The sequence below is a fragment of the Pseudomonas sp. 50_B genome (assembly GCF_017491625.1).
Lineage (GTDB): Bacteria > Pseudomonadota > Gammaproteobacteria > Pseudomonadales > Pseudomonadaceae > Aquipseudomonas > Aquipseudomonas danubii.
Window position 1 is genome coordinate 57,672 of the sequence record NZ_JAFGYX010000023.1, and the last position, 53,222, is coordinate 110,893.

Here is a 53,222-nt window from a genome sequence, read left to right on the forward strand (position 1 = left end):
GTGCTGGGGCATGGACCAGGGCGATCCGGGGCAGCTCAACATTGCCCTGTCGAAACTGGCCATCAGTGAGGGGGCGCTGGCATCGAGCATCGATGCGGTGAGGATTTTCGGCGGCCGGGGCTGCCTGGAGTCTTTCGGGATCGAGGCGATGCTGCGCGATTCCATCGGCACTACGATCTTTTCCGGCACCAGCGACATGCAGCACGAGATCATTGCCCGGGAGCTGAAGCTATGAAGCTGCTCCATGAACGGATGATGCACAGCCTTGCCCGCTACCCGCGGCAGACGGCGGTGGTGGATGAGCAGGATGCCTTGAGCTACGAGGCACTGGAGCTCAGGACCCGGGAATTCGTGGCAATGCTCTGTGCCCTGGGGGTCGGGCAGGGGCAGCGGATCCTGCTCTGGGCGCACAAGTCGGTGGACCTGGTGGCGGTCATGCAGGCGGCCCTGCGGCTGGGGGTGGTGTATGTGCCGGTGGACCCTCTGAGCCCGGTGTCGCGCCTGGAAAAGATCGCCGGGGATTCCCAGGCCGTGCTGGTTCTCTGCACCGCGGCACGCCTGGAAGAACTCGCCGGCTCCGCGCTTGCCCAGGTGCGCAGCGTGGTCCTGGACGACCCGGCCAGCGCCGGCTACTGGCGCAACATCGATACCGGCTCCAGCCTCGTGCCGACGCTGGACATCCAGCCGGACGATCTGGCCTACATCCTCTACACCTCCGGTTCCACCGGCGTGCCCAAAGGGGTTGCGCTCAGCCACGGCAATGCCCTGGCCTTCGTCGACTGGGCGTGCGAGCGCTATTGCTTCCAGCCTGGCGAGCGGTTCGCCAACCATGCTCCCCTGCATTTCGACCTGTCGGTCCTGGACATCTACTGCGCGCTCAATGTGGGCGCGACGGTGTGCCTGGTTCCCGAGTCGATCGCGTTCTCGCCGCGGCTGCTGACCGACTTCATCCGCCAGCACGAAATCAGCATCTGGTACTCGGTGCCCTCGGTACTCATGATGATGATGCAAGACGGCGACTTGCTCAGCGATATCCAGGACACCCTGCGGGTGCTGCTGTTCGCCGGCGAGCCTTTTCCGATCAAGCACCTGCGTGACCTGCGCGCGGCCTATGCCGATGTGCGTCTGGCCAATCTCTTCGGCCCCACGGAAACCAATGTGTGCACCGCATTCGAGGTCGGCGCCATCGATCCCGAGCGCGTGCTCCCGGTGCCCATCGGCACGGCCGCCTCCGGCAACCAGGTGTGGGCGCAAAAGCCTGACGGCAGCCGCTGCGCAGTGGGTGAAGAAGGTGAGCTGGTGGTGCAGGGGCCTACGGTCATGCTGGGCTATTTCGCCAAGCCGGCTCAGGAGGGGCCCTACAAGACCGGCGATATGGTCAGGCAGCGGCCTGACGGCAACTACGAATACCTGGGGCGTCGTGACGACATGCTCAAGGTGCGTGGCAACCGGATCGAGCGCGGGGAAGTCGAAGCCGCGCTGCTGGCCCATCCCCAGGTCAGCGAGGCCGCCGTGCTGGTGGTCGGGGAGGGGATGAACGCGCAGTTGTGGGGCGTGCTGGTCGCTCACACCCGGGACGCTCTTTCGCTGATCGACCTCAAGCGCCACTGCGCCCAGCGCCTGCCTCGCTACATGATCATCGACAAGGTGCTGTGCCTGGACGCACTGCCACGCAACGCCAATGGCAAGGTCGATCGCTTCGCCCTGGCCAGGCAGGTGGAGGGCTGAGCCATGGGAACTCCATCACGCGTGGCCAAGGACGCCTGGTTTCCCTATGCCAGCCGGCCGCGGGGCAAGATGCGCTTGTTCACCTTTCCCTATGCCGGGAGCGGGGCCTCGGTCTTTCATCGCTGGTTCCTGCCCCTGTACGACCAGGTCGACCTGTATGCCTTGCAGCTGCCGGGCCGCGAGGGTCGCAGCCAGGAGGCCTGCTACAGCGACATGCAGGCGGCGGCCAATGACGTGGCCGACTGCCTGGAGCAGTTTGGTGATGACGTCCCCTGCTGTTTCTTCGGCCACAGCATGGGCGCCTTGCTGGCCTTTGCGGTCGCCGGAGTGCTGCAGGAGCGGCGGTTGCCAATGCCGCAGCAACTGATGCTCTCGGGCATGATTGCGCCCCATGTGCGGCAACGGGTAGCACCGCTGCACCAGCTGCCGGCAGAGCAGGCCATCGCCGCGCTGCAGGCCATGGGGGGCGTGCCGGCGGTGGTGCTGGCCGAGGAGGACCTGATGCAGATGTACCTGCCCATCATTCAGGCCGACATACAAATGGTCTACTCCTACGCCGGTGCCCAGCCGCAGCCGCTGGACACCCGCATGATCTGCCTGAGCGGCGCCCAGGACCTGATTGCGCCGCCTGCGCAGATGCAGCAGTGGCGGCGCTACACCCTGGGCGGCTTCGAGCAGTTCGTGTTTGCCGGTGGCCATTTCTTTCTTGACGCCCAGGTCATGTCGCGGGTCAAAACTGTGCTGGGCAGCGCCCTGCACAATCAGCCTGGCAGTCTGGCGGTGTGAGCCGACTATTGGGCAATGGCCGCGAGGCCGGACCTGGCGAACAGCTTGAAGTGGGCTTTCAGGGCGTTGGCGTCGTGTTGCAGGACGGCTTGCAGCGGGCTGGGCTGCTGGCGATCTATCACCGCCAGCATCAGGCAGGGCGCGATGATGCTGATGGTGCAACGCGCCAGCGCCGGGTCACCGATCGGAAAGCCGGTGATCTCGCTGATGAGCGCTTCCAGCAGACGGAATTTGGGCATCACTTCTTCTTGCACAAGGCTGGTGAAATGGACAGTGGGCGCCAGTATTTCCCGTGCACAGACTTTGCTTTGCCAGCTCTGCTCATCGAGCACCCGGGTGACGATGGCATCGATGAAGCTATCGAGCTTGATCAGCGCCGGCTCTTCGCTTTGCGCCAGCTGCGACAGGGCTTCGAAGCTCACCAGCTGCTTGTGTCCCTCGATCAGCACTGCCTTGTACAGGGCTTCCCGGCTACCGAAGTGGTAGTTGATGGCGGCGAGGTCGGCGCCGGCTTCTTCACAGATGAGCTTGCTCGCGGTGTTGGCATAGCCATGCTGGGCAAACAGGCGGGCAGCCACATCGAGAATGCGGATTTTAGTGTGTTCGCCGTCGCTTCTGCTGGTTCTGCGTCGCGTGTTCATGATGTTCCTCGTGGTCTGAGCGGGGGGTTGCTTCATGGCCAGTATCTGTTATTTTCTAATTTAAATTCAAATTGAATTTTAATTAGGCCTTGGCAAACAAAGGACTCATGGATGAAGAAGCAGTTGATTGTAGGGGTTGCCGTACTGCTGGTGGCCACAGCGGGTGTTTCCTGGTTTCTCCTTCGCCCCGAGAAGCAGAACGACCACATCAAGCTCCATGGCAACGTCGACATTCGCCAGGTGTCCCTGGCGTTCGACGGCAGTGAGCGAATCGCCGCGCTGTATGCCGAAGAGGGCGACCTGGTGCAGCCAGGCCAGGTCCTGGCGGAACTCGACACACGCACACTGCGCCTGGAAATAAATCGCTCCAAGGCCAGGATCGGCGCCCAGGAACAGGCGCTGCTGCGCTTGAAAAATGGCACACGGCCTCAAGAGGTCGAGCAGGCCAAGGCACGTTTTGATGCCGCCCAGGCGCAAATGCAGCTGGCTCAACTGCACATGCAGCGCCTGCGCAGGATCGCGGACGACACCCAGGGCAAGGGCGTCAGCCAGCAACGCCTGGACCAGGCAGCCGCCCGCTTGCAAGTGGCCAAGGCCCAGTCGCAGGAGCAGCGCGAATCCTGGACCCTGGCCAAGATCGGCCCACGCAATGAAGACATCGCCCAGGCCACGGCCGACCTGCAAGCCTCCAGGGCCGACCTGGACCTGCTGGAACATTACCTGGCGCGCGCTCAGCTCAAGGCGCCGACCCAGGCCCGGATCCGCACGCGCTTGCTGGAGCCGGGGGATATGGCCTCGCCGCAGCGCCCGGTGTTTGCCCTGGCCCTGACCGACCCCAAGTGGGTACGGGCCTATGTCAACGAACGTCAGTTGGGCCACATACGTGCGGACCAGAGGGCGCGGGTCTACACCGACAGCTTTCCTGACCAGGCCATCGACGGCAAAGTCGGCTACATCTCCTCGGTTGCCGAATTCACCCCCAAGTCGGTGGAAACGGAAGACCTGCGCACCAGCCTGGTCTACGAGATCCGGGTGCTGGTCAAGGACCCTGACGATCGCCTGCGGCTCGGTATGCCGGCGACCGTCTACCTTGACCAGGCACCGGTGGCCGGGGCCACGCCATGAGTGCGCCAGCGGTAACGGTTCAGGCTGTTGAACTGGTCAAGCGCTTTCGCAGTGGAACGCGAGAGCAGTTGGCTCTGGAGCAGGTTTCTCTGGAGGTGCCCAGTGGCAAGTTGAGTGCCCTGGTGGGGCCGGACGGGGCCGGAAAAACCACCCTGTTGCGGATGATTGCCGGCTTGCTCAAGGCCGACGAAGGGCTGTTGAAGGTGCTGGGGCTGGACGTCGCCGCAGATCCGCAGCAGGTGCAGGACCTCATCAGCTACATGCCGCAGAAGTTCGGCCTGTACGAAGACCTGACGATCCAGGAAAACCTCGAACTCTATGCCGACCTGCATGGCGTGCGCGCCCAGCAGCGCGAGGAGCGCTTTTCCCGCTTGCTGCAGATGATGGACCTGACGCGTTTTCGCGACCGGCTGGCCGGACAGCTCTCCGGCGGCATGAAACAGAAACTGGGGCTGGCCTGTACCCTGGTCCGTTCACCGCAACTGTTGCTGCTGGACGAGCCCACCGTGGGGGTGGATCCGCTGTCGCGGCGGGAACTGTGGAGCATCATCGAACAACTGATCGAGCAGGAAAACCTCACGGTGCTGATCAGCACTGCCTACATGGACGAGGCGCAGCGTTGCGCCCAGGTCTTTGTGCTGTACCAGGGGCGGCTGATCGCCCAGGGGCCACCGGCGCAGTTGTGCCATCTGGCGCAGGGCCTGTGCTATGGCGTCGGCCCCGAGGCCGGCACCCCGGCCAGGCTGTTGCAGGCGCGCTTGCTTGACGACAATGAACACATCATCGATGCCGTGCCCGAAGGCGGCATGGTTCGCTTTATCCGCAGCGCCCAGGTGCCTCTGCAGGCCATTCCATCCCTGGCTGGCCAGGCCTCTCCCCAGGCGCTGGAGGCCCGCCTCGAAGATGGCTTCATGGTGTTGCTCCGGCAGCAGGTTGGCAGCGTTGCAAGCCTGGACGAGCCGGCGCAGGTGCCCGCCAGCGACGGCCAGGGCGACGTTGCCTCTGGGCGTGCGGTGGTCATCGAGGTCCGCGACCTGGTGCGCAAGTTCGGGGACTTCACCGCGGTTGCCAGCACCTCGTTCGAGGTGTTGAAGGGCGAGATATTCGGCTTGTTGGGCCCCAACGGAGCCGGCAAGACCACCACGTTTCGCATGCTTTGCGGTTTGCTTCCCGCCTCCAGCGGGCACCTTGAGGTGGCTGGCGTCAACCTGCGTACCGCACGGGCGGCGGCGCGGCGCAAGATCGGCTACGTCTCGCAGAAGTTCGCCCTGTACGCGAACCTGTCGGCCCTGGAGAACCTGCGCTTCTTCGGCGGCGCCTATGGCCTGCACGGCGCGAAGCTGAAAGCGCGGGTGGCGTTGATGCTCGAACAGTTCGACCTCGACGAACACAAGCACCTGCGCAGCGGCGAGCTGCCCGGTGGCTACAAGCAGCGCCTGGCCATGGCGGTCGCGCTGCTGCACGAGCCGCAGATCCTGTTTCTCGACGAACCCACCAGTGGTATCGACCCCTTGGCCCGCCGGGCGTTCTGGCGCCGTATCACCGCCCTGGCGCAAAGCGGCACGACGATCGTGATCACCACCCACTTCATGGAAGAGGCCGAGTACTGCGACCGTATCGTCATCCAGGATGCCGGACGGCTGCTGGCCCTGGGCACTCCGGAACAGGTACGCCACCAGGGCAGCGAGTCGCTTGCCGACATGAACAGCGCCTTCATTGCCGTGGTCGAGCGTGCTCGGGCCCAGGCCAGCGCCCCGGTGCAGTGAGGAATGACCATGACTGACTCCAATCGATCCGCCTCAGGGTTCAGGCGCAGGCTCATTGCGCTCACCCGAAAGGAGTTGCGCCAATTGATGCGCGACAAGAGCAACCTGGCGATAGGCATTGTCCTGCCCATCGTACTGATCCTGATATTTGGCTACGGCCTGTCCCTGGACATTCGCAACACGCCGCTGGCCGTGGTCCTGGAAGACAGCTCCCCCAGCGCCCGCAGCGTGGTGGCGAAGCTTGCGAGTTCGGACTACTTCTCGGTGGTCCAGGTGACCAGCATGGCCGAGGCCCAAGCACTGATGGACAAGCGTCGGGTCGACGGCATCGTTCGCGTGCCGGCGGATTTTTCCAGGCGCCTCGAACAGCAGGATGCGCGCTTGCAATTGCTCCTGCATGGCGCCGATGCCAACAGCGCGGCGACCCTTGGACGCTATGTCAGGGGCGCGCTGAACGTCTGGCAACAGCAGCAGTTCGACCGCTCCGGGCAGCCCCAGTCGGCCGGTCGGGTGCTGGTCGTCGAACGCATGTGGTTCAACGCCGCCAACAGCAGTACCTGGTACCTGGTGCCCGGGCTCATTGCCCTGATCATGACCCTGGTGGGTGCCTTCCTGACCTCTCTGGTACTGGCCCGGGAGTGGGAGCGGGGCACGCTCGAATCACTGTTCGTCACCCCGGTCAGGTCGATCGAAATACTCCTGGCCAAGATCATTCCCTATTTCCTGGTGGGCCTGCTGGGCCTGGTGATGTGCCTGGTTTCGGCGCGGCTGCTGTTCGAGGTGCCGATCCAGGGGTCGCTGGTGCTCCTGCTGCTGAGCTCCATGCTCTACCTGCTGGTCACCCTGGGCATTGGCCTGCTGATTTCAGCGAAGACACGCAACCAGTTCCTGGCCAGCCAGATCGCGATCATCTTCAGCTTCCTGCCGGCGCTGATGCTCTCGGGGTTCCTCTTCGATCTGCGCAATGTGCCGACGTTCATCCGCGTGGTGGGCTCGATCCTGCCGGCGACTTATTTCATGGAACTGGTCAAGACCCTGTTCCTGGCTGGCAACAACTGGCCATTGATCGCCAAGAACCTCGCAATCCTCGCGGCCTACGCCGTGTTCCTGTTGAACGCTGCACGCCTGTGCACCCGCAAGAAGCTGGATTGAAGCCATGGACAAGCTAATGAATTTCCTAAGCGAGTTGCTGTTCCTGTTTCAGAAGGAGTTCCTGGCCATCGTCAAGGACCCGGCCAACCGGGTGATCCTGATTGCCCCGGCGATCGTCCAGTCATTGCTGTTCGGCTACGGCGCCACCTACGACCTGAACTACGTGCCTTATGCCGTGCTGGATCAGAGCCAGGGGCGCGCTTCGACAGAGCTTTTGGCCCGCTTCGATGCCTCCGGGGTGTTTGCCCGAGTGTCGACCCTGACCAGCGTCGATGAGATCGCCCCGGTGATCGACCGGGGCAGTGCCTTGCTGGTGCTGCATATCGCCGCAGACTTCGACGAGCGCCTGAGCCGGCATGAAAACGCCGGCTTGCAGTTGATCCTGGATGGTCGCAACTCGACGACCGCGGGAATGGCGGCCGGGCATATCGCCAACCTGGTGGCTGACTTCAACCAGCAGTTCCTGGCGGTGGACAACGCGCCGATCCGCCTGGAGACCCGTGCCTGGTTCAACCCCAACCTGCAAACCCGCTGGAACATAGTGCCGGGCCTGATCGCCGCGCTGAGCATGATCCAGACCCTGATGCTGGCGGCGTTGTCGGTAGCCAGGGAGCGCGAGCAGGGCACCTTCGACCAGTTGCTGGTGACTCCGCTGACGCCTTTCGTGATCTTGCTGGGCAAGGCACTGCCGTCGGTACTGATCGGTCTTTTGCAGTCCAGCCTGATCCTCCTCATCGGCCTGTTCTGGTTCAAGATCCCCATGATCGGCTCCGTGCTGGACCTGTACCTGGGGCTGTTCGTCTTCACCAGCGCCTGCGTGGGCATCGGACTGTCGATCTCGGCGCTGTCGGCCAACATGCAGCAGGCCATGGTGTACACCTTCGTGCTGATGATGCCGCTGATCCTGCTCTCCGGCCTGATCACCCCGGTGCACAGCATGCCCGAGGCCCTGCAACTGCTGACCTATCTCGATCCGCTGCGCTTTGCCATCGACCTGGTCAGGAGGATCTACCTGGAGGGGGCAACGCTGGCGGATGTGTCCTGGAACCTGGTGCCCATGTTTGCCGTTGCGCTGGTGACCCTGCCGCTGGCTGCGTGGCTGTTTCGCAATCGATTGGTGTGATAAGGAACGTCATGAAAACTACTCACTCTGGATACCTGCGTAATGGGCTGACGCTGGCCATGCTGCTGGCCATCACCGCCTGCACCGTCGGGCCCGATTTCAAGGCGCCGGCAGTACCTAGCCCGGAACGCTGGACGGATTGGCACAGTGGCCCGCCAGCCTCTTCGGTGCCGGGCAAAGCCCCGGCGACCACCTCGCAAATCGCAGACGGCAACTGGTGGCAGGTGTTTGGCGACCCGGTGCTGGACCAGCTGCAGGCCCAGGTGCGCGCAGGCAGCCCGGACCTGCACACGGCCTTGCTGCGGTTTGCCCAGGTGCGGTTGCAACGCCAGATAGTCGCTTCCCTGGAAACGCCCGAAGTGTCCTTTTCCGCGGCGGCTTCGCGAAACCGGCAAAGCCGCTACGCGCCGAACAATCGAATGCTTGAAGCCTTGGGCAGCGACAGTGATGCCCTGGAAAAGGTGCTTACCGACCCTTATAGCCTGTACCAGGCCGGGTTCGACGTTTCATGGGAGCTGGATCTCTGGGGGCGGGTGTCACGCCTGGGTGAAGCCGCCCAGGCCGAGGTCGATGGTGCGGCCGCGACCCTGGACGACGTGTTGCTCAGTGTCTCCAGCGAGCTGGCGCGAAACTACTTCGAAGTGCGTACCGCACAGCGCCAGACCCGTCTTCTGGAGCAGGAGGCACAGATCCTGGCCGCGCACCTGCAAGTGGTTGCCGTCCAGGCCCGGGAGGGCGAGGAAGACGGGTTCGCGGTGGAACGCCAAGAGGCACGGCTGGCCTCGCTGCATGCACAGATACCGGGTTGGAAGGCGCTGCACACCCAGGCGGGCAACCGTATTGCGCTGTTGCTGGGGGAGCATCCCGGAGCCCTGGAAACCTTGCTCGCGGAGCGGCCTGATAATGCCTTGAGCCGCCCGCTGCCCAACCTGCAGTTGGGCCTGCCTGGCGACCTGGCCCGGGAGCGTCCGGACATCCGCGCGGCCCAGGCCCGCTTGCACCGGGCGACGGCGGGCATCGGAGTGGCCGAGGCCGAACTGTACCCGAGCGTGATGCTGGGGGCCGACTTCGGCTTCGAATCCTACAAGAGCGGCCAGTTTGCCGACTGGAGCAGCCGCACCTGGTCGGTAGGGCCGCGCCTGGACCTGCCGCTGTTCGACCGTGGGCGGCGCAGCAAGACCGTGATCCTGCGCACACTCGAACAGCAAGAGGCGGCCGTGGCATTTCACCGGACCGTACTGGCAGCCTGGCAGGAAGTGGACGATGCCATGAGCCGCTATCACAACGAATACCAGCGTGCCGCGCACCTCAAGGACAGCTATGACAGCAAGGCCCGCACCTATGAGTGGACCCGCGTCCGGTACGCGGCCGGGGAGGCCAGCTACCTGGAGGAACTGGAAGCGCAGCGCACCGTGCTGGAGGCGCAGCGCGACCTGGTCAATAGCGACAGTCAACTGCGTACTCACCTGATCAGTATTTACAAATCCATGGGTAGGCATTCCACCTGAGCCCCTGAAACGCTGCCTCTGGCAGCACTCCCCACAGACCCACTTTCCTAACGGAATAGGAAGCCATGCAAATGGATGACCTCTACAAGATCGCGCTTTTTTCGTCCCTGATACTGGTAGTGCCGGGGCCCTCAAACACCTTGCTGCTGGCCTCGGGCTTCAAGTTCGGCGTGTTGCGCTCGCTGCCACTGGTGTTGATCGAAATGCTCGGCTACACCGTTTCGATCTGCACTTGGGGCTGGGGGCTTGTGCTGCTGTCCCACGACTACCCGTGGCTGATCCACCTGATCAAGCTGCTGTGCGCCTTGTACATCGCGGCGCTGGCCTTGAAGACCTGGAAGACTTCCACCACCGGAGCCCAGCACACCGAGCGCTTTGAGAGCTGGCCACGGCACCTGTTGATTGCCACCTTGCTCAACCCCAAGGGGCTGATCTTCGCCAGTGTGATCTTCCCGGCCAGCTCATTCGCCAGCCTGGGAGGATTCCTGCCGTCATTAAGCGCTTTCTTCCTGGCACTGGCGCCAATAGCCTTGCTCTGGGTCTCGCTGGGGGCGGGCATTCGAGCCGAATACCTGGGGCGGGTTTCTGGACCGCTGTTTTCCCGGGGCACCGCCGTCGTTCTGGCGCTGTTTTCCGCCACCCTCACTTACACCGTGGTTCGTGCGGTGTAGGTGTTCTTGCCGCGGCTTTCAGCGCCCAGGCTTGCCGGTCCTCTTCGGTGGCCTTGATCCGATGAACAGGGCGTCTGGCGGATGCTAATCTGCGCCTCCCGGACAAACGGTGGGCCAGTGAATGCAGAGGATGTTGAGTGAAGCCGAGCTTCACAAGGTGCTGGAAGCGATCGAAAGCGACTCCTGCCATGACTTGAATCGTCTGTATGACGGGGTGCAGATAGACCGGTGCGCTCTTTTCAATCAAGTCGCCATGGCGGTGGCCCGGCTCTTTATCGAGGGGCGGCGCGACTTTCATTACGGCGATGCGGTCATGAATACCTTGTTCAGTGACATTGTTGATCTGTCCTTGAACGCTGACATGCCCGAGCCGGCCTTTTCCATCTACCTCGCGTTTGATGCCGGAGAGTATCGTCACCCGGGGGATGGGCAGGATGAGTTGCCTTGGGAAAAGTGGACGCGGCCGGCGCTTGAACGGATTCTGCGCGAAGCCGATGAGGGGGCGTCTGCCGAGGTCTAGCCGGCCTGGGTGACGACCGGAACCCGGGCGAACTCACGCGGTTTCGCTACGGCTCCAGCATCAAGCGGCGCCAAAGAATCGGCGGCGCAACAGCACCCGCCGGCTCTTGCGGTGCAGGTTTGTCCGGCGCCTGCGCTGGCGTTGCCTCGTCGGGTTCAGGGGCTGTCGTCGATTCAGTCGGGTCATCGGTAGGCGCTGTGGTCATTTGATCTTGATCACCACCTTGCCCTTGGCTCGTCCCTGCTCGACGTACTGCAAGGCCTCTGCCGTCGATTCGAAACTGAAGCTGCGGTCAACCACAGGCTTGATGATGCCGGCCTCGATCAGCGCGGTGATCTGTTGCAGCTGGGCGCCATCGGCCCGCATGAACACAAAGGCGTAGCGGACGTCCCGCTGGCGCGCCTTGCGCCGGATACCGAAGCTCAAGAGGCGCATGACCTGCTGCAACGGCCAGGCCAGCCCTTGCTCCTGGGCGAATTGCACCGTGGGTGGCCCGGAGATGGAAATCAGCTGGCCGCCGGGCTTGAGGACCTTGAGGGATTTCTCCAGCACATCGGCACCGAGGCTGTTCAACACCAGGTCGTAGCCATGCAAGAGGCTTTCGAAATTCTGCTGCTTGTAGTCGATCACCTGATCGGCGCCCAGGGCTTTGACCCATTCGACATTCCCCGTGCTGGTGGTGGTCGCGACAAAGGCGCCGAGGTGCTTGGCAAGTTGGATGGCCAGGGTGCCGACGCCGCCTGAGCCTGCATGGATCAGCACTTTCTGGCCTTTTTTCAGTTGCGCGGTTTCCACCAGCGCTTGCCAGGCAGTCAGGGCCACCAGGGGAATGGACGCGGCTTGCGCCATGTCGATGTTGGCCGGCTTGAGAGCGACCGCGTCCTGATGCACGGCGATCGATTGGGCAAAGGTGCCGATCCGCGTTTGCGGCGGGCGAGCATAAACGGCATCGCCGGGTTTGAAACGCCGCACTTGCGGGCCGACTTCGACCACGACCCCTGCCAGGTCATTGCCCAATATCAGCGGCAATTTATAAGGCAGGATCAGCTTGAATTCGCCCTGGCGGATTTTCGAATCCAGCAGGTTGACGCTGCTGGCATGAACCTCGATCAATACATCGTGGGGCCCCACCTCGGGCGTGGGGACTTCGCTCAGGCGTCCGCTGTTCTTGCCGTAGCGATCAATTGAAAATGCCTTCATGGGTGTGCGGCTCTGTTGGGTTGGCGTCAGTAGGGGGCTGTTGCGGTTGCGGCCAGGTGCTGTCAGTCATCAAGGAAGGTCAATACCCGGGTCACGAAGTCCGTGTGGTGCTGGAAAATGCTGCCGTGGCCGGCGTCCTCATACAGCACAAGCTGCGCATGGGGGATGCGCTCAGCCAGGGCGCGCGAGTTGACGCTGGGCACCATGAGGTCGTTGTCGCCGTTGACCACCAGCGTCGGCGTTTTCAGGTGTTGCAGATCGTGCGGCGTCTGTTTGCCCCATGCCGTGATGGCCTGCAACTGCCGCAGGAACGCCCTCGGCGTCGGGCCCTTGTCGTGATTTTTTCGGCGTGCTTTGAGCCGTTGCAGATACGCCGAGGCGGCTCGGCGACCATTGTCCGTCGACGTGAAGAACAGGTAGACCTTGGGATCGCGCAAGGTCAGCAAGCCTTTGAGCATCAAGGGCCAGGTCACCGAGCCGACCTTGTCGATACCGCTGCCGCCGGCCGGTCCGGTGCCGGTGAGAATCAAGCGGCGCACCCATTCGGGGGCCTTGAGGGCGATCTCCTGAGCAACGAAGCCGCCGAGTGAAAAGCCCAGTACATCGACACTCTTGAACCCCAGGGCCTGGATCAACTCAATGGCGTCTTGCGCCATTTCGCCGACCGTCAGTGGCGCGCTGCCACCCGAGCCGCCGATGCCGCGATAGTCGGTGGTGATGACCCGCCGGGTCTGGGCCAGTCCATCGATGATGGCCGGATCGAAGTTGTCCAGCACCGCGCCCCAATGGTTGAACAGCACCAGGGGCACGCCGCCCGCGGGACCGGTATCGCGATAGGCGAAGGGAATGCCCCTGACCGTGATCGACTGGTTCGCCGCGTCGATGAACGAGGTCTGCTCAGCCGGGGCGCGAGTTGTCTGTATGGGATTCATTGCTACTCCGAACAGCGGAGCGGATTCGTCGCAGTGCCTGCCGCGAATCCGCCGCGAATGCTCGCTATCTGACGATCATTGTTGGGCCTGGTAACGCTGGGCAACCTCGGATTGACGGATCTGCCCCAGCAGGGCCTGACGCGCGTTCTGCAGGTCATCCCAGCGTTCGGCCTGTTGCAGCGGCGGGATGGTCACCGGTTCGCGCCGATCGAAACCGACCAGGGCGGCATCCACCAGATCGCCGACTTCCATGATGTCGCTCAGGGTGTTGATGTCGACGCCGGAGCGGTCCCAGATCTCCGTGCGGGTCGCCGCCGGCAGCACGGCCTGCACGTACACGCCCCGGGGCGCCAGCTCCAGGCTCAGGCCTTGAGACAGGAACAGCACGAAAGCCTTGGTCGCGCCATACACCGTCATGCCGAATTCCGGCGCCAGGCCCACCACCGAACCGATGTTGATGATCGCGCCATCGCCGGCCTTGGCCAGGCGCGGGGTAATGGCACTGGCCAGGCGCACCAGCGCGGTGGTGTTGAGGGCGACCAGTTGCGCAACGCTGTCGGTGCTTTGTTCGACGAAGCTGCCGGACAGGGCGGCGCCGGCATTATTGATGAGGATGCCGATGCGGGCGTCGTCGCGCAGGCGGGCTTCAACGGTGGTCAGATCGCTGAGTTGGGTCAAATCCGCTTTCATCACCTCGACGGCGACCTCGTGCTCGCTGCGCAATCGGGCGGCCAGTGCGTCCAGGCGCGCCTGATCGCGGGCGACCAGCACCAGGTCGTGGCCGCGCTGTGCAAAGCGCTCGGCGTAGGTGGCGCCAATGCCGCTGGAGGCGCCGGTGATGAGAACGGTAGGGCGAGTGTTCATGGGGGTATCTCTCTTTCAGGAAAGGGACTGACAGCTGGTGTGGGCGGGTAGGGCTCAGTTGGCGCCGGCGCCCGACTCGGCCAAGGTCGGGTAGTCGATATAGCCCGTCGCGCCGCCGCCATAGAGCGTGGCGGGATTGAAGGCGGACAGCGGCGCACCGCTTTGCAGGCGCTCCACAAGATCCGGGTTAGCAATGAACGGGCGACCGAAGGCGATCAGATCGGCCTGGTCTTCGGCGAGCCGCGAGGTCGCCAGCTCCAGGTCATAGCCGTTGTTGGCGATGTAGGTGTTTTTGAAGCGCTGGCGCAGGGCGGCGAAATCCAATGGCGCCACGTCACGCGGGCCACCGGTCGCGCCTTCGACCATGTGCAGGTAAACCACGCCGAGGGTGTCGAGTTGATCGACGAGGTAATCGAATTGCGCCTGCGCATTGCTGCTGGAGACACCGTTGGCCGGCGACACCGGCGACAAGCGCACCCCGGTGCGATCTGCGCCGATTTCATTGATCACGGCTGCGGTGACTTCGAGCAACAGGCGCGCACGGTTTTCAATCGAGCCGCCGTAAGCATCGGTGCGCACGTTGGCGCTGTCCTTGAGGAACTGATCCAGCAAGTAGCCGTTCGCGCCGTGAATTTCCACGCCGTCGAAGCCGGCGGCAATGGCGTTTGCCGCGGCCTGGCTGAAATCGGCGACTATCCCCGGCAGTTCGCTGATGTCCAGTGCGCGCGGCTCGCTGGCGTCTTCAAAGCGGTTGTTGACGAACACCTGGGTGGCCGCGCGCAACGCGGAAGGGGCCACGGGGGCGGCGCCGTTTTCTTGCAGGTCAACGTGGGATACGCGGCCGACATGCCACAGTTGCGCAAAGATCTTTGCGCCCTTGGCGTGCACGGCGTCGGTCACGGTGCGCCAGCCCTCAATCTGCGCCTGGGTGTAGATCCCGGGGGTGTCCTGATAGCCCTGGCCCTGTTGGGAAATCTGCGTGGCTTCGCTGATCAGCAAGCCGGCGCTAGCGCGTTGGCTGTAATAGGTGGCGGCGAATTCGCTGGGAACAGAGCCTGCGCCGGCGCGGTTGCGGGTCAGTGGCGCGAGGACGATGCGGTTCGACAGCGCGAGGGCGCCGAGGGTGTAAGGGGTGAACAGGTTCTGATCGGTCATCTGGTGTCTCTTGCGTGCCCGTGGGTGGAGGTCGGTGGTGCGTGCAATTAGGATGATGATCGAAATCTAAGCTGTCAACGATTTTGATTATGATCGACATCTATGTATGATCGGGCCCATGATTTTCCGATGTATAGGAGGTATTGCAGGTGAGAGTGAGCAAGGCTCAGGCGCAGGCCAATCGAGAGCACATCGTTGAAACGGCCTCAGAGTTGTTCCGTGAGCGCGGCTTCGACGGTGTGGGGGTGTCGGACCTCATGGCGGCGGCCGGTTTCACCCATGGAGGTTTCTACAAGCATTTCGGTTCGAAGGCCGACCTCATGGCCGAGGCCTCGGCCTGCAGCCTTGCCAAGTCGCTGGCTGGCCTGCAAGCGCTCGATGTGCCTGGCTTCATCGACGTCTATGTGACCCGAGAACACCGCGACGAACGTGGCGGTGGTTGCACCATGGCCGCATTGGGTGGCGACGCGGCGCGTCAATCGGATGAGGTGAAAGCGAGGTTTGCCGAAGGGATCGAGCACACCCTGAAAACCCTGGGGGACAAATACCCGACCCGGCCGGATGCCGCACCGGGTGAGGGCAGGCAGAAAATGATCGACCTGCTGTCGCGTGCGGTCGGTGCGATTATTTTGTCCCGTGCCTGCCCGGATGATTCGGCGCTGGCGGATGAGATTCTTGAGGTGTGCCGCGCTGAGATGTTTGCTTCGTTGCCGGTTGATAAAGACCAGCCGGCGTGAAGGGCGACGATTCAAGCCGATAGTGGTGTGGCGCACCAGCACCCGCAGCAGCCCCGGCGGTGGACGCACCCGCGCGAACGGTTAACGGCTGAACCATTGAGGCTGCTGGGCTCTGCTTGCTCTTAGAGCTTCATGCCCACCGCCAGCCGGTTAAAGGCATTCATCAAGGACACGGCCAAGGTCAGGTCGGAAATTTCGACCTCGCTAAAGTGCGCTTTCAGCGGTTCGTACAGTGCGTCCGGCGCGCCCTTGTCGTGGACGTAGGTGAGGGTTTCGGCCCAGTCCAGGGCGGCGCGTTCGCGCTCGTTGAACAGTTCGCTGACGCGCCAGCCGGCGAGGCAATCCAGTTTGTCCTGGGCGACTCCACATTCACGCAGGGTCTGTGAGTGCTTGCCCAGGCAGAACGAGCAGCCGTTGATCTGCGACACGCGCAAATACACCAGCTCCAGCAAGGGCAGGCCCAGGGGGCTTGCGGCCAATGCGGTGTTGGTGGCGAGCAGGCCTTGATAGGCGGCCGGCGACAAAGTGGCAAAGGGCAGTCTGAGTTGGCTCATGGTGAAACTCCGATATGGAAAAAAGTGATCAGGCACAAACGAGGGGGTTGAACAGGGGCTGCAAGGACAGTGCGCTGCGGGCCTCGTCGAGGGTTGCGCGCACCGCTTCGTCACCGAACACCAAGCCCTGCAGATAAGTGAACTGCAGGTCGAACAGACCCAGGGTGTTCAGCACCTGGCGCAGGTAAGGCGTGAGAAAGTCCGGTTGGCGTGCCCGCGGGCCTTGGTGAAAGCCGCCGGAACTCACCAGCACATGCACCGGGCGGTCCTTGAGCAGGCCGACCTTGCCCTCCGGGCCGGAGCTGAAGGTGCGGTGAATGCGCAGCACGTAGTCGATCCACAGCTTGAGCGCCGCCGGCAGGGTGAAGTTGTGCATGGGCGTGGCAATCAGCAGCACATCGCAGCGCTCCAACTCACGAATCAACCCTTCGGACACCTCGAACAACGGCGCGTCGAAGGGCGTGGCGCTGGTCAGGGCGTGGGCGTAGTCCAGGCCTAGCGGTGGCAACGGCTGCGCCCCCAGATCGCGCTCGACCAGTTCGAGCTGCGGATAGCGTTGGCGCAGGGAGCTCAGCAGCTCCAGTGCCAGCCGGTACCCCTGGGAAACCTGGCCATGGGGGCTGGCGTTGATCAACAGGACAGTGTTCATGCCGGCTCCCCACCGCGAAGTCGCTGGGTGAAGTGCATGCCGCGGGCCAGCAACCCCTGGCGGAAATAGAAGCGCTGGGCCAGGGGCATATGCAGGCCGGTATCCAGCACGAAGTGATCGCATTGACGCTGCACGGCCTCATCCCGCACCGCACTCAACAGCCGCGCTCCCAGGCCGCTGCGCTGCAGCTCCGGGCTCACCACCAGGTCATCGACGTAGATGAAGCGTCCGTAGAGCAGGTTTTCCAGCTCGCGGTAACCGGCCAGGCCGACGATGCGCTCGGCGTTCCACGCGGCGAGCAAGCGATAGCCCTGCTCGGTTTGCCGGGCCAGTTGGGCGACATAGGCCGCAGGGTGGGTGAGGTGCGGGCGCAAGACACGCATCACGTCGAAACTGGCCGCCAGGGCCGCTTCGCTATCGAGGTGTTGAAGGGTGTAGGGCATGTCCGTCATCCGCTGCAAAGAGATGACCCACTGTAGAAGGCCAATGGCTTAAGCTACAGGGCCAAAAAATGCATAAATGACTAGGCCATGATCCTTCCTTTCGAACTGGACCGCAGCCAGACGGCGCCGATCTATCGCCAGCTGTACCAGCGGTTTCGCGAGTCCATCGCCGATGGCCGCCTGCGTCCGGGAGACCGCGTGCCGGCAGTTCGCGCCTTGGCGGCGGAGCTGAACCTGGCGCGGGGCACTGTGGAAGCCGCCTACCAACTGCTGATAGGCGAGGGCTACCTGATTGCTCGCGGGGCCGCCGGGACCATTGTCACCCCGCAACTGGCGCCGATTTGTGCGCCCGTACAACGCGCCCCGGTGGCTGCAACGACCCATCAAGCCACCCATGCCGGCATGTCGCCCTTGGCACTGCAAATGGGCCTGCCAGCGCTGGACGCCTTTCCGCGCAAACTCTGGACCCGCCTGGCGGGCCGGCAACTGCGCCAGGCGGGCGTCGAAGGCCTGGTCTACCCGGACGCCCGCGGCTACGCCCCGTTGCGGGCGGCCATTGCCTCCTACCTGGGGATTTCCCGCGGCATCACCTGCCACCCGGAGCAGATTTTCGTCTGCGCCGGCTACCGCGCCTGCCTCGACCTGATCAGCCACACCCTGATGCGCCCAGGCGCCACCTGCTGGCTGGAGGAGCCCGGCTACTTCATGGCCAGGAACGCACTGCTGGAAGCCGGCGCGCAGTTGGTGCCGGTGCCCGTGGACGATCAGGGCCTGGACGTCGCCCAAGGCATCGCCCGCGCCCCAGAGGCCGGCTTTGCCGTGGTCACCCCGACCCACCAGAGCCCGCTGGGGGTGTCGCTGTCCCTGCCGCGGCGCCTGGCCCTGCTGGACTGGGCCAACCGCCAAGGCAGCTGGATCATCGAGGACGATTACGACAGCGAATACCGCTACCAGGGCAAGCCCTTGCCGGCCCTCAAGAGCCTCGACCAGCAGGGCCGCGTGCTCTACACCGGCACCTTCAGCAAAGTCCTGTTTCCAGGGCTGCGCCTGGCCTACCTGGTGGTGCCCGCCGAACAGACCCCAGCGTTCGCCCGTCAGGCGGATCGTCTGCACAATCACTGCCCGCACCTGCCTCAAGCGACCGTCACCGCCTTCCTCAACGAGGGTCACTTCGCACGGCATCTAAATAAAATGCGCGGCCTCTACGCGCGACGCCGTCAATGGCTGATCGATGCGTTGCATCAACAGTTTGCCGAGGGTTTACAGATAAACCCTCAAGCAGGCGGCATGCACTTGGTCGCCGGTCTTGGGCAAGGGAATGATGTCGAGTTCGCCCAGCGCGCCCGGGCGGTGGGCATCGCGGTTGAGCCGCTGTCACAGTGGTACCTGGAGGCCCAGTCCAGGCAGGGGCTGGGGATGGGCTTCACCAACGTTGCCAGTGCCGAACAGGCATCGACGCTGGCGCTGCGCTTGGCGCAAGTCATCCAGTGAAGAAGGAAACTGATTGTTACTGGCGCGAAAGGGCCCGCAGCAAGGTTTGAGTCGCAACAGTCCCGCCGGGACCACTTCGCGATGGAGCACTTTTTTCTGAGCTTGAAAAGGGAACGCATGTGGCGGCGTGGTTATGCCGACCCTGCCGAAGCAGGCAGCGACATCGCTGAACGAGGTGTCTGTTTGCCGCGGCGTTGCTGCGTATCGCAAGGTTGGGTGTTCTGGTATAGAAACACTCCACTCAAGCCAAGGACGACGACTGTGCAGATACGCAAGATGACTCACGAAGACCTGCCGAGCGCCACTGCCCTTTGCCTGGAAGCGTTCATGCTGGCAGTTGCGCCTTCGCTCTCAGCGCAGGGCGTGGAAACCTTCGCCAAGGTAGCGGCGCAGAAGGCGTTTGCCGAACGAATGGCGAGTGACAACCTGATGCTGGTTTGTGTCGCAGAGGGAACCCTGGTCGGACTGATCGAACTCAAGGAAGGGCGCCATGTGGCGATGCTGTTCGTTGCGCCGCTGTGGCAGCGTCGCGGCGTTGGCAAACGCTTGGTGAGCGCAGCTCTGGAGCAGGCCAGAGCCGATGTGGTAACCGTCAGAGCGTCTCTGTCCTCAGTGGCCGCTTACGAAGGTTACGGTTTTGCCTTGGCTGGGGAGGAGGGTGAGTTTGCCGGGCTGATCTATCAGCCGATGGAGAAGCGGCTGAGCCTGTGAATCCACACCCTTTCTCCCGGCGTCATTCCACGTAGCGCAGCCACAGGTGTGTCCGCTCGCGGATCGCCTGGACGACCGCTGAAGTCACCGCTTGCCGGTTCTCTTCAGGGGTGTTGTAGAGCGCACAAAAATCCTTCGCCACGGCGTTGGCGACGTGCAGGTCGGCAGGCGCTGCACGCAGGAAACCGAGGTAAGACGCGCCAACCCCGATCAATTCATAACCGTGGGCCTGAGCGAAATGGCGCGCTAGCGCATAGTTTTGCGCAGGGCCCAGGTCGCAACTGAAATAGCCGTTGGGAAACGCAGCCAGTGCCTGGCAGGCATGCTCGACCGGAACCAGGAGCGCCGAGAGAGGTTGGTCGAGCAGTGAAACCGGGTTGTCCTGATAGTCCATCCATTCCTGCAGGGCGGGCTGGTCAAGGGTCAGGCCGTGGGCGCAAGCCTCTTCGAACGAGCTGCCGGCCACCAGCTTGGTGAAGTTGCGCAAGCAGATCGGGAACTCGGCTTTGGTGGTGGAATAGCCCAGGTATTCGCCCTGTTCGAAGCATTCGGCAGGTAACTGGGCAATGTCCTGTTCCGAGGCCTCATCCAGCCCCAGGTTGTTGCGTGCATGCCCGCAGGTGTAGCGGGCCTGGGGCAGGTCATCCAGCGAGAGCAGGGGCCTGAAGCCCGGGTGCTTGTCGGCGAGCTGGCGGTAGGCGTCGATCAGCTCATCCAGGCTGGAAATGCCGCTCAGGCTGTACTCATCGCAGGTGCCGGCAGCGGGGTTGCCAGGCATTGCGTTACCGCGAAATTGGATATCCATCGAAGGGCTACCTGTTCACTGTTGATGTTCAGACGAATGATTCAGCTTTCTGCGCGCCAGCGCACCCCCTGCCAGTACCGCCGGCATGATGGCCAGGCAGCAGCTGATATGCACCCAGCTTATTTGGCTCAAGGAGAAGATCCCCACGGGAATGCCCCAGACCAGCAGGATGATGACCCCGACCCAGAGGGCGGGACGCAAGGAGCGGGTCGCGTGGGTCCGGGTGCTGACAAATCCCCCCAGTCCTGCCATGAGGGCCCAGCTCAGCACCGTCAGCCATTGAACGCTATGCAGGCTGACCAGTTGATTGTGCTGTTGTTTCCAACCCGGTTCGCCAAGGGCAACGAACCCAGGAGGGAGAAACTGTGAAATCACCAGCCCGAAAACAGGCAGCACCAGGGCGCAGGAGAGCAGGCCGAAGAGAATGGCTTTAAACATGGGGTGTTCGACATCCGTGTTGAGAGGGGCTTGGAGGGTGTTGCTGATGGAATGCGGGGTTATCCAGGCTATGCAGTGGTTTGCTTACGGTTTCCCGGCAGGGATCGTCATCGAAGTCGATAGCGTCAAGAGAGAACATCCTGTTTTGGCATGAAGAATCGAGCGAAGAGTTCGGATTGCGACTTGATGTTCAGCTTGGCGTAAATGTTGCGACGGTGAACCTTTATCGTCTCTGCCGAGAGGGAAAGTTTGCCAGCGATCTCCTTGTTGGAAAAGCCACTGAGCAACAGCCTGAGCACATCGCTCTCGCGGGTGGTTATTTGTGTGCCTAGCTGGCTAATGGTTTCGGGCCATTGCGGCGGGGCGCTGAGGTTTTTCTCGACATCCGTTTCAAAGCACATGCGCTGATGCATCAATGCAGTGACCCACGGCTTGATCAGATCCAGCATCGTGATCTGTTCTTGATTGAAGTGCACGCCGCTGCCAATGGAGATGCACAGGGTTCTGTCGGCATCGAGCTGGATGTTGTATTGCACTTCATCGACAGAAATGTATTGCGCAAAGTACTTGTGGTAGTACTCGGTTTCCCGAAAGTACTCCGGTGCAATATCCAGCAGGTGAAAGAATCCGCTCTGCGGGTTTTCTCGATTGGCGATATAAAAGGGGTCCAGCAGATATAGCCCCTTTACATACAGGTGAATAAACGCATCCACCTCTTCCACATCGGCTACTTCGGGAAGACTGACCACTTGTACTTGTTGATTGCTGAAGATCAGCACGACCCAGTTATCGATCTGCACATATTCATTGAGTGTGCGAATAAGCGAACTCCAGAAGTCTGGACGGTTCAGCTGCATGATCAGTTTTCCAATCGAGCGGTGCCAAGCCAGGCTATGCAGGTCGAGTGGCATTTTCTACCCCTTTAGGGTTAGGGAATCGTGGGTCAAGGGTAAGTAATCGTAGGTATTTACTATTGCCCAAGGCTCGGTATATTCGCCTTCAAGGTTTACGACAGCCATGAGGGCACGTCGTCTAGACAGGGATGTTGCATGAGAAAATCACCTTTGCGAACCGTTTTTTCGGTCGCGTTGCTCTGCGCCGGAATCAGTACATCCGCAGGTGCAGTAGAGCCAGGGATGTACCTGTACAACTGGTTCGGGCTGCTGGCTCCGGAAACGCCAAAAGAGTTCGAACAGGCCACGGGCACCCGAATTCACATGGATGCCTTCGACAGTGCCGAGATCATGCAGAGCAAGGTCATGGCCGGTCGCACCGGCTACGACGTGGTGGTGGCGACCTCCAATGTGTTGCCCAGCCTGATCGAAGCGGGGGTGCTGCAGCCGCTGGACCCTGCCCAGCTGAGTAACCTGTCCCACGTCGATCCGGCCATCCTGGCCCAACTGGCGGTCAACGACCCAGGCAATCGCTACGCTGTGCCTTATTTGTGGGGCACCACCGGCATTGGCTATGACGTGGATAAAGTCAAAGCGGCATTGGGTGATCATGCGCCGGTCGATAGTTGGGACTTGATCTTCAAGGAAGAGAACATCAGCAAGCTCAAGTCTTGCGGTGTGGCCATGCTGGATTCGCCCAGCGAGATCATTTCGATTGCCTTGAATTACCTTGGGCTCCCCAGCAATAGCAAGAACCCGGATGATTACCAGAAGGCTCAGGAACTGCTGTTGAAGATCCGGCCTTATATCGTTTATTTCGACTCGTCGAAAATCGATACGGACCTGGCAGGCGGCAACATTTGTGTCGTGGTGGGCTGGGCCAATGGTGCCCTGGCGGCGCAGGCTGCCAACGAGAGCGCCAACACCGGACGCACGATCAGCTACAGCCTGCCTCGCGAAGGTGCGTTGGTCTGGTCGGAAAACCTGGTGCTGCTCAAAGACGCGCCTCACCCAAAAGAAGGCCTGGCGTTTATCAACTACATGATGCGTCCGGAAGTGATTGCCAAAACGTCAAATCACACGCTGTATCCTAATGCCAATAAGGACGCCACCGAGTTTGTCCAGCAGAAGTTGCGCGATAACCCATGGATATATCCAGACAAGGCAACCGTCGCAACACTGGTTCCGCTTGAACCGCTGCCATTGAAGTTGGAGCGCATCCGGACGCGGGTCTGGACTAAGGTGAAGAGCAGTATCTGATCGGGTTTGACTCTTCCTCTCCTGCGCCATGCACGTTTCATAGCGAGTGCGGGCTCATTATTTAAAACATTCGTTGAAATGTATTCGTCATGCGGGAAATTAACTTTCCCGCCTGGCGGTATGCGCCTGTGTCCATTCAATACCTGATCCAAGAGGAGCACAGTGGATGTTCAGCCCAGCCAATCAAACGCACTTCTGTTTGACCATCGACGGTTTTGCGCATGAGGTTCAAGTGCTCGCATTCACCGGGGAAGAGGCGATCAGCAAGCCTTACTTTTTCAAGGTGGAGTGTGTGAGTGAACGACCCGACCTGGAACTGCAAAGCCTCGTCGACAGGGAGGCCTTCCTGGCTTTCGATGGCCACGGCCATGGCATTCACGGGCGCATCTATCACATCGCCCAATGTGCGGACACCCAGTGCTACAACCTGGCCCTGGTTCCGCACCTGTCCTACTTGCGCCACCGCACCAACCAGAGGATCTATCAGCAGTTTTCGGTGCCGGCCATCGTTGCCCTGATTCTCGAAGAACACGGGATTCTGGGCGATGCCTACCGCTTCGAGTTGGGCTCGACCTACCCCGAGCGTGATTGCTGTACCCAGTTTGGTGAAACGGATTTGCACTTCATCCAGCGCTTGTGTGAGGAGGAGGGGATTCACTTTCACTTCCAGCACAGTGCTCAAGGTCATGTGCTGGTGTTTGGCGATCATCAGGCGGTGTTTCCCAGGATCGAGCAAGCCACGGCTGTCGCCCCCGAGGGCGACAGGCGGGCCACCGAGCGACTGATCAAGCCCGCCAGGCAGGTCACCCTGCAGGCCGGCGAGCACCGCCGCGCGGCCTACCGTCCGCTTGAAAGCCAAGGTCAGCAAACCGGGCTAGCCAGTGGCCATGTTGTGGAAATCCCTGGCCCGCCGGGCCAAGAGCGCCATGAGCCATGGCTACTGACTCGGGTCATCCATGAAGGCAGACAGCCACAGGTATTGAATGAGTCCGCCAGTGGCGACCCGGCTGACGATGACCGGCATCCGGGTTACTGCAATCGCTTCATGCTTGTGCCGGGGGATGCGCTCTATCGTCCGCCTTTGGCTCACGAGAAACCGCAGGTGCCCAGCCAGACTGCGCTGGTTATCGCCATGGAAGATGAAGCGCTGCGCACTGATGGGCGCTGCGCGAGGCTCAAGGTCAAGTTTCCCTGGGATCGGGAAGGTCGGTTTGACGACAAAAGCAGCTGTTGGCTAGGGGGCGCTGCCAATTGGCAGTGTGAATTGACGCCACTGCGAACGGGCGTGGAAGTCAGGGTCACCTTTCTTGAAAGCGACCCCGATCAACCGTTGATCAGCGGTTGCCTGTGCTGTCAGTGATTCGATGCTGAGCCTGCCTTGCTCGCTCATACGCAGCGCAACTGACGGGTTTTTGCGGCGGCTTGACGGACCTGTGGTCAACGAAGACGAGCTGGCCGCCAGCGTTTACCGCGCCGTTGCTGTTTTCAGTTGCCACGGTTTGAAACTCAGCCACAGCAACACCCCAGGTACCTGCAAGGCAATCATCACGCCCAGCGACCACTGGTAAGCCTCCACCGGATGCCCTTGTCCATTGGCCGGCCACAGGTTCAGGATCTCTCCCATCAACCATTGCAAGGCGAACGCCAGCACGAACACCACCAGGTTGAACGACGAGCTGACCCGCCCGGCCAGTTCAGGCGATACCGACTGAGCTACGATCGCGTAGTTCATGGTGGTGGAGGTGCCGAAGAAGCTGAACCCCATGGCAATCAGCAGCGGCGACACCGGCAGTCCGCTGATCATCAGCGATTGAAACACGATGAAGATCGCAACCCCGGCGCCGCACACCATGATCGGCTGCACACCAAAGCGGCGCAGGTAGTCGGTGATCGAGCCGAAGGCCAGCGAACCTGCCACCATCGCCACGGTGCCCCAGAGCAAGGTATTGGCCATGCTCGACTCGCTGAGCTGGGCGACATCGCGCAGCCACGGCCCCATCCACAGCGACAGCACCGACATGTAGATCGCATGGGCAAACACCGAGTACAACGCCAGTCGCCAGAATACCCACGAGGAGTAAAGTGTCCCCACGGCCTTGGACATTTCGGCCAGAGTGGTGTGCTTGGGTTTGTAGGTGCGCGGCACGCTCAGGTGAATGACCACGCTGACGAACAGAGTCAACAGCGCCAGAATCAAGAACGCTTCACGCCATGAGATCCACTTGAGCAGTTCATGCAGCGGCGTGGTGGACGCCATGGCGCCCAGGCCGCCTACCGACAACAGGCACGCCGTACTCAGCGGCAGGCGCTCGACCGGCAGCCAGATGGTGCACGCCTTGATCGCACTCATCAGCGAACCGGCTACCCCCAGGCCGATCAGGCCGCGACCGATGATCAGACCCAGCTCGGTGTGGGAGAAGCTGAAAATCAGCGAGCCCAATACCGCGAACAACAGCATGGGGGCCTGCACGCTGCGCGGGCCGTAGCGGTCGAGCATGACGCCGAGCGGAATCTGCGCCGCGGCGAAGGTCAGAAAGTACACGCCGGTCAGCAGGCCCATGCTGCTGGCGGGCAGGTGCAGTTCCTGCTCCAGGTCCACATAGATCAAAGCGTTGACCGTGCGAAACAGGTACGAGACGAAATGGCCGAGGCCAAAGGGAATGAAAATGGTCAAAAACAGGTACACAAAGGTGTGCTTTATTTCCTGGTCGGCCTTGGCGCAAGAGGCTGTATTTTCTTTACTCATGTCGCAAGAGCCTCGCGTGGGGAAAAGGTTGTGCGTATTTCACAGCAGAAACGCCCTCGTGCCTCTTCAAGCCAAAGTTCATCGGGGCACGGTCGCATTTCCGAGAACTTGACGTGGCCTGCGTTCTTCAGCGCATTGCTGATGCCGTCGAAGGACAAAGGGTTGTCGAAGTCGAGGAACAGCGGTTTGGGTTCGGTATCGATCTTGACGAAGGCATAGCGGGGCAAACCGTGAGCGCCAGCCCAGGCACGCCATTGCAGGGTGTGTTCTAGCTCGTCGATCGAGCCCTTCGGTTCCGGCAGGCGATCGCGGGCAAATAGCCAGGAAGCGCGCTTGTAGAGGGTCCGGCCCAACCAGATACGGCGGTGATCGTGTTTGGCCACGGCGCTGCCGGCCAGGGCGAAGCCCAGCCGATGCAAGGGCGTGGAGTACACGCACAGCAAGTCTTCGCTGAACTGCCCCAGGGCGTCGACCACTTGCAGACGACCGTTCACCCGCAGCACTTTTGCCCTGCCAGCGGCAAACTGCTGGTGCGCTGCGACACAACCGCCGCCAGACGGCAGCACCAATTGCAGGTAGGAGGGCTGCAGTGGCCAGTCGATGTGGGAGCGCTGATAGCTCTCGGGCGAGTCAGCCAGTACCAGGCGAGGGCGTTGGAAAATCGCCTCCACCTGTTGGTTTATCTGCGTATTGAAGGGGCCGAACGGAGCGGCAACGGGCTGGCTCAGCGTATGAACTGCCGGGTGCACTTCACCGACGATGATTTCGTAGTCGCCGCGATTGAAAGCCTCGACCGAGGCGCTGGAGAGCAGGATATCCGGAGAGTGAAAGTCGCTGCCGAACACCTCGAAGCCTTCGACATCCAGACGGCTGTTCAGCCGGCTGATCAGGCGCTCGACGTCCGCAGCACACAGACGCACTTCGGCATGCTCCGGGAAGTCCTGCAGCAGTTGCGCCCAAGCGCTTTCCAGGCGCTGATCGAGGTCGCCGATGATGCGTGCCTCAAGTGCAGGCAACAGAGGGGCAAGGGTGTTGAGCAGGTCGAGAAAATCAACCGGTTTGCCGGGGCTGGCCACCTGGCGCTGCTCCCAGACCTCAATGAAGGCCTGATTGAGCTGGTGCGCGATGGCTTTGATCAGCCACTGATTGATGCGCATCAGCGGCGCCAGTTCTTGGTTGACTTGGTCGAGCATGGCTTGCCCAAGGCTGATGTTCATGTTTCTCGAACAATCTTCGTACAGCGGGTAACGGCCGACATACATGGTGCCGGTTTCTCGGCTGAGGTCGACCCCGGCCTCGCCAAGCAGTTGGTTCAAGCGCTCCAGGCATTCGGTCCGACGCATCAGGTCGCCGTGGGCATAGTCATGGCGCAAGCCCTCCAGCGCTTCAAGGCGCGATTGCCAGAGCTGGTTGAACGGGTCGGATACCCCCGCGTTGGCCAAACAGCGTTGCAGCTGCACGATGGGGTGACGCTCACGGGGCGACATTTGCCAGCCCCGGCGCACGATACGTTTGCTCACCAGGTGCTCCAGCAGATCGCGCAATGTGCCAGCCGCGTCTTGCGGACAGTCGTTCAATATCCCCGCGTAAGTGGCGGCTCGATCCTGGTGCTCGCTGATGTACTGCAGTACCTGGGCGGTTTGCGGGTTGAGGCGCTGGCTTTTGCCAATCGGCATGAACAGGGTCTGTTCGTGCAGGTAGCAACCGGTATTGAGCTGCAAGGGCATACGGTCGGTGTCTGGGCATTGCTGGTTGATCTGTTCGACCAACCGCTGTACCACCCAATTCTCGAAGAAGGTGTGGCGATCCTTGATCCACGCCGTGTCATCCTGGGTCAGATGCACATTGGCTGTCTGCCGGGTATCGAACCGGCCCCAGGCCAAAGGTCCGAAAAAACTGGAGGTATCGTTCTTGGCGCAGAAACGTTGCGCGTAACTCCAGCCCAAGCGCAGCTTTTGCTTTTTGCGGGTGTCGTTCCTGCTGTGCCGATCCCTGATCAGCTCACGGATGCGTGTCAACGCCGACGGGTTGGAGATGAACAAGGCCTCGGCCACCGCATCGTCATCCAGGAAGTCGATCAGTCCTTGGCGGGCGCTTTCCAGATAGGCGTCATATTCACGGGCGGCTTCTTCAGGCGCTGACGTTCGCGCGAGCAACAGATTCCAGTGTTGCAAAGCCTCACCGAGAGGTTCGCGCAGTACTTCTGGCAGATCGGTGGGTTGCAGGGCCTGGTTCTCGTTGAGTTTGCGGATGAATTTGCGGCAGGCCTGGGGCGAATGCGCGTTGGCCTTTTCAAGTAGCGTCGCCTTCAGCGTCTGCAAGGAGCGGAAGTCTTGCTCGAAGGCGCGGCACGCTGGCAGGTCGGCGAATCGGCCCAGATCCGTCAAGTGATGAATGGGGAAGCCGGTCGAGCGCAGCCAGAAGTACTGTGAGCTTTCCATGGTCTAGGCCGGCATCCTGATGGCGTTGAGTCGATGCAGCTTATCGAGCAGTGCCAAGTCCTCGCCGCTGGGTTGTGCGGCGCTGGAACCCAGTATCTGCATCAAGCTGACGAGTGACTGTGGTTGCTCCAGGCAGTGATAGAGGTACGCAGCGCGCGGGCTGATCAGGGTGAATTTGTGGCGCGCCTCAGGGGTGGGCAAATACACCAAGATGTGCTCGCAGGCTTCCTCCGGTCTGCTACGCCCGAGCAGGCTTTTATCACGCAACCAGTGCGACAGCGCATAGCGGCTCTGGTAAATGCGTGCACCGTCGGTGCGTTGATAAGTGCCCGGCACTGCGGCACTGGTTTCCACCAGCCCGATGTAGAGGCGCACAGATTCGCGCTCAAGGCCCATCAGGTCGCGAATCTGCGGGTAGTCGGCAAGTTCCTGGCGCTCGAGCAGAAAGCCCAATGCCGCGTCGCAATAGCCATACACTCTTGGCCCGTAGTCGAACCACTCTTGTTGGCGCAGGAATGCCTTGGACAGTGCCGGCAGGTCCAGGCCGATATTGAGCAGCGCGCGCAGCGTCAATGGCGCGCCGGTTTCCAGCGCATTGATAAAGGAATTGACCAAGCGGAACTGATAGTTTTCGACGAACCATTTCACTCGTTCAAACTGACTGCCATAGGCCTGCAGAATCACCCGCTCGTTATCAGGAAAGTGTTCCAGCCATTGAGTCGCGCCTTGAGCTTCGAACAACTGCTGCTGCAGTGTTTCATCGCGTAGCAGGCGTCGCCACAGCTTCCAGACCTGCTCAGCATCCATGCGTCAGCTCCTGTGCCGCTTTTGTGTAGTGATTCCAGATGTTCTGTGCGCGCCGCACATCGGTGACGATCATGTGTTCGTCGTTGGCGTCCATCACGCGTGTCAGTGCGTGGTGAGCCTGCCCCTGGTATTCGAGGATGATCGCCGAGGGTTGGCAGCGGGACATGAGTTCCTGGTACAGATCCCAAACAGGTTCGGGCACACACGAGTCATGCCAGTCGTGGTAGAGCCCCTCATGCCAACTGCCACCTGCCAGATGCACAGAGATCACCTTGTCCAACGGCAAGGTGTCGAGGTAGTCGCGCAAGTCGAAGTCTTTCAGGTTCAAGTGGTTGGTGTAGATGTTATGCAAGTCCAGATGCAAGAAGGTGCCGGACTGCTGCACGAGACGGGCCAGGAACTCGGCTTCGCGCATTTCTGCACCCGGGCATTGCAAGTAATAGGCGGCGTTTTCATGGGCCAGTGGCATCCCATAATGTGCCTGCAAAGCCTTCGCGCGTTCGGCGCAGCGCAGAACCTCTGCATTGGAAAACTGCAGCGGGCTGCTCCAGATATCCAGCCAGGAGTTGTCGCCATAAAAACAATGGTTGGCGACCCATGGGCTGTTGAGCATCTTGGCCAGGGGCACATGGCGTTGCACAGCGGCGGTTTCTTCAAGAGGGCTGAAACCAAAGTCGCAACCGTAGTTGGAATGCGCCAGCAAGGTGAATTTCTCAGACAGCCGATTGATCATCGCCTGGGCCGCGGGCTTGATGATCTGGGGGCCGTCCATAGGGGCCATGATGTTGTCGAGCAGTATTTCCAGCACATCGACTTCGATGTCCTCAAATGGAAACCAGTCGAGGATCTCGGGGTTGTACTGGATACCCACACCAATCGGTTCGGGCTTAACGAAGTGAGCCATGTGGTTGCCCAGTTTGAGGAAGGGAAGGCTTCCTCGACGTCAAGCCGAGGAAGCTCGGAGCGATCAGGCGAACACTTTGCTTTCGATGATTTCGATATCGTCGAGGTCGAACTCCTCGAACGGTGCATCGGTAAGGGCTTGCGGCGCGACGTCGGCCGGGGCGGTTGTGGTGGTGGCTTCATCCATGGCGGCAATAGCCGGAGTCACTGTAGGTTGAGTCATGACACTGTCCTTATGGGTGGTTGAAAAGGCGAATCAGGGTGGCTGCGATGAAGCTCCAGGCGATGACCCAGCCCAGGCAGGTCAACAGGAATGTGCCCCAGTAGAGCCTGCGCAATGCAGGGGAAAGGGTTTCCTGCGGCGCGCTGCGCCAATGGCGCTTTACATAGTTGAAAGCACGCTGGCGCAGGCGTGGTTGCCCCAGCACTTCGGTAATCGCCAGGTAGGTGTCGCCATTGAAGATGGGCAGCAGGGTGGGGATGAGGGAAATGCACGAAGCCACGATCATCACCACGAAAAGGGCGGGCAAAACCCCTTGGGTGTCACGGAACATCGCCCACAGGGCAATGCCCACTCCCGCATACAGAAGGCTGACCAAGGGGCCTGCCAGAATGGTGATCACCCGTTGGTTCAGCGGTAGCTGCGACCATTGTGTCTGCACCGGACGTACCCAACCGGTGGCGAGCAACAAGTAGATGCCGATCCCGAAATCGTTGACCTTGACCCCATAGTGACGACAGGCCATCGCATGCCCCAGTTCGTGAAGGGCGATGGAGGTCAGGATCACCGGGAAGTGCCAGAGCAGCCAGCGGTAACTCTGGATATAGGTGGCGCTGGCATCGGCCATGAAGCTGTCCAAGTGCGCGCCCAGGTACACGAAGCTCAACAGGGACAAGGCCAGCAGCGGCAAAATGAATGCCGCGCTGCAGCACCAGGGCGCCAACCGGTAAAGATGATCAAGCAATGGCTGCGGGTTGGTTTTAACCAGGTTAATCAGCAAATGCTCTTTCAGCGGGCCATAGGTTATGCCCGTGGCGGGATCGCGCAGGTCCTTTTTGTGATCCGTTTGCTCGCTGCTCAGCAGTTTCAGGTTGAGCAGTTTGCGCTCGAACTGCGCAAGCTTCTCGGGGCTGACCTTGATTCGATGCTGCGCCAGGGCGGCGTCGACAATCTCTTGCAGGTTTCGCTGGCCATCGAAGAGCAAGGCAAGTGAGTACTCGGCCTGGCCCAGTTCAAAACCGATATCACTACGGGGGTCGTAGAGGTTGTAGCGCCGGGTGACCGCGTCTGCTGGCGGTGGTGTCACGACCAGATCATCCCTGAAGCAGGAATGGACGCGGGCACTCGACTTTTCGAGGGCATAGGCCGAGGCACTCATGTGCGGGGTCGCATCGAGTGCAGGCTTGGCATGTAGGACTCCTGCAGTGCCTTGCGGCCCTGAGCCTTGATGCTTTCGAGGTGCTCGGTGGCAGGCTGGGCACAGGCTCGCCCCAGCACGAACACCGCCCCCGGTCGGGTCGGCCCGCACACGGGCTCATGGGTGGTCTGGATCGGCTCCCAACCATGCCGGTACATCAGGTGCTCGATACTGCTGGCACTCAAGTAGCGGCGATGGTTATGGGTTAGAAACCCTTGTTTGATGCCATAACCCAACGCGCGACCTTCAATCAGCAGCAATCCGTCCTCGGCACTGGCCTGCCGGCAAAGCTGCATGACCTGGTTGACGTCATGCACATGCTCCAGCGAACCGTTGATGATGATCAGGTTGTAATCACCCGTGGGGCTCATGTGTTCGGCGCCCACCAGGTCGATGTCCAGGCCGATATTCTTGCCGTATTCGACGTAGGCCCGGTCAGGGTCATTGCCTCTGACTGTCCAGCCGCGCTTGGCAAAAGGAATCATCAGGCCGCCGGCGGAGCAACCGACGTCAAGCATTTTGCCTTTGGCGGGAAGCACATCTTGCAGGTGCTGATACAGGTGTTCGCCGCGGCGTACCTGGTCCAGAAAGAAGGCGCGCTCCGGCTCCGTATTGCCGAACAAACTCAGGCGGTAGAACTTGTCGTAGTAAGCGCTGTAGAAGGCTTCGTCGAAGCGGTATTGCTGGAAAATATGCCCACAATCCTGGCAGCCGAGCACTGGCAATGCCACCGCCTGGTCACCGGGGCCCTGGACACTTTCCAGCAACACCCGATGATCTTTGGAATTGCAAAGTTCACAATCCATTTTCTGCGCACGAAAGGTTTCAGGCATTTGCAATAGTTGCAAATACTGTTGTTCTATAGTTGTACTCACAATGAAGCTCCATTCACTTAATGCAGAAGAAGCCTTCAAAGCAAATATATTTGAAAATACTGGTTATATCCTTGAAGCCGGCGCGGGATAACATGTCGATATTGCCGGCCGTGGAAAAAGGCTCAAGGACACCTTTCAAACTTCTGGTCTTCGCCAGAATTTCATCGGCGTTATAACCTTGGTCGCGCTTATAATCTACATACAGGCTGCTGAGGATGTCTTGAAAGCGTGCGTCTGGGCCGCGTACTTTTTCAAACATGATAAAAGCACCGCCCCAGTTCAAGGTCTCGTAGATACGATCGAACAAGGCTTGGCGAATGCGCGGGTGCACGAACTGAATAGTGTAATAAGCAACTATCAGATCACTTTTTTCATAGGGAAAGGTCAGGATGTCGTCGGTAACGAAGCTGACGTTGTGCTGCGGCGACGCGCTCAAGAGCTCATTCGCCTTGCGCGTCATGGCCTCTTCCACATCAATGCCCACCCACTTCACCGAGGCGCAGTGGCGCTGTGCAAGTTGTCGAGTGAGGGTGCCGGTGGAACTACCCAGTTCGTAGCAGGTGCTATCGCTCTTTACAAAAAAGTCGCTGAGCGACAGCACGATGTTATGCCCGTCCTTATATTTAGGTACGGACTTCGAAACATGGGAGTCAAAGTGTTGCGGAGTACTGCCTCCGAAACTCCATGAGGCATTACTCGACTCTACGCCGTCACCGACGGTTTCGTAGAGAGTGGCAGGCGAGGTAATTAGGGAAGACATGTATGTCACATCCTTGTCCGATACCAATGGGGGTGTACTAGTACAACGAGATTCCTTTCTCTTGGACGGGAGAGTATCCAGTCTTAGTTAACGTGTCATCATTTTTTTTTGCGAACAATAAAGGTGCGGTCGCACCAAAAAGGTGCGAGAAATCGCTGTTGAGAATAGTCCGCAGTACACACCGATTGTTGATGTTCTCGGTACTTGAGGTTGCACTGTTTGAGGCGGTGGATCTTGCATCGCCTTGAAGGCGCATCAAGCCGCGAGGCAGAGGGCTCGGACCGCGCTCGACAGTGATTCGTTGTTTGACATCATCGGCCTGATTCCCGGTATCGATCTTGAGGCCAGGGCTTCTTCATGACTGTTTGGCAGCGTAGGTCTCGCCAGTCAGCAGCAGGACGCCTTCTTTTGAGCTGACGCGGGTGATGCTGTTGATCACGATATTAAGGCCGCTTGAATGCGGGAACAGCGACAACAACAACTCGAAATACAGGTAGTCCTGGACCATGCGCGCCGCCAGATCGGGATGGTCTTGCAAGAGCGCCCTGAAGCTTGGGTAGCCCAGCTGTGCCAGCTGCGGAATGTCGACAAAACCCTGGTCGATATCGTCGGTTTTGCATTCGGCGGCAAAGGTGTCGGCGCAGTCAAGAAAGCATTGCGGCAGATCGCGGTGGTGGATGCGCAGTTCATAGGGCGTTGCTGGGATCGTCAGTGCCTCGCCGAAGCCCAGGCTGCGATAGCCGATGGTTTTTGGGTCGATGAGTTGGTCGGCCGAGGTGAATTTCATGGGGATTGGCGCCTGATGGTCCACGTCGGCTGTGCCGGTTCTATTGGCCAGTTGTTCGGGAGTGAAGTGAGTGTCATCCATGATTTGCAATCGTCAGAGAAGCCGGGAAGGGACTGTACTGTGTCCGATGTATAGTGGCGAGCGGCAGTTAACGGATGCTGCGCCCATGACTGATCGGAACGATACGGATGTTTGATGAACTGATCTTTACCTGTGAAATGCCTGCAAAAGATGATGCCTATGTCGGTGGCGGGGCCTGTCTGCCGACTGATCTGGCATGGCCCTGTTCGCCTGATGGCGTGCCGCTGACACACCTCATGGCCTTTCCTGGACGTTGGTTTTCAGAGGCCTTGATTGATGGGGAGTATTGGGTTTCGGTTTTTATGCCTTATCAGCTGGGTGACGTGGCTCACTATCGAAAGCTGCGCGCCATTGACGGTCGTTCGCAAGCAATTGTCATGGGCTATGTTCGAGCCGGTTCCGAGCGGAATGAGGCGGTTCAGCCGATTTCAGATCGCGGGACAGTGCGGCTGGGGATGAACGCCGACGTGGACGATGATGAAAACCTGGCCTCGAAGCTGGATGGCGTGGACGCTTGGCTGCAGTCGCCTGTTTCAGCGGGAGCAGGGCGTAGAAGAGTTTCCATTTATGGGGGCGATCTGGATAGAGCGCTGCCTGAGCACAAAGGCGTGCTTTCGGATGGCATGGGGTATCTGTTTCTGGATGAGGATTTTTCAGAGAGGACAGGCGCGGGGATTGGTCGGTTCTTTTTGCAGTTGGGGTAGGGCGATAGGGCGCTATCGAAAGCGGAGGCCAGGCCAGCGATCATCGCTGAAAGGGTGTTTGGCTGCGTAAACGGGCGTTGCTCGACCAATGCCAGTTGAGAGGCTTCTAGATAGACGGAGAGAGCCAATACTCTATCCCTGGTCGGAGCCTTACCTAAGTGTCTGTGGCCCTGGCAGTTACCCGTCTGGATTCAGCTGTGTCGGTGCTTTGTCGTTTGGGGGCTAATCGCTTTCGGCCAGGAGCGGTCATTGGCGGACTTTGCCCCCCCTCGCCTGAAATTACGCGCTGCCATGATGCTATAGGCATGTAAATGTATTGGAGCAAACACAATTGCCTTTACCGTATTCATTACTACGTCATTCAGCTTCTGAACTTGCCAGATTGATTCAACGGCGCGAGCTCTCCTCCACATCCATTGTGTCCACCTACCTGGCACGTATCGAAGCGCTTAACCCATCACTCAACGCCTTGGTGCAGGTATGTGGCGAGGCTGCGTTGGCACGCGCCTGGGAGGCCGATCGTGCAGTTGCCCAAGGTGAGTATTGGGGAGCGCTGCATGGCGTCCCCTTCACCGTTAAAGATGTTATGGATACTCGCGGTGTGGTGTCAGCAGTCGGCTTGGTCGATCGGGCTCGATACGTACCCGAGCAGGACGCTGTAGTGGTTAGGCGCATGAAAGCTGCCGGCGCGATCTTGCTTGGCAAAAGCAATTGCCCACCCGGGGGCGGCGGGGGCGTCACTGATAACCCCGTATATGGTGCTACGCGTAATCCGCATTCTCTATCCCACAGCCCAGGAGGCAGCAGCGGTGGCGAAGCTGCTGCGATCGCCGCCGGCCTTTCACCATTGGGATTAGGCAGTGATTCCGGCGGTAGCTTGCGTGTGCCTGCGCATTTTTGCGGTATCAGTACGTTGAAACCCACCAGTGGCCGTGTACCCAACACCGGTGTATTCGACCATCTTGGCGGGCTCAGCGACTACCGCAGCCAGATTGGCCCAATGGCCCGACATGTCGAGGATCTGGCTTTGGTGCTGCAATTGATCGCCGGTGAGGACGGTCGGGACGCCGGCGTGATACCGATGCCGCTCTGCGCCATGAGTACTGTCGAACTACGCGGATTGCGAGTGGCTTGGTACGGCGAGGGCGGCATTGCACCTGTTGACGACATCACGCAGACGACTCTGCAGTCGGTGGCCGAGATATTGAAGGAGGCAGGTGCCGTGCTCTCTTCGGCGTTCCCGGAGGCATTGGCCAATTCCAGAGCCATTACCGAACGCTATTGGGCCATGAGCAAAGGCTCCGGGGCGGAGTTAGTACAGTTGTTGGCAGACTGGGATCAATTTCGCAGTGCAATGCTGGGGTTCATGGAGGGCTACGACATCATTCTCTGTCCTGTCGACGCCGCACCGGCGCCGTGCGTGGGAGAGGCACGGCCTACCCTGTTCAGTCACACGTTGCCCTACAGTTTGGCAGGTTGGCCCAGCGTGGTAATTCGTGCCGGTACTAGCGATACGGGTTTGCCGGTGGGGGTGCAGATCGTCGCGCGACCTTGGCACGAGCATGTTGCTTTGGCTGCAGCAGTAGCAGTTGAGAAAGCGCTCCCATTCACGCTTTGAATCGCCACCGGTCATTGGCAAAAACCTGAGCCGAAAATGCACGCAGGTTTATTTTTAATACATGAGCCGCTTCATATCACGGCCAAAAGCACCTGAAAAAGATCCATTTGGTTGGCTGCTATCGCTCCACAAAAGCAGCCCATCAGCTAGAAAAATAAGGCGCACTGCGCCTCTTGCGCCCGCAAACGCAGGATCAGGCCCGAGGTGAATTCAATCACCAGATGATGATCCGCAGGGTCGACCGGTTGAATCCTCAACCCAAAGCGAACTTTGGTTGAGGACAGCTATCGGCCACTTGCGGGCGTTCCTCAGCCACCAGGGCCAACGCCATGGCCCACCTGGCGGCGCAGCGAGGGTTCCGCGGGCTTGCTCCATGGGGGGCTTGCGACCGCTGTTCTCGTCAAACACATAGGACGGATGTGCTAGATAGCCCTTTGCTACAGGTTCAGGGTGCGAAGCTATTGCCTTCAAAAATAACGGCAAAGGACCGCCCCTATGATCGCTTTTACAAGGCATTTCTTGCCTGCCGCATTACTGTGTAGTGCCCTCGCTGCCCAAGCGAGCGAAGTGCTGAAGGGCGACTACTGGGTCGTTCACCACCAGGGGGCCTTGGGCAAGAATCAGGTGTTCATCGCAGACGGCGACCCCACTCACATCATCAATCGTCCAGGTGGCGCGAAATCATTGGGTGTCTATCAACTTTACGAAGAGCCCGGTAAACCCAACTTCACCTCTTACGATGTCGAAATCGATTGTGCGAAGAACCGCGTGCGCATCATGGATGCGGCGGATTTCCACAGCGTGTTCAATGAATTTCGCAATGCGAAGTGCTCCAGCCAATGGCAGAGCAAACCTGACGCCTGGCTGGCACAAAGCCGTGACTTTGTCTGTAAGCCGACTGAACGCCAGGCCAAGAAGATGGAGCACTTGGGTGTGATGCCCGCGTCGCAAATGAGCAAGGCAGGGCCGCAGTTCTTCGAGATATTGAACCGCGAGGCGGCCAAGGCGGCCATCATGCAGAAGATAGATGAAGGGTTCGCGCAGATGTCTGCCAAGTAACCTGGCCTTCAGGGAGAAGACCTTATGAACCGATTGTTTATGTTGGCCCTGCTCGCCACCTTGCTCAGTGGCTGCGCATCATTGTCGGCCAGCAGTGCCTGGAAAGATCGCCCGGTGGGCGAACTGATCGACTTCTTCGGCGTGCCAAGGCAGATCATGGTGGCGCCGAAGGAAGATATGGTCGTGCTCAGATATGTACGTGACAGTAGCTATGTTTCACGTGAAGCCGCGGGTACTTACACGGGGCCGCAGAACGGACAACTTGTGCACGCAGAATACTGGGAAGACGTGCAGCACTCAGGCAGTTGCGAAATCAATGTGTTCGTCAACAGAGCGCGACTGGTGGAGAAGGTGCGAACTAAAGGGCGTTGTGTAGCGGTCCAGATGACGCCGGCAGGGTAGGAATGGGCCACTGGCGAGGGCAGATTCCACGAACCTGCACATCAGGATAGTGGTCGTCGACCTGCGCTACGGGCGTGTGCATGGCTCACTTTGGGGTTTGAAGAGATCGGCAACCCTGTACCAGGTCTCATCCGAGAACTCGTAAGGCTTTGCAATTGCAGAACTCCTTCTTGTAGAGGAGTAGGGGCTCTACAAAAACTGAGCCAACGAGGGGCCATGATTGGAGTTCCGGGTTTTCGTACAGAGTCTCCCAAAGCTGCCCTTCACGGAGGGCAGGAACCGGCCAGGAGCGGTCACTCACGTTTGGCTACTGCCACGTAATCGACTCTGTTCATTCCGAAGGTCAATCTGCTGAATGGAAGAGGTCGAGTAGCGTAATCGGTCTATTCCATCAGATTCGGGAGCTGTTTTTTTGAGTATCTATAGCAGAGAAGCACGATTCTAGGCGAAAAGCTCCGCGCCCTACCTACCGGGCGTCAACATTAGCGCAGGCCTACAACCACATCAGAGACAACCTGTCATGCGGGATTGAAACGGCAACCACCGTTCGCTAAGAAGCTAAGACTGTCAAAACAACGATCTAGTGCTCATACGACGCCCATAGAGCTCCGATATTTGCTTCTGGAACTGGGTCTGCCCCCCGTAGCTAGGATGTCTCACGCAAATCACAGGTACAGAATCTGTAATGCGATGTGCCGCAGCGGCAGCATCGTTGCCAATGGCCACGATGCGAGAGGGCCGTAGTAAGTCAATGAGCTGCTGGAGAAGCGCTTCACCTGCTCGTCTCTCACTGGCGTTGTGCTGCCGGTTTGTGAACGGGTCTCCTGATTCATGCGGATGAAGAGGAAAGACGTTCCACAAGAAGATGCGAGCATCAATATTTTCCAGCATCCCCCATATGACTGCAGCGGTTCGTTCGGCCACAGCATTGCCTATCGTCGGTCGCTCGGAGGCTAGGTCAAGATTCCAACGTCTAGTGTGCTGGCTTATGTGAACATCGTCAGTCAGGGCTAAGCCTGTACGGCGTCCTCCGCGGTATCCGAGGTCTCGTCCGATCCATATCGCATCTACGGGTTCCTCAGTTGCACGACGCAACATGGCGGATAGCGCGGCAGCACGGCGACGCGGTGCATCGCGTCGGTCATGAATTTCACAACGATCCGAATACGGATTGAAGCAGTCTTCAAACTGCAGCGAAGCAACTGCATCAACAAATGGGTGGATCTTCATTTTTCAGACTCAAGCGGCATGTATGTGATGGTGCGTTGTTCTCGGTTTCCAATGATCCAACCACCTTGGTTCGCCTTAAGCTGGCGAAAGACAGCATAGCCATCCAGAATCGCTCTCTCCCAGAGCTTCAGCGGGCATTTCTCAACTTCGTAACCAGCCACGAACTCGCCAATAGTCTTCAGAAGCCCAAGTGAAATTTTTTCTTGTTCCTCGAAGAAATTCAGCTCCTTGGCTCTGGAGAATATCCACGCCGAAACCCCTTCTTCCACGACGATGGCCCGACCACTGTCCTGTTCTTCATCATACCTCGGATGACTCTTCCGCTTGTGTCTGATCAATGCCCGCATCACAGGCGACCAGTGCAGGATTGCTGCGTAAGCAAAGTGAAAGACATCATGGAACCGATAGCCATCATTATCGGCAATGTTGTCAGTCAGCGGGTCTCCAATGAACACCCCCTTCCATTGGAGATAACTCTTGCCGCTTCCTCGTTGATTTACCCGTATCCTAAAGTCCCTAGGAAGCTGCTCTTCGATCCCAAACTCACAGTCGAAATCAAGGCCAGCTAAATCATCTACTTGAGGCTCCAAAAACGCGCCACGAGCCTTCCGAAGATTGCCGCGAGCTACCTCCGAAAACGCAAGCTTGGCCGCGTGCATTGCATCCAAGTATGCTCGTGCGAAAGAAACCAAATTAGTACGAGTAGGAGTGTTTCCCAGCAAAGCCGCCGCTGATTGCCCAAGGAGGACCAATGTGGCGTCCAAGGTAGTAGTCGAGTCTACGGGTACAGCGATATAAGCTAACGCACCTTCGGTTACATCACTTGCAGCTCCTACATTCCTGAAGTTTCCGTGATTCGCAGCTTCCGCGAAGATGTCTTCAAGAGGGATCTGCAAGCGTCTGCAGATTGCCGCTAAATACCAAAGAGTGTCGCCAAATTCTTCTTCTGCCGCCTTCCTAAAACCAGGGTATGCCGTTCTCTCTCGAACATTTTTTTTTGCTGTAGCCATTATTCCACCAACTTCTCCGTATAGTCCTTGTAGAACTGGATTGAAGTCGTGCGAATCAAGTACGTCTGTAGCTGCGATTTCCGCAGCGTAATCTGACAGTAAGAGTGAGCCTTCTTTTTTCATCGGTCACCTGCGGAGAGTCAGCCATTCGAATGGCGCGCTCTGATAACCGCGCACACCAAAACTACGAATCCACTTTTCAAAGTTCGCAATCAGTTGCACATCAGAAAAGGTGGTTACCCCAATTCCTGTTTTGCATAGGTGGCGGCCTTGCTGGTCTTTAAATTCATCGGGAAATTCAGGGCCTTCGCCTCCGAAATACACAAAATCGTCGCTAATCAGAACCCTGTTAACACCTGTATCACGTGCCACGTGATCCGGGTTGGATGAACCATCTGGATGAGAGTGAAAAGAGTCGCGCTGCTCCCAATCGGCCCCAACTGCAGCTCTGAAATATATATTGTCTCCACAGCTTTGTTTCCGACTACCGCTACGGTACGGTTTCTTGGATTCAAACCTAGGATCTAAACAATATTGATCAAATGTCATCGCTTCAGTTACACGCATTGCATAAACGAGATGCCCGCCAAGTCGGATACTTCGATCATTACTACCACTACCGACTACCCAATCCCCGACATGAGCTGTTTGACGTATTCTGGGTTTGCAGGTTGCAAGCGAGCAGTAACCGTAGAATGGATTAGGCGCGAAACCACTGTCATACCGCACGACATAAGAATGAATACGAGCCATCAGCACGGATGCCTCTTCAGTGGTACCTGATCACAGGCATCGCCATCAGGCTTCTCCCAAGAATCCTTCCCGTTGATTGCATCAACGATTGCATTACCATTCCATCCAATCAAAGCGTCGGCATACTCTTTTAGGGCGCTTGGTAGGTCACATTCTTTCTCGCCATGCTCCCAAACACCAACAATGCGCTTTCCTTGTTTGGCCGCATATTCAATTTCCCAGTTAACCCAATCACTGTCCTTGGTCTGGGGGGAAACGTAGCAAATAAAAACACCAGCCCAGTTGATAGCTGGTGCAAGGATCTGTGTCTTTATGTAGTGCTCATCAGTGGCATTGTTGAATTTCCCTGTATGAATGGAGGAATCTCTTACTTCCAACCCTTTAGGGGCTAGCAAATCCTTGAGCTTCTGCAGCCCATGGTCATCCTTGTGGACATGGCTGATAAATACATTTCTTTTCTCCGCCATCGGTCACCTCCAGTCCTTGCACATAGATGGTACTCTTCTAGATTTTAATCCTTGTCCATTACGTCATGGTCACAGCTCCTGACCAAAAAGCATTACAGATCGTAGATGTTCCCTTTTCATGTTGTAGGCACTAAAGGTAGGTTGGAATTAAAGAGTGTTGACCCACTTTCCATTGCCCCGAGTGTCGTAGAAGGCAAGCCCAGAGGCGCCATTAGGCACATCGATTTTGTTATAGAGGTTTAGGAACTCGTTGCCATAAAAATGGCCAAGATTGTCCAAGGTGGGGACAATCGCTATGCGATCATGGGGCTTTTTGCCGTCCGCAAAGCCGATTTCCCAGGGGCACCAGCGCGACGTCATCGAGTTCTGCGTTGCAAGAAAGAGGAACCAGTCGGCGCGGATAACTGCGACTTTGATGTTGAAGGCCGTTTCAGCATCCGGCTTGTCGGGCATCGTCTGATCCTGCCAGTCGATGTAGACGTCCCATCCTTGACTGTTGAGCAGTTCCTGCAAGCCTAGAGCGAGTGTTGTGTCCTTGTGGCTATGGCTCAGAAAAGCTGTGGGTTGACCGAAACGCTTACTGAATCGCCCTTGCATGGAGCTGCTTTGGCCTGCGTTAAGGAGATCTGACTGGCGAATTGGCATAAGCAAGCCTTCCTGGCATTTTGAAAGCAAAGTGCCATCTTTTGAAGCGTTGTTCAAGCTGCCTGCATTGTCCCAAATCAACATGTGTAAGCAGTGAACTACTCCATAACTCCGGCCTGGCCATCATAGTGATGTCGCCGGTGATTGCTTGGTGTAATCTTGCTGACTTCTAACCCCCTCGATGTCTGGCGGTCTCACTTTACAGGGCGACCACAGACGACACATGCCAGAGTGAACTGCAGTCGTTCCTAAATAATGGCGGCGGGTTGTCAACGAACGGAGGCAAGGGATGGCACGCAGAACATTTTTTTCATTCCATTATCAAGAAGACGTTTGGCGAGTCTTTAATGTCAGGAATTGCTTGGTTGTCAGTAACGATCAAGCAGCGGATGGGTTCTTCGACGGCAGTGTATTCGAAGCTTCCCAGAAGGAAGGCGATGAGGCGCTCAAGACCTTCCTCCGTAATGGTCTCAAGAGCACTTCCGTGACGTGCGTGCTTGCCGGTCAGTACACCGCTGCCAGGCGGTGGGTACGTTATGAGATTGTGCGCAGCGTTTTGAAGGGCAATGGGCTGCTCACCGTCGATATCCATGGCCTAAAAAACGACGCGAAGGAGCTGGGAGTGAAAGGCAAAGACCCACTGGCTGAAGTGGGTGTCTACCTCTCCAGTGGAAAGATTTATTTCGCGGAGCTCAAGGACGGTAAATGGGTGAAGTACTCGGACTACGCTGCCGCCATCCCTGCCTCTGATCTGTGGTTTGATGCCCCTACCAGCGATAACAAGGTTGTCAAGCTGTCCAAGCACTGCATGAGATACGACTTCGTCGCTCAAAACGGCAGGGAAAACATCGCTGGCTGGATCGAAACCGCAGCGGGCTTGGCCAGCCGCTAGAAATATGATCCTAGCCGTAGTGGCCCTCAGAAATCGACATTTCAGATCACTCAGGTATTACACATGGCAGTCATACAGCGCCTGGCCGGCGTTAGGATTCACCTGTCCGGGTCAAATAAAGAATTACAAGCAGACATCGCTGATTTCGTACAAAAATTTGCAGCGAAAGTCTTCAGTGAAGGGGGATCTATTGTCCATGGGAGCCATCCTTCGTTCACTGAACCACTGCGCAAAGCTGCAGAGGACTTCATCCAGGCAGGTGGGAGCAAGGGCGCACTTACCTTGGTGCGGGCGAGGAGCTACTCAACCGACCAGTACACTTCTGAAATTGAAAAGCAGAGAGCATTCGCTTCTGTAGAGATCGTGCCTGCAGATAACAGCGATGGTCCAGCCGCAGACGGCCTGACACCGATGCGTGATTGGATGGCTGATCGTTCCGACGCCGTCATCTGCGTGGGTGGTGCGTGGTGGGACGTGAATAAAGCAAAGGCAGGTGTTCCCAATGAGCTGGATACGATGCTTGAACTCGGAAAGCCAGCCTTTGTCGTCGCTGGCTTTGGCGGAGCGATCGCGGGTTATCTCAAAGACGACCCTTCGTTGTTATCTCGCCTGCGAAACGGGCTGCCTCACGAGGCGAATGCGACCATTGCAAACAGCACATCGGTTGACCAGGTCGTAGGGCTGATTGTTGAGCAACTGAAGAACTTACCACTCGCCCGCCGGAACATCTCGCGGGGCCGTAACTTCCGCATCTTGGCGCTTGACGGAGGAGGGCTCAGAGGAACCTTCACTGCAGCGGTCTTGGCCAAGTGGGACGACATGCTCAAGGCCGGTGGCGGGAATGACCTGATTTCGCACTTCGATCTGGTCGCTGGCACATCCACTGGTGCAATTCTCGCTATTGGGCTCGCTATGGGCCTGAAGCCGCGTGAAATCCTTGAGTTTTACGAGAAAAAGGGACCTCAGATTTTTCCGAAGGATCGGAAACTGCGGCACTGGCTCAAATCCAAGCACGACTCAGCGACACTTCGCGACCTGTTGACAGAGGTGTACGGGGCCAAAACGTTGGCTGCAGATTCTCGCTGCCGTCTGGTGATTCCCACTGTTCGGGCTAAGCAAGGTCAAGCAGAGGCGATCGTCACTCCACATAGCCCAGATCGCACCGCTTATCGAGATATTTCAGCCGTCGACGCCGCATTGGCTTCATCCGCTGCACCTACCTATTTTGATGAAGTTGCCTTCGACGGGCCTATTGCGCTGGAGACGTTCCTGGATGGAGGCGTCTGGGCCAATAACCCCATCCTCCCGGCTCTGGCGGAAGCGGTTCGATACTTAAAAATCCCTCTAGATAGGATTGATGTACTGAGCATCGGCACACTCAGTAGCGAAAGCGACTTCACCGATCAGCTCGGAAAGGGCAAGGCAGGTTGGGCACCTCACAGTGTCGATCTTTTTTTCGCCGCCCAAGAGCATGGTGCTCTGGTACTCGCAGAGAGCTTCCTGGGCCCGACACGTCACGTGCGCGTTAACCAGCAGACCCCTGTCGAAATCAAAATGGATGACGCCGAGGCTATCCAGGATATGGCGCAACGTGGCAATGAGGCTGGCAAAGAACACTTTGCGGAGGTGCGCTCCAGATTCTTTGACGGTCAACATGTTGATGTGTGGAAGAGGTTCTGATCAGGCGCGGGCGCTCGGGGGATAGTCTCTCGGCGTCCGATTGATTATTGGCGCTTAATCAACTCCGATAGCGAGGCTGTCATGTCATTCATCTATCAGCTAGCTGTCTTGGGGGCACCCACGGCCGCGCAAATCTCTGAACTTGAAACCGCCGTAGCAGAGGCGGTTTCCATGTTTGGCTTGAGGTTGGGTCAGGATATCGGCTGGGAGATAGTTCCTACTGCTTTTACTCCTCATCAGCAACGATCGGCTGCCCTTGTATTTTTCGGCGGAGTAGGCGCGGATCACCCCAGCCTACCAGGCTTGCTTCGAGGTGGCGTTCCTGTTGTCCCGGTCGTGTCTGACCTAGGTCGAGTTGCGACGGAAGTCCCGGAAATTCTGCACCCATTAAATTGTTTGTCTTACGCCAATGGTGGGGCGAAACGTGTCGCCACTGCGCTTTTGGAATGTGCAGGCCTGCTTCCGAAGCAACGTCGGGTCTTTGTCAGTTATCGACGAGACGAGGCCAGACAGGCGGCGCTGCAGATGTTCGACGCGCTCTCTGCCAGGCATTTCGACGTTTTTCTGGATACCCATAGCATCGCGCCGGCAGAAGATTTTCAGACCATGCTGTGGCATCGGCTTTGCGACTCTGACGTGCTCTTGATGCTCGACACGCCCAACTATTTCAACAGTCGATGGACGTCAGCCGAGTTTGGAAGGGCGCTTGCCAAGGGCATTAGCGTTCTTCGAGTAGGGTGGCCTGGAGCCCAGCGGTCCGCGCGCTTGGCAACTGCAAGCCTCGCTGAATTTGATGCGAGTGAAATAGATGTCATATCTGGACGGATTAGTGATCACGCGATTGACCGGATCTGTCTTCAGCTTGAAGCAGTTCGCAGCAAGAGCCATGCGGTGCGAACCGTTAACCTAGTGAGCAATCTGCGAATAGGCATTGAGGCCATAGGTGGCGAAGTGATTGGCATGGGCACCGGCCGCGGGATTCGAGTACGTCTTCCCGACGACCGTATGGTTGTGGTTTACCCAACGGTGGGCGTGCCGACCTCGACAACAATGCACGAAGCTTCAATGAACTCTCCTGACGAATCTGTGGCCATACTCTATGACCATATAGGTCTGCATCCCAATTGGCTGAGTCACTTGGATTGGCTGGGCCAATACATCCAAGCGACGCGCTGGATTAAGGCTTGTGAGGCTGGCTGGCAATTTGCAGACTGGAGGGCGTAGAAATGGGGGCAGTTTTCCTCTCTGCAAGCATCCCCGTGATCGGGCGAGGGACGTATTACGAGACCGCTGACCCGTTTCTAATCCAGTGCGCAGTTCGTGAACTAGCTATCGCTACCGTTCGCCGGCACAAGATTGTATGGGGTGGCCATCCTGCAATTACCCCAATGATTTTGAGCATCTGCGAAGATCTCGGGGTTGATTACGCAAGCTCTGTGATCCTTTATCAAAGCCGCTTTTTCGAAGGTCGTTATCCGGAAGAGAACCAACAGTTTGGCAACGTAATTTATACCGATCCCGTTCTCGAGGATATCCAAGGTAGCTTGCAACTAATGCGCGAACAGATGCTCTCTAGGGATGATCTGGTCGGTGCAGTTTTTATTGGCGGGATGGACGGTGTTGAGGTCGAATACGATATTTTCAGGCGGTTCAATCCTAAGGCTTTCATTCTGCCTGTTGCCGCCCCAGGAGGAGCAGCGCTCAATCTCGCCCGGGATAAAGGCTATTTCATTGGGCGGGAGCTTGAAGACATAGATTTCGCCACGCTATTTAACCGGTATTTGCCTACCCATTAACCGTATCGTGAGGCTCATGTTTTTCTTCTGATCCAAGTGTGAGTCGCCTTGGATTTCTTTCCATCGAAATTGATGGCATGTACTTCACTGGCTTTAAGTAAGGTTTGAGCTGTGCCTTTAACAGAAAAGCGGACAGTTTTATTTATTGGGATCACTGTCCGCTTTTGGCCGATTGAAGCCACTTTTAAAAGACTTTTCCCCCCTAAAAAATCCAAGACCCCATTTGAAACGCTCCGCGCTACCAAGCAGCGCGGAGCGCTCAGGCGTCAGGCTTGAAGGCGCCAGCCCATCACTCCCAACAGGTCGCAGCTGTCACGCAGCAGAATCGCCGCCGCGTTGGAGATATGTTGTAGATCGGTGTTATCAGCGCTCTTCAGCTCTGCACGGGAGAGGCTTTCCAGCAGTTGAGTGACCGCCAGTAAACGTGCGGTGCCGTTGGCATGCAGCACGTCCAATGGTGCGGTCTTGTCGATAAACAGGCAGGGAATCAGGCAGTCGATGCCGGTGATGGGGATGTATTGCTGAGTCATGGGAACCTCCGCTTGTGGGTAAGGGAGCTGTCCTGTCGTCGCCAGTCGAATAGGTGGCAGCTATACGCGGGTTGGCGAGCCGACTCATCCCACAATAATCGGCAGATCCGAGGATCTCCCGCGTACAGCCGCCATGAAAGATCGCCGTGAACAAAAGGGTCCTCGGCAAAGCTTGCAAGCGGAAGTGCCTGTGGGTGAGTTGCCAGGTCGCCAAACCCGGTCGCCATTAGGGCGAGTGGGGACTATGGATGTTGGGTCTTGGGGGGACAAGTCAGACGCGTCTGCAAGTTTTGTAGGATCGCAGAGGTGAACTTGGCGACCTGTGAGCCGGCCAATTTTGCTCGGGGGTTGGGGTACATATCCGTTGCTGCACTCGAGGTCTTGTAGCGCTCCGTTTGACCCGGCTTTTGCATCTGCGTAAAGATTCGCGTCCCCCTCCCACGGCACAGGCACTGGATCTTGAATCACAAACAACTACTGGGTTATCTGCCGCGTGATCTTGTTGATCCAGTGGTGCATGACGTTGCGCGGCTCACGGCGTGGGCGATGCTGGGCGCGAAAAGAAGTGCGCCTGAGGCACTCGCGGCAGGGGTGCTCGCTCCGCTGCTGTTGCGCTGGAATTGTGTGTTGGACGCGCCGGGGGATGAGGTCAGCGAGCATTACAAGGATCTGGTACGCCTGACCCTGGCCGTGGTGCTGCACCGTCATGGGTTTCAGGATGACGGTTTGACCAAGGCTGCGCTGCAGGCGATCGATCGGCTCAACGACAAGGTGGTTTTGAGCGACACTTTTTATCGCCATCGCGAGGCGATTAAGGCCCTGGTTGTTTCGCCGCCGACAGCGCTGAGTCGGCGTCCCGCCACCGGCAAGAACCAGACCTTCTGGAGGGCGGGTGATGCGGCTTCGGTGCAGATCGGCGAGTGGTTCTACGCGATTTACGTGCAGAGCATCGTCGGTAATCACGAGGCGCCCATTGTCGAGATTTATGATTTCGCCTCGCGCCAGCGGCCCGGGCCAGAAGACATCCGTGAGTGTCAGGCCAAGGGGCAGCGTTATAACGACGGCGTGGAGCGTATCTCGCTGTATGCGGCTTACGGGCTGCGGGATCTGCCAGATCGGGCGAATCAGTTTCAGGTCATTGCCAGTGGCGTGCCGGCTCCTCGTGTCGATCATTTGCAGCCGGCGATCGGTCTGTACGCGGTCAGCGACCACTTCAGGTTGTTGAAGGACATCCAGGCGGTGTTTGGCCACGCCTGAGGTTTCGCTCTTTGTGGTGTCGCTCCGAGGTCTGTCAGGGCTAGCGCTCTGAAGCTCTGGCGCCCTTAGAACGGCTGCGACCGCTTCGTCGGGGTGCCGCCCAGCTCGTTCGCAGCCTGCGGCAGCGGCTACAAAAAACACCTCGACATTCCCCCTCTAGCCGCTGCCGAGCCTTCGGCGAGGCTGCGCCAAGGTCCGCAGGACCTTGCTTGGCACTCTCCCGCCGTACCTCTAGCACCCTTGAAATCCCCGCGTCCCCGCAGGCTGTTTGCCGCCTTGTCGGCAGGGCAGCGCTGGTTTGTGAATGAAGCTTTTATGACAAAAGTTCGGTAGCACATCGCCACGCACGTCTTGGGTATGTAACGCGCTTGAGGGGGCCGCCAGGCCACTTTTTTAAGCCGAGGCGGGACGCCGGGAGTGAGGCTATGGGGACTATGGAACGCTACTCGAAAGTGGGCATGCAGGAGCTGGATCAACGGCTGTCGAAGATTGTCGAGGCGGCGCGCAAGAAGCCGGTGTCGGTCTATCGCTACGGGGCGCCGTGGGTCTGGATCGTGTCCCAGGATGATTGGCAGGGCGCCTTGAAGGAGGTGGCCAGCTATATCCCGCCGGGGCATTCGCTGGTGCTGCTGCGTCCGCAGATCGATGAGTTGCTGGATCAGCACCGCGATCTGCTCCAGGGCCTCAATGCCGAGCCCGGCATGCTGATCGCGCCGCGTACGGTGATGCACATTCTGTTGCTGCAGTTGCTGTATTCGGTGCCCAGCGAGCAGCAGCTGTATGAACAGCTCAGTTACAACCTGTTGTTCCGTTGGTTCGTCGGTCTCGATCTGAACCAGAAGGTCTGGGCCTTCAGTGTCCTGAGTCGCGACATCGCCACGCTGTTGAACAACCCGCGGGCGGTGCAGTTGATCCAGAAAATCATCGGTGAAGTGTTTTGCGGCGCGCTGCTGCAAATGCCCGAGTTCTCGCTGAATTTTGCGCTGTTGCACACCTGGCTGGCGCGCCACGAAAACACCTCGATCAGCAGCAATTGAAGCGGCCAAACGCTGTGCAGACGGCGACGGCAATGCGCGTGCGCGCGCCAATTTTCAGTTTTTTAGGGGGCGGTGTGGAGCATCTGGGCAAATCAGGGCGACCCGGCAGTGGCGGGCGCTGGTGGCCGTTGTGTGGCTGGTTGACGCTGGCGGCACTGGCGCCGGCGGTGCAGGCCGAGGAGGGCGAGGCGGTCCCGGTCGAAACCACGGCTGCGGCGCGGTTGGTGGACGTCAATGAGTACTTCGTGCGCGGCAATACCGTGCTCGATGCCCGGGCCATCGAGGAGGCGGTGTACCCGTTCCTCGGGCCGCAGAAGGCCCTGGCCGATATCGAAGGCGCCCGGGATGCGCTGCAGAAGGTCTATCAGGAGCGCGGCTATCAGTCGGTGTTCGTCGAGCTGCCGGAGCAGAAGGTCGAGGACGGCATCGTCTACCTGCAGGTCAGTGAAACCAAGGTCGGCCGGGTGCGGGTGGTGGGGGCCAAGCATTACTCGCCGGTGGAGATCCGCGATCAGGTGCCGGCGCTGCAAGAAGGCCAGGTGCCGGATTTTGCCACGGTGCAAAGCCAGCTAGCCGGGCTCAACCGCGGCGCCGGGCGCCAGGTCATGCCGTTGGTGCGCGAAGGCCAGCGCCCGGGGACCATGGACGTGGACCTGCAAGTGGAAGACCAGAACCCCTGGCACGCCAGCGTCGGCCTGAACAACGACTACAGCGCCGACACCGAGAAGCTGCGCACGGTGGTCAATGTCGGCTACGACAACCTCTGGCAACTGGGCCACAGCATTTCCCTGACCTATTTCACCGCGCCCCAGGACACCGACAACGCCAAGGTCTGGTCCGGTTCCTACAGCGCGCCTTTGAGCGAGCGCTGGGCCTTGCAGTTCTCCGGTTACCAGTCCGACAGCAACATCGCCACCATCGGTGGCAGCAACGTGCTGGGCAAGGGCCATTCCTACGGGGTGTCGGCGATCTACAGCTTGCCCGCGGCCGGCAACTGGGCCAACTCGCTGTCGGTGGGCGTGGACTTCAAGGACTTCGAGGAAGAGATGCGCTTTGGCCGCAGCAGCGACCAGATTCCGTTGAAGTACGCCCCAGTGACCTTTGGCTACAACGGCTATCGCTACAGCGAAAAATCCCAGCTTGGCCTGGGCCTGAACCTGATCGTCGGCACCCGGCGCTTCTTCGGCTACGGCAGCGACGCCGAGGAGTTCCACTACAAGCGCGACGAGGCCAGCGCCAGTTTCTCGGTGCTCAAGGGCGACCTGAATTTCACCTACACCTTCGCCAACGACTGGCAGTCGGCGTCCAAGACCGCCTTCCAGCTGGCCTCCGGGCCTTTGGTGTCCAACGAGCAGTATTCCGCCGGTGGCGCCACCTCGGTGCGCGGCTACCTGGCCGCCGAGCGCACCGGGGACGAGGGCTACCTGTTTTCCCAGGAGCTGCGCACGCCGTCCCTGGCCAAGTTCCTCGGCAGTTATGTGCAGGAGTGGCGCTTCTACGCCTTTGCCGAAGGCGCGCACCTGTCCCTGCACGAGCCGCTGCCCGAGCAGGAGGACCAGTACAGCCTGGCCAGCGTTGGCCTCGGCACCCGCGCCAGTTTGAGCAAGTGGCTGTCCGGCAGCCTCGACTGGGGCTACCCGCTCAAAGACGGCCCCAACACCCAGAAATACGACCCGCGCCTGCACTTCAGTGTGCAAGCGACGTTCTGACTTTACGGAGACCCTTCCCATGCAACGCTTATTCCTGAGCCTGTTGATCTGCCTGGGCTTCGTGCTCCCGGCCACGGCCCACGCCTGGTGGCAGGACGACTGGCATTACCGCAAGCAGATCAGCGTGGACACCACGCCCCAGGGCGCGGCCATCAACGAGGCCCTGGGCCGCACCGCGCTGCTGGTGCGCCTGCACACCGGCAACTTCACCTTCGACGGGGTCAAGGAAGATGGCGCCGACCTGCGCTTTGTCGCCGCCGATGACAAGACCCTGCTCAACCACCAGATCGAAAGCTTCGACCCGCTGATGGGCATGGCGCTGATCTGGGTCGATGTGCCCAAGGTCGAAGGCGGCCAGCGCCAGGACATCTGGATGTACTACGGCAACCAGAAGGCCCCGAGCACCGCCAATGGTCAGCTGACCTTCGACCCCAGCTACACCGCCATCTACCACTTCGACGGCAGCAACGGCACCCCGGCCAAAGACACCACCGCCTACGGCAACACCGCGCAGAACGCCACCGGCGCGGCGATTGACGGGGTCATCGGCCGCGCCTTGCAGTTCAGCGGCCAGCCGCTGTTGCTGCCGGCCAGCCCGTCGCTGCAGCACAACGCCGGCGGCGCCTTCACCTTCAGCGCCTGGGTGCGCCTGGATCAGGCCAGCGGTGAGCAACTGCTGCTGGCCCGCCGCGAAGGCGCCGGCAGCCTGCTGATCGGCATCAACCAGGGCCTGCCCTTCGTCGAAGTGGACGGCCAGCGCGCCGCCTCCACCCAGCCGCTGAACCCGGGGCAGTGGCAGCACCTGGCCCTGAGCGGCGAGGGCAGCCGCCTGGCGCTGTACGTCAATGGCCGCGAAACCGCGAGCCTGGCCCAGGCCATTCCGAACTTCAATTCGGTGCTGGCGATCGGTGCCGATCTGCCGCCGGCTGCCGGCGCCGAGGCCAGCCATTTCCTGCCGTTCACCGGGGCCCTGGACGAGCTGCGCCTGTCCAAGGTGGCGCGTCCGGCGGCGCTGATCCTGGCCGATGCCAGCGCCCAGGGCGCGGAGTCGAAGCTGGTGGCTTATGGCGTCGATGAAGAACAGTCGGGTTTTGGTTTCGGCAGCCTGGGCTTCCTGCTCAAGGCGGTGCCGGTGGATGCCTGGGTGATCATCCTGGTGCTGGTGGGGATGATGATCCAGTCCTGGGTGATCATGCTGCGCAAGAACCGCATGGTCGGCCGGGTCAGCGCCGCCAATGCGCTGTTCCGCGAGCAGTTCGCCAAGGTCGGCACGCGCCTGGAGATGTTCGCCGACGATCAAGTCCTGGCCAGCCGCCTGGAGCATTCCTCGCTGTGGCGCCTGTACCTGGTGGCGGTGAAAGAGATCCGCACCCGCCGCGAGCAGGGCGCCGATACCTCCTCGGTGTCGGCGGCCACCATCGAGGCCATCCGCTGCTCCATGGACGGGGTGCGCACCCGGGAAAACCAGCAGCTGAGTTCCAAGCTCTCGACCCTGTCCAACGCCATTGCCGGCGGCCCCTACATCGGCCTGTTGGGCACGGTGCTGGGGATCATGGTGGTGTTCCTCGGCACCGCCATGGCCGGTGACGTCAACATCAACGCCATCGCCCCGGGCATGGCCGCGGCCTTGCTGGCCACCGCCATGGGCCTGTTCGTCGCGATCCCGGCGCTGTTTGGCTACAACCGCCTGATCACCCGCAACAAGGAAGTCGGCGCCGACATGCGGGTGTTCGTCGATGAGTTCATCACCCGGCTGGCGGAGCTGCATGGCGAGAGCCAGCACAGCGAGAACGCCCACTGGCGGGTCAGTCACAGCAACGCGTCGGTTCCGGCCTGAGGAGAACTGCCATGGCTTCCGTGAACGCCTCCCATGACGACGAAGACGATGCCGCCGTCGACAGCATCAACATCACGCCCCTGGTGGACGTGCTGATGGTGGTGCTGGTGATGTTCATCCTCACCGCCACCGCCCAGGTTTCGGGTATCCAGATCCACCTGCCCAAGGCCAGCGCCTCGGTGTCGCTGTCCGAGGCCAAGACCAAGGCCATTTCGGTGAACGACGGCGGCCAGGTGTTCCTCGACGCCTACCCGGTGACCCTGGGCGAGCTGGAAGAGCGCCTGCGCATCGAGAAGGCGCAGAACCCGGACTTCCCGATCATCGTCCGTGGCGATGCCACGGTGCAGTACCAGAAGGTCATCGAAGTCCTCGACCTGCTGCGCCGCCTGGAGTTGTCCCAGGTCGGCCTGGTCACCGGCAAACCGAGCCAGGGCTGAGCCATGACCGCACAACAACCCATCGAACTGCCTCCGGTGCAGAACAAACCGCGAGCCGTGCAGCTGCTGAAGTGGGGCGCCGGATTGCTGCTGGGGGCCGTGGCCGCCTGGTTTTTGTGGCAGTGGGCCAATGACATGGCCGGGGTGCGTCGGGAAGCGCCGAAGGTGCCGACCATCATCCCGCTGCCG

General features: G+C 59.6%; 54 protein-coding genes and 1 pseudogene (1 of these 55 only partly in view). 29 read left to right on the forward strand and 26 right to left on the reverse strand.

Annotated features, from left to right (window positions below):
* The 3 genes in view from pltE to J5M73_RS25440 are tightly spaced (at most 3 nt apart) and all read left to right on the forward strand, a layout consistent with a single transcriptional unit that may run on beyond the window.
* Positions 1-235: the 3' end of an L-prolyl-[peptidyl-carrier protein] dehydrogenase gene (pltE, locus tag J5M73_RS25430; protein WP_102863362.1), read on the forward strand. It extends 908 nt beyond the left edge of the window; 235 of the gene's 1,143 nt are visible here — the last part of the coding sequence; its start codon lies beyond the left edge, outside the window; its stop codon occupies positions 233-235.
* Positions 232-1,728 carry an L-proline--[L-prolyl-carrier protein] ligase gene (gene pltF / locus J5M73_RS25435; protein WP_115580179.1) on the forward strand — a complete coding sequence of 499 codons (1,497 nt, stop codon included), beginning with the start codon at positions 232-234 and terminating at the stop codon, positions 1,726-1,728. Before pltE ends, pltF begins: the two co-directional genes overlap by 4 nt.
* Positions 1,729-1,731: 3 nt before the next feature.
* Positions 1,732-2,514: an alpha/beta fold hydrolase gene (locus J5M73_RS25440; RefSeq protein ID WP_102863364.1), complete on the forward strand. Its 783-nt coding sequence runs from the start codon at positions 1,732-1,734 to the stop codon at positions 2,512-2,514.
* A 5-nt stretch (positions 2,515-2,519) separates the two neighbouring features.
* Here the strand turns inward: J5M73_RS25440 and J5M73_RS25445 are convergent, their stop codons facing one another.
* On the reverse strand, positions 2,520-3,155 hold the full coding sequence (locus J5M73_RS25445; protein ID WP_180988573.1) for a TetR/AcrR family transcriptional regulator: 636 nt from the start codon (positions 3,153-3,155) through the stop codon (positions 2,520-2,522).
* Positions 3,156-3,266: 111 nt separating this feature from the next.
* Here J5M73_RS25445 and J5M73_RS25450 point away from each other — a divergent pair, with 111 nt between their 5' ends.
* From J5M73_RS25450 to J5M73_RS25480, 7 genes are all read left to right on the forward strand, one after another.
* A complete protein-coding gene (locus J5M73_RS25450; protein ID WP_207816354.1) occupies positions 3,267-4,280 on the forward strand; it encodes an HlyD family efflux transporter periplasmic adaptor subunit in 1,014 nt (337 codons plus the stop codon).
* Entirely contained in the window at positions 4,277-6,046 is a 1,770-nt protein-coding gene (locus J5M73_RS25455; RefSeq protein ID WP_207816356.1) for an ATP-binding cassette domain-containing protein, read from the forward strand. Before J5M73_RS25450 ends, J5M73_RS25455 begins: the two co-directional genes overlap by 4 nt.
* Before the next feature lie 3 nt (positions 6,047-6,049).
* Complete coding sequence (locus tag J5M73_RS25460; protein WP_102863368.1) at positions 6,050-7,198, forward strand: ABC transporter permease; 1,149 nt, start codon at positions 6,050-6,052, stop codon at positions 7,196-7,198.
* Positions 7,199-7,202: 4 nt separating this feature from the next.
* Positions 7,203-8,321, forward strand: a complete 1,119-nt coding sequence (locus J5M73_RS25465; protein WP_102863369.1) for an ABC transporter permease — start codon at positions 7,203-7,205, stop codon at positions 8,319-8,321.
* An 11-nt stretch (positions 8,322-8,332) separates the two neighbouring features.
* Positions 8,333-9,829: an efflux transporter outer membrane subunit gene (locus J5M73_RS25470; RefSeq protein ID WP_102863370.1), complete on the forward strand. Its 1,497-nt coding sequence runs from the start codon at positions 8,333-8,335 to the stop codon at positions 9,827-9,829.
* A gap of 65 nt (positions 9,830-9,894) precedes the next feature.
* A complete protein-coding gene (locus J5M73_RS25475; protein WP_102863371.1) occupies positions 9,895-10,500 on the forward strand; it encodes a LysE family transporter in 606 nt (201 codons plus the stop codon).
* A gap of 130 nt (positions 10,501-10,630) precedes the next feature.
* Positions 10,631-11,020: a hypothetical protein gene (locus J5M73_RS25480; RefSeq protein WP_240322008.1), complete on the forward strand. Its 390-nt coding sequence runs from the start codon at positions 10,631-10,633 to the stop codon at positions 11,018-11,020.
* Positions 11,021-11,221: 201 nt separating this feature from the next.
* Here the strand turns inward: J5M73_RS25480 and J5M73_RS25485 are convergent, their stop codons facing one another.
* The 4 genes from J5M73_RS25485 to J5M73_RS25500 form a co-directional block, all read right to left on the reverse strand.
* Positions 11,222-12,220 (reverse strand): NADP-dependent oxidoreductase, encoded by a 999-nt coding sequence (locus J5M73_RS25485; protein ID WP_102863373.1) that lies wholly within the window; start codon positions 12,218-12,220, stop codon positions 11,222-11,224.
* Between the two features lie 62 nt (positions 12,221-12,282).
* Positions 12,283-13,152 carry an alpha/beta hydrolase gene (locus tag J5M73_RS25490; protein WP_207816358.1) on the reverse strand — a complete coding sequence of 290 codons (870 nt, stop codon included), beginning with the start codon at positions 13,150-13,152 and terminating at the stop codon, positions 12,283-12,285.
* A 75-nt stretch (positions 13,153-13,227) separates the two neighbouring features.
* Positions 13,228-14,016, reverse strand: coding sequence for an SDR family oxidoreductase (locus J5M73_RS25495; protein WP_207165964.1), 789 nt, complete (start codon positions 14,014-14,016; stop codon positions 13,228-13,230).
* Positions 14,017-14,070: 54 nt separating this feature from the next.
* Positions 14,071-15,171, reverse strand: coding sequence for an alkene reductase (locus J5M73_RS25500; protein ID WP_207816360.1), 1,101 nt, complete (start codon positions 15,169-15,171; stop codon positions 14,071-14,073).
* Positions 15,172-15,320: 149 nt separating this feature from the next.
* Here J5M73_RS25500 and J5M73_RS25505 point away from each other — a divergent pair, with 149 nt between their 5' ends.
* Complete coding sequence (locus J5M73_RS25505; protein ID WP_207816362.1) at positions 15,321-15,908, forward strand: TetR family transcriptional regulator; 588 nt, start codon at positions 15,321-15,323, stop codon at positions 15,906-15,908.
* Positions 15,909-16,030: 122 nt separating this feature from the next.
* Here the strand turns inward: J5M73_RS25505 and J5M73_RS25510 are convergent, their stop codons facing one another.
* Genes J5M73_RS25510 through J5M73_RS25520 form a run of 3 tightly spaced genes read right to left on the reverse strand, consistent with a single transcriptional unit; the run spans position 16,031 to position 17,554 of the window.
* Entirely contained in the window at positions 16,031-16,462 is a 432-nt protein-coding gene (locus J5M73_RS25510; RefSeq protein WP_207816364.1) for a carboxymuconolactone decarboxylase family protein, read from the reverse strand.
* 28 nt (positions 16,463-16,490) lie between these two features.
* The gene (locus J5M73_RS25515; protein WP_207816367.1) at positions 16,491-17,111 is read right to left on the reverse strand and encodes an NAD(P)H-dependent oxidoreductase; all 621 of its coding nucleotides are present in this window, start codon (positions 17,109-17,111) and stop codon (positions 16,491-16,493) included.
* On the reverse strand, positions 17,108-17,554 hold the full coding sequence (locus J5M73_RS25520) for a GNAT family N-acetyltransferase (protein ID WP_207816368.1): 447 nt from the start codon (positions 17,552-17,554) through the stop codon (positions 17,108-17,110). The genes J5M73_RS25515 and J5M73_RS25520 overlap by 4 nt, the downstream gene beginning before the upstream one ends.
* Positions 17,555-17,641: 87 nt before the next feature.
* Between J5M73_RS25520 and J5M73_RS25525 the strand changes: the two genes are divergently transcribed.
* A complete protein-coding gene (locus J5M73_RS25525) occupies positions 17,642-19,045 on the forward strand; it encodes a PLP-dependent aminotransferase family protein (RefSeq protein ID WP_207816369.1) in 1,404 nt (467 codons plus the stop codon).
* 261 nt (positions 19,046-19,306) lie between these two features.
* Positions 19,307-19,756 (forward strand): GNAT family N-acetyltransferase, encoded by a 450-nt coding sequence (locus tag J5M73_RS25530; RefSeq protein ID WP_115580167.1) that lies wholly within the window; start codon positions 19,307-19,309, stop codon positions 19,754-19,756.
* A gap of 22 nt (positions 19,757-19,778) precedes the next feature.
* Here J5M73_RS25530 and J5M73_RS25535 read toward each other — a convergent pair whose 3' ends face one another.
* The 3 genes from J5M73_RS25535 to J5M73_RS25545 all read right to left on the reverse strand — a co-directional run bounded on the left by J5M73_RS25535 (position 19,779) and on the right by J5M73_RS25545 (position 21,910).
* A complete protein-coding gene (locus tag J5M73_RS25535; RefSeq protein WP_243433932.1) occupies positions 19,779-20,561 on the reverse strand; it encodes a hypothetical protein in 783 nt (260 codons plus the stop codon).
* Between the two features lie 15 nt (positions 20,562-20,576).
* Positions 20,577-20,999 carry a hypothetical protein gene (locus tag J5M73_RS25540; RefSeq protein ID WP_102863384.1) on the reverse strand — a complete coding sequence of 141 codons (423 nt, stop codon included), beginning with the start codon at positions 20,997-20,999 and terminating at the stop codon, positions 20,577-20,579.
* A 125-nt stretch (positions 21,000-21,124) separates the two neighbouring features.
* A complete protein-coding gene (locus J5M73_RS25545; protein ID WP_102863385.1) occupies positions 21,125-21,910 on the reverse strand; it encodes a LuxR C-terminal-related transcriptional regulator in 786 nt (261 codons plus the stop codon).
* A gap of 138 nt (positions 21,911-22,048) precedes the next feature.
* On the opposite strand from J5M73_RS25545, the gene J5M73_RS25550 reads away from it, so the two are divergent.
* Positions 22,049-23,152: a polyamine ABC transporter substrate-binding protein gene (locus tag J5M73_RS25550; RefSeq protein WP_207816371.1), complete on the forward strand. Its 1,104-nt coding sequence runs from the start codon at positions 22,049-22,051 to the stop codon at positions 23,150-23,152.
* A 166-nt stretch (positions 23,153-23,318) separates the two neighbouring features.
* Positions 23,319-24,512 (forward strand): contractile injection system protein, VgrG/Pvc8 family, encoded by a 1,194-nt coding sequence (locus J5M73_RS25555; protein ID WP_207816373.1) that lies wholly within the window; start codon positions 23,319-23,321, stop codon positions 24,510-24,512.
* 105 nt (positions 24,513-24,617) lie between these two features.
* Here J5M73_RS25555 and J5M73_RS25560 read toward each other — a convergent pair whose 3' ends face one another.
* The 9 genes from J5M73_RS25560 to J5M73_RS25600 form a co-directional block, all read right to left on the reverse strand.
* Entirely contained in the window at positions 24,618-25,898 is a 1,281-nt protein-coding gene (locus tag J5M73_RS25560) for an MFS transporter (protein WP_115580164.1), read from the reverse strand.
* Entirely contained in the window at positions 25,895-28,339 is a 2,445-nt protein-coding gene (locus J5M73_RS25565; protein WP_207816386.1) for a lantibiotic dehydratase, read from the reverse strand. Before J5M73_RS25565 ends, J5M73_RS25560 begins: the two co-directional genes overlap by 4 nt.
* 3 nt (positions 28,340-28,342) lie before the next feature.
* The gene (locus J5M73_RS25570; RefSeq protein WP_102863390.1) at positions 28,343-29,146 is read right to left on the reverse strand and encodes a hypothetical protein; all 804 of its coding nucleotides are present in this window, start codon (positions 29,144-29,146) and stop codon (positions 28,343-28,345) included.
* A complete protein-coding gene (locus J5M73_RS25575; RefSeq protein WP_347709987.1) occupies positions 29,136-30,017 on the reverse strand; it encodes a DUF692 family multinuclear iron-containing protein in 882 nt (293 codons plus the stop codon). The genes J5M73_RS25570 and J5M73_RS25575 overlap by 11 nt, the downstream gene beginning before the upstream one ends.
* A gap of 96 nt (positions 30,018-30,113) precedes the next feature.
* The gene (locus J5M73_RS25580) at positions 30,114-30,272 is read right to left on the reverse strand and encodes a TglA family RiPP precursor (RefSeq protein ID WP_162884043.1); all 159 of its coding nucleotides are present in this window, start codon (positions 30,270-30,272) and stop codon (positions 30,114-30,116) included.
* Positions 30,273-30,282: 10 nt separating this feature from the next.
* Positions 30,283-31,356, reverse strand: coding sequence for a M50 family metallopeptidase (locus J5M73_RS32190; RefSeq protein ID WP_207816387.1), 1,074 nt, complete (start codon positions 31,354-31,356; stop codon positions 30,283-30,285).
* A gap of 68 nt (positions 31,357-31,424) precedes the next feature.
* Positions 31,425-32,237, reverse strand: coding sequence for a class I SAM-dependent methyltransferase (locus tag J5M73_RS25590; protein ID WP_242553860.1), 813 nt, complete (start codon positions 32,235-32,237; stop codon positions 31,425-31,427).
* A gap of 118 nt (positions 32,238-32,355) precedes the next feature.
* Positions 32,356-33,102 (reverse strand): methyltransferase domain-containing protein, encoded by a 747-nt coding sequence (locus tag J5M73_RS25595; RefSeq protein WP_102863393.1) that lies wholly within the window; start codon positions 33,100-33,102, stop codon positions 32,356-32,358.
* 355 nt (positions 33,103-33,457) lie between these two features.
* Complete coding sequence (locus tag J5M73_RS25600; protein ID WP_243433933.1) at positions 33,458-33,970, reverse strand: hypothetical protein; 513 nt, start codon at positions 33,968-33,970, stop codon at positions 33,458-33,460.
* A gap of 107 nt (positions 33,971-34,077) precedes the next feature.
* On the opposite strand from J5M73_RS25600, the gene J5M73_RS25605 reads away from it, so the two are divergent.
* The 4 genes from J5M73_RS25605 to J5M73_RS25620 all read left to right on the forward strand — a co-directional run bounded on the left by J5M73_RS25605 (position 34,078) and on the right by J5M73_RS25620 (position 37,753).
* The gene (locus J5M73_RS25605; protein WP_207816388.1) at positions 34,078-34,674 is read left to right on the forward strand and encodes a hypothetical protein; all 597 of its coding nucleotides are present in this window, start codon (positions 34,078-34,080) and stop codon (positions 34,672-34,674) included.
* A gap of 316 nt (positions 34,675-34,990) precedes the next feature.
* Entirely contained in the window at positions 34,991-36,292 is a 1,302-nt protein-coding gene (locus tag J5M73_RS25610) for an amidase (RefSeq protein ID WP_205413472.1), read from the forward strand.
* Between the two features lie 495 nt (positions 36,293-36,787).
* On the forward strand, positions 36,788-37,351 hold the full coding sequence (locus tag J5M73_RS25615) for a hypothetical protein (RefSeq protein WP_207816389.1): 564 nt from the start codon (positions 36,788-36,790) through the stop codon (positions 37,349-37,351).
* Positions 37,352-37,375: 24 nt separating this feature from the next.
* The gene (locus J5M73_RS25620) at positions 37,376-37,753 is read left to right on the forward strand and encodes a hypothetical protein (protein ID WP_060839488.1); all 378 of its coding nucleotides are present in this window, start codon (positions 37,376-37,378) and stop codon (positions 37,751-37,753) included.
* A 567-nt stretch (positions 37,754-38,320) separates the two neighbouring features.
* On the opposite strand, the gene J5M73_RS25625 is transcribed toward J5M73_RS25620, so the two are convergent.
* The 5 genes from J5M73_RS25625 to J5M73_RS25645 form a co-directional block, all read right to left on the reverse strand.
* Positions 38,321-38,983: a uracil-DNA glycosylase gene (locus tag J5M73_RS25625; RefSeq protein WP_207816390.1), complete on the reverse strand. Its 663-nt coding sequence runs from the start codon at positions 38,981-38,983 to the stop codon at positions 38,321-38,323.
* Positions 38,980-40,116: a nucleoside triphosphate pyrophosphohydrolase family protein gene (locus tag J5M73_RS25630; RefSeq protein WP_207816392.1), complete on the reverse strand. Its 1,137-nt coding sequence runs from the start codon at positions 40,114-40,116 to the stop codon at positions 38,980-38,982. Before J5M73_RS25630 ends, J5M73_RS25625 begins: the two co-directional genes overlap by 4 nt.
* A 3-nt stretch (positions 40,117-40,119) precedes the next feature.
* A complete protein-coding gene (locus J5M73_RS25635) occupies positions 40,120-40,746 on the reverse strand; it encodes a hypothetical protein (RefSeq protein ID WP_207816410.1) in 627 nt (208 codons plus the stop codon).
* On the reverse strand, positions 40,746-41,213 hold the full coding sequence (locus J5M73_RS25640) for a TIR domain-containing protein (protein WP_207816394.1): 468 nt from the start codon (positions 41,211-41,213) through the stop codon (positions 40,746-40,748). The genes J5M73_RS25635 and J5M73_RS25640 overlap by 1 nt, the downstream gene beginning before the upstream one ends.
* A 147-nt stretch (positions 41,214-41,360) precedes the next feature.
* Positions 41,361-41,942, reverse strand: coding sequence for a toll/interleukin-1 receptor domain-containing protein (locus J5M73_RS25645; RefSeq protein WP_243433934.1), 582 nt, complete (start codon positions 41,940-41,942; stop codon positions 41,361-41,363).
* Positions 41,943-42,147: 205 nt separating this feature from the next.
* On the opposite strand from J5M73_RS25645, the gene J5M73_RS25650 reads away from it, so the two are divergent.
* The 4 genes from J5M73_RS25650 to J5M73_RS25665 all read left to right on the forward strand — a co-directional run bounded on the left by J5M73_RS25650 (position 42,148) and on the right by J5M73_RS25665 (position 46,226).
* Positions 42,148-42,750: a TIR domain-containing protein gene (locus tag J5M73_RS25650; protein WP_065363883.1), complete on the forward strand. Its 603-nt coding sequence runs from the start codon at positions 42,148-42,150 to the stop codon at positions 42,748-42,750.
* Between the two features lie 63 nt (positions 42,751-42,813).
* Entirely contained in the window at positions 42,814-44,430 is a 1,617-nt protein-coding gene (locus J5M73_RS25655) for a CBASS cGAMP-activated phospholipase (RefSeq protein ID WP_207816400.1), read from the forward strand.
* A gap of 81 nt (positions 44,431-44,511) precedes the next feature.
* The gene (locus J5M73_RS25660) at positions 44,512-45,654 is read left to right on the forward strand and encodes a toll/interleukin-1 receptor domain-containing protein (RefSeq protein ID WP_207816401.1); all 1,143 of its coding nucleotides are present in this window, start codon (positions 44,512-44,514) and stop codon (positions 45,652-45,654) included.
* Positions 45,655-45,656: 2 nt separating this feature from the next.
* Complete coding sequence (locus J5M73_RS25665; protein ID WP_207816402.1) at positions 45,657-46,226, forward strand: hypothetical protein; 570 nt, start codon at positions 45,657-45,659, stop codon at positions 46,224-46,226.
* A 266-nt stretch (positions 46,227-46,492) separates the two neighbouring features.
* Here the strand turns inward: J5M73_RS25665 and J5M73_RS25670 are convergent, their stop codons facing one another.
* Positions 46,493-46,756, reverse strand: a complete 264-nt coding sequence (locus tag J5M73_RS25670) for a short-chain dehydrogenase (protein WP_207816404.1) — start codon at positions 46,754-46,756, stop codon at positions 46,493-46,495.
* A 459-nt stretch (positions 46,757-47,215) separates the two neighbouring features.
* Between J5M73_RS25670 and J5M73_RS25675 the strand changes: the two genes are divergently transcribed.
* The 6 genes and pseudogenes from J5M73_RS25675 to J5M73_RS25700 all read left to right on the forward strand — a co-directional run.
* Entirely contained in the window at positions 47,216-48,013 is a 798-nt protein-coding gene (locus J5M73_RS25675) for a hypothetical protein (RefSeq protein ID WP_146036413.1), read from the forward strand.
* 434 nt (positions 48,014-48,447) lie between these two features.
* On the forward strand, positions 48,448-49,050 hold the full coding sequence (locus J5M73_RS25680) for a transposase (protein WP_060839484.1): 603 nt from the start codon (positions 48,448-48,450) through the stop codon (positions 49,048-49,050).
* Positions 49,051-49,082: 32 nt separating this feature from the next.
* A complete protein-coding gene (locus J5M73_RS25685; RefSeq protein ID WP_243433935.1) occupies positions 49,083-50,759 on the forward strand; it encodes a ShlB/FhaC/HecB family hemolysin secretion/activation protein in 1,677 nt (558 codons plus the stop codon).
* 19 nt (positions 50,760-50,778) lie between these two features.
* A complete protein-coding gene (locus J5M73_RS25690) occupies positions 50,779-52,596 on the forward strand; it encodes a MotA/TolQ/ExbB proton channel family protein (protein WP_207816406.1) in 1,818 nt (605 codons plus the stop codon).
* Between the two features lie 11 nt (positions 52,597-52,607).
* Positions 52,608-53,033 (forward strand): biopolymer transporter ExbD, encoded by a 426-nt coding sequence (locus tag J5M73_RS25695; protein WP_011061113.1) that lies wholly within the window; start codon positions 52,608-52,610, stop codon positions 53,031-53,033.
* Positions 53,034-53,036: 3 nt separating this feature from the next.
* Positions 53,037-53,222: pseudogene (locus J5M73_RS25700) on the forward strand (energy transducer TonB); the annotation flags it as partial.

Excerpts from the sequence above, each read along its gene's own strand:
- J5M73_RS25510 (WP_207816364.1), bottom strand. The coding sequence starts at position 16,462 with ATGAGCCAACTCAGACTGCCCTTTGCCACTTTGTCGCCGGCCGCCTAT.
- J5M73_RS25485 (WP_102863373.1), bottom strand. The coding sequence starts at position 12,220 with ATGAAGGCATTTTCAATTGATCGCTACGGCAAGAACAGCGGACGCCTG.
- J5M73_RS25450 (WP_207816354.1), top strand. The coding sequence starts at position 3,267 with ATGAAGAAGCAGTTGATTGTAGGGGTTGCCGTACTGCTGGTGGCCACA.
- J5M73_RS25490 (WP_207816358.1), bottom strand. The coding sequence starts at position 13,152 with ATGAATCCCATACAGACAACTCGCGCCCCGGCTGAGCAGACCTCGTTC.
- J5M73_RS25445 (WP_180988573.1), bottom strand. The coding sequence starts at position 3,155 with ATGAACACGCGACGCAGAACCAGCAGAAGCGACGGCGAACACACTAAA.
- J5M73_RS25520 (WP_207816368.1), bottom strand. The coding sequence starts at position 17,554 with ATGCCCTACACCCTTCAACACCTCGATAGCGAAGCGGCCCTGGCGGCC.
- J5M73_RS25645 (WP_243433934.1), bottom strand. The coding sequence starts at position 41,942 with ATGTTGATTTGGGACAATGCAGGCAGCTTGAACAACGCTTCAAAAGAT.
- J5M73_RS25535 (WP_243433932.1), bottom strand. The coding sequence starts at position 20,561 with ATGGATATCCAATTTCGCGGTAACGCAATGCCTGGCAACCCCGCTGCC.
- J5M73_RS25625 (WP_207816390.1), bottom strand. The coding sequence starts at position 38,983 with ATGAAGATCCACCCATTTGTTGATGCAGTTGCTTCGCTGCAGTTTGAA.
- J5M73_RS25635 (WP_207816410.1), bottom strand. The coding sequence starts at position 40,746 with ATGGCTCGTATTCATTCTTATGTCGTGCGGTATGACAGTGGTTTCGCG.
- J5M73_RS25565 (WP_207816386.1), bottom strand. The coding sequence starts at position 28,339 with ATGGAAAGCTCACAGTACTTCTGGCTGCGCTCGACCGGCTTCCCCATT.
- J5M73_RS25440 (WP_102863364.1), top strand. The coding sequence starts at position 1,732 with ATGGGAACTCCATCACGCGTGGCCAAGGACGCCTGGTTTCCCTATGCC.
- J5M73_RS25460 (WP_102863368.1), top strand. The coding sequence starts at position 6,050 with ATGACCATGACTGACTCCAATCGATCCGCCTCAGGGTTCAGGCGCAGG.
- J5M73_RS25685 (WP_243433935.1), top strand. The coding sequence starts at position 49,083 with ATGCGCGTGCGCGCGCCAATTTTCAGTTTTTTAGGGGGCGGTGTGGAG.
- J5M73_RS25495 (WP_207165964.1), bottom strand. The coding sequence starts at position 14,016 with ATGAACACTCGCCCTACCGTTCTCATCACCGGCGCCTCCAGCGGCATT.
- J5M73_RS25655 (WP_207816400.1), top strand. The coding sequence starts at position 42,814 with ATGGCAGTCATACAGCGCCTGGCCGGCGTTAGGATTCACCTGTCCGGG.
- J5M73_RS25615 (WP_207816389.1), top strand. The coding sequence starts at position 36,788 with ATGATCGCTTTTACAAGGCATTTCTTGCCTGCCGCATTACTGTGTAGT.
- J5M73_RS25640 (WP_207816394.1), bottom strand. The coding sequence starts at position 41,213 with ATGGCGGAGAAAAGAAATGTATTTATCAGCCATGTCCACAAGGATGAC.
- J5M73_RS25620 (WP_060839488.1), top strand. The coding sequence starts at position 37,376 with ATGAACCGATTGTTTATGTTGGCCCTGCTCGCCACCTTGCTCAGTGGC.
- J5M73_RS25670 (WP_207816404.1), bottom strand. The coding sequence starts at position 46,756 with ATGACTCAGCAATACATCCCCATCACCGGCATCGACTGCCTGATTCCC.
- J5M73_RS25465 (WP_102863369.1), top strand. The coding sequence starts at position 7,203 with ATGGACAAGCTAATGAATTTCCTAAGCGAGTTGCTGTTCCTGTTTCAG.
- J5M73_RS25515 (WP_207816367.1), bottom strand. The coding sequence starts at position 17,111 with ATGAACACTGTCCTGTTGATCAACGCCAGCCCCCATGGCCAGGTTTCC.
- J5M73_RS25455 (WP_207816356.1), top strand. The coding sequence starts at position 4,277 with ATGAGTGCGCCAGCGGTAACGGTTCAGGCTGTTGAACTGGTCAAGCGC.
- J5M73_RS25660 (WP_207816401.1), top strand. The coding sequence starts at position 44,512 with ATGTCATTCATCTATCAGCTAGCTGTCTTGGGGGCACCCACGGCCGCG.
- J5M73_RS25475 (WP_102863371.1), top strand. The coding sequence starts at position 9,895 with ATGCAAATGGATGACCTCTACAAGATCGCGCTTTTTTCGTCCCTGATA.
- J5M73_RS25665 (WP_207816402.1), top strand. The coding sequence starts at position 45,657 with ATGGGGGCAGTTTTCCTCTCTGCAAGCATCCCCGTGATCGGGCGAGGG.
- J5M73_RS25525 (WP_207816369.1), top strand. The coding sequence starts at position 17,642 with ATGATCCTTCCTTTCGAACTGGACCGCAGCCAGACGGCGCCGATCTAT.
- J5M73_RS25555 (WP_207816373.1), top strand. The coding sequence starts at position 23,319 with ATGTTCAGCCCAGCCAATCAAACGCACTTCTGTTTGACCATCGACGGT.
- J5M73_RS25695 (WP_011061113.1), top strand. The coding sequence starts at position 52,608 with ATGGCTTCCGTGAACGCCTCCCATGACGACGAAGACGATGCCGCCGTC.
- J5M73_RS25540 (WP_102863384.1), bottom strand. The coding sequence starts at position 20,999 with ATGTTTAAAGCCATTCTCTTCGGCCTGCTCTCCTGCGCCCTGGTGCTG.
- J5M73_RS25560 (WP_115580164.1), bottom strand. The coding sequence starts at position 25,898 with ATGAGTAAAGAAAATACAGCCTCTTGCGCCAAGGCCGACCAGGAAATA.
- J5M73_RS25605 (WP_207816388.1), top strand. The coding sequence starts at position 34,078 with ATGTTTGATGAACTGATCTTTACCTGTGAAATGCCTGCAAAAGATGAT.
- J5M73_RS25470 (WP_102863370.1), top strand. The coding sequence starts at position 8,333 with ATGAAAACTACTCACTCTGGATACCTGCGTAATGGGCTGACGCTGGCC.
- J5M73_RS25680 (WP_060839484.1), top strand. The coding sequence starts at position 48,448 with ATGGAACGCTACTCGAAAGTGGGCATGCAGGAGCTGGATCAACGGCTG.
- J5M73_RS25595 (WP_102863393.1), bottom strand. The coding sequence starts at position 33,102 with ATGTCTTCCCTAATTACCTCGCCTGCCACTCTCTACGAAACCGTCGGT.
- J5M73_RS25690 (WP_207816406.1), top strand. The coding sequence starts at position 50,779 with ATGCAACGCTTATTCCTGAGCCTGTTGATCTGCCTGGGCTTCGTGCTC.
- J5M73_RS25650 (WP_065363883.1), top strand. The coding sequence starts at position 42,148 with ATGGCACGCAGAACATTTTTTTCATTCCATTATCAAGAAGACGTTTGG.
- J5M73_RS25570 (WP_102863390.1), bottom strand. The coding sequence starts at position 29,146 with ATGGATGCTGAGCAGGTCTGGAAGCTGTGGCGACGCCTGCTACGCGAT.
- J5M73_RS25545 (WP_102863385.1), bottom strand. The coding sequence starts at position 21,910 with ATGCCACTCGACCTGCATAGCCTGGCTTGGCACCGCTCGATTGGAAAA.
- J5M73_RS25500 (WP_207816360.1), bottom strand. The coding sequence starts at position 15,171 with ATGACCGATCAGAACCTGTTCACCCCTTACACCCTCGGCGCCCTCGCG.
- J5M73_RS25550 (WP_207816371.1), top strand. The coding sequence starts at position 22,049 with ATGAGAAAATCACCTTTGCGAACCGTTTTTTCGGTCGCGTTGCTCTGC.
- J5M73_RS25480 (WP_240322008.1), top strand. The coding sequence starts at position 10,631 with ATGTTGAGTGAAGCCGAGCTTCACAAGGTGCTGGAAGCGATCGAAAGC.
- J5M73_RS25580 (WP_162884043.1), bottom strand. The coding sequence starts at position 30,272 with ATGACTCAACCTACAGTGACTCCGGCTATTGCCGCCATGGATGAAGCC.
- J5M73_RS25630 (WP_207816392.1), bottom strand. The coding sequence starts at position 40,116 with ATGAAAAAAGAAGGCTCACTCTTACTGTCAGATTACGCTGCGGAAATC.
- pltF (WP_115580179.1), top strand. The coding sequence starts at position 232 with ATGAAGCTGCTCCATGAACGGATGATGCACAGCCTTGCCCGCTACCCG.
- J5M73_RS25600 (WP_243433933.1), bottom strand. The coding sequence starts at position 33,970 with ATGGATGACACTCACTTCACTCCCGAACAACTGGCCAATAGAACCGGC.